The organism is Vibrio sp. E14, from assembly GCF_020515785.1.
Lineage (GTDB): Bacteria > Pseudomonadota > Gammaproteobacteria > Enterobacterales > Vibrionaceae > Vibrio > Vibrio diabolicus.
In genome coordinates this window covers 173,014-230,684 of the sequence record NZ_JAHPJI010000005.1, presented here as the reverse complement: position 1 = coordinate 230,684, position 57,671 = coordinate 173,014, and the positions used below count along the sequence as shown (strand labels likewise).

General features: G+C 43.7%; 50 protein-coding genes and 2 pseudogenes (1 of these 52 running past the window's edge). 27 read left to right on the top strand and 25 right to left on the bottom strand.

The window, feature by feature from the left end:
* Positions 1 to 484: 484 nt before the first annotated feature.
* The 5 genes from rlmKL (at position 485) to rmf (ending at position 6,862) form a co-directional block, all read left to right on the top strand.
* Positions 485 to 2,605 (top strand): bifunctional 23S rRNA (guanine(2069)-N(7))-methyltransferase RlmK/23S rRNA (guanine(2445)-N(2))-methyltransferase RlmL, encoded by a 2,121-nt coding sequence (rlmKL, locus tag LIX84_RS15675; RefSeq protein WP_226421694.1) that lies wholly within the window; start codon positions 485 to 487, stop codon positions 2,603 to 2,605.
* A 21-nt stretch (positions 2,606 to 2,626) separates the two neighbouring features.
* Positions 2,627 to 2,869, top strand: a complete 243-nt coding sequence (locus tag LIX84_RS15670) for a glutaredoxin family protein (RefSeq protein ID WP_074190119.1) — start codon at positions 2,627 to 2,629, stop codon at positions 2,867 to 2,869.
* Complete coding sequence (locus tag LIX84_RS15665) at positions 2,847 to 4,766, top strand: ABC transporter ATP-binding protein (protein ID WP_145474017.1); 1,920 nt, start codon at positions 2,847 to 2,849, stop codon at positions 4,764 to 4,766. Before LIX84_RS15670 ends, LIX84_RS15665 begins: the two co-directional genes overlap by 23 nt.
* Positions 4,767 to 4,773: 7 nt before the next feature.
* Positions 4,774 to 6,507, top strand: coding sequence for a DUF3466 family protein (locus LIX84_RS15660; RefSeq protein WP_226421693.1), 1,734 nt, complete (start codon positions 4,774 to 4,776; stop codon positions 6,505 to 6,507).
* Positions 6,508 to 6,688: 181 nt separating this feature from the next.
* Positions 6,689 to 6,862, top strand: a complete 174-nt coding sequence (gene rmf / locus LIX84_RS15655; protein WP_005377453.1) for a ribosome modulation factor — start codon at positions 6,689 to 6,691, stop codon at positions 6,860 to 6,862.
* Between the two features lie 120 nt (positions 6,863 to 6,982).
* On the opposite strand, the gene fabA is transcribed toward rmf, so the two are convergent.
* On the bottom strand, positions 6,983 to 7,501 hold the full coding sequence (gene fabA / locus LIX84_RS15650; protein WP_005396499.1) for a bifunctional 3-hydroxydecanoyl-ACP dehydratase/trans-2-decenoyl-ACP isomerase: 519 nt from the start codon (positions 7,499 to 7,501) through the stop codon (positions 6,983 to 6,985).
* A gap of 70 nt (positions 7,502 to 7,571) precedes the next feature.
* Positions 7,572 to 9,212: a S16 family serine protease gene (locus LIX84_RS15645; protein WP_053807435.1), complete on the bottom strand. Its 1,641-nt coding sequence runs from the start codon at positions 9,210 to 9,212 to the stop codon at positions 7,572 to 7,574.
* 210 nt (positions 9,213 to 9,422) lie between these two features.
* Here LIX84_RS15645 and matP point away from each other — a divergent pair, with 210 nt between their 5' ends.
* The 4 genes and pseudogenes from matP to LIX84_RS15625 form a co-directional block, all read left to right on the top strand.
* Entirely contained in the window at positions 9,423 to 9,872 is a 450-nt protein-coding gene (matP, locus tag LIX84_RS15640) for a macrodomain Ter protein MatP (RefSeq protein WP_053807434.1), read from the top strand.
* A 15-nt stretch (positions 9,873 to 9,887) separates the two neighbouring features.
* On the top strand, positions 9,888 to 10,199 hold the full coding sequence (locus LIX84_RS15635; protein WP_005396496.1) for a DUF3634 family protein: 312 nt from the start codon (positions 9,888 to 9,890) through the stop codon (positions 10,197 to 10,199).
* A gap of 114 nt (positions 10,200 to 10,313) precedes the next feature.
* Entirely contained in the window at positions 10,314 to 10,637 is a 324-nt protein-coding gene (locus LIX84_RS15630; RefSeq protein WP_048626405.1) for a hypothetical protein, read from the top strand.
* A gap of 130 nt (positions 10,638 to 10,767) precedes the next feature.
* Positions 10,768 to 10,929 (top strand): annotated as a pseudogene (locus LIX84_RS15625) (DUF3693 domain-containing protein); the annotation flags it as partial.
* A gap of 174 nt (positions 10,930 to 11,103) precedes the next feature.
* Here LIX84_RS15625 and LIX84_RS15620 read toward each other — a convergent pair.
* The 3 genes from LIX84_RS15620 to LIX84_RS15610 form a co-directional block, all read right to left on the bottom strand.
* Positions 11,104 to 12,825, bottom strand: coding sequence for an ATP-binding protein (locus LIX84_RS15620; protein WP_048626397.1), 1,722 nt, complete (start codon positions 12,823 to 12,825; stop codon positions 11,104 to 11,106).
* Positions 12,815 to 13,996 (bottom strand): FIST signal transduction protein, encoded by a 1,182-nt coding sequence (locus LIX84_RS15615; RefSeq protein WP_226421692.1) that lies wholly within the window; start codon positions 13,994 to 13,996, stop codon positions 12,815 to 12,817. The genes LIX84_RS15620 and LIX84_RS15615 overlap by 11 nt, the downstream gene beginning before the upstream one ends.
* Before the next feature lie 113 nt (positions 13,997 to 14,109).
* Positions 14,110 to 14,466: a hypothetical protein gene (locus LIX84_RS15610; protein WP_226421691.1), complete on the bottom strand. Its 357-nt coding sequence runs from the start codon at positions 14,464 to 14,466 to the stop codon at positions 14,110 to 14,112.
* Between the two features lie 257 nt (positions 14,467 to 14,723).
* On the opposite strand from LIX84_RS15610, the gene ccoN reads away from it, so the two are divergent.
* From ccoN to uspE, 10 genes are all read left to right on the top strand, one after another.
* Entirely contained in the window at positions 14,724 to 16,151 is a 1,428-nt protein-coding gene (gene ccoN, locus LIX84_RS15605; protein ID WP_005396488.1) for a cytochrome-c oxidase, cbb3-type subunit I, read from the top strand.
* A 12-nt stretch (positions 16,152 to 16,163) separates the two neighbouring features.
* Positions 16,164 to 16,784: a cytochrome-c oxidase, cbb3-type subunit II gene (ccoO, locus tag LIX84_RS15600; RefSeq protein ID WP_005377475.1), complete on the top strand. Its 621-nt coding sequence runs from the start codon at positions 16,164 to 16,166 to the stop codon at positions 16,782 to 16,784.
* Positions 16,785 to 16,793: 9 nt separating this feature from the next.
* The gene (locus tag LIX84_RS15595; protein WP_005396487.1) at positions 16,794 to 16,967 is read left to right on the top strand and encodes a cbb3-type cytochrome oxidase subunit 3; all 174 of its coding nucleotides are present in this window, start codon (positions 16,794 to 16,796) and stop codon (positions 16,965 to 16,967) included.
* Positions 16,967 to 17,941 (top strand): cytochrome-c oxidase, cbb3-type subunit III, encoded by a 975-nt coding sequence (gene ccoP, locus LIX84_RS15590; RefSeq protein WP_005396485.1) that lies wholly within the window; start codon positions 16,967 to 16,969, stop codon positions 17,939 to 17,941. The genes LIX84_RS15595 and ccoP overlap by 1 nt, the downstream gene beginning before the upstream one ends.
* A gap of 105 nt (positions 17,942 to 18,046) precedes the next feature.
* Positions 18,047 to 18,523, top strand: coding sequence for a FixH family protein (locus LIX84_RS15585; RefSeq protein WP_226421690.1), 477 nt, complete (start codon positions 18,047 to 18,049; stop codon positions 18,521 to 18,523).
* Between the two features lie 4 nt (positions 18,524 to 18,527).
* Positions 18,528 to 20,891 carry a heavy metal translocating P-type ATPase gene (locus tag LIX84_RS15580; RefSeq protein WP_005396483.1) on the top strand — a complete coding sequence of 788 codons (2,364 nt, stop codon included), beginning with the start codon at positions 18,528 to 18,530 and terminating at the stop codon, positions 20,889 to 20,891.
* Between the two features lie 15 nt (positions 20,892 to 20,906).
* The gene (gene ccoS, locus LIX84_RS15575) at positions 20,907 to 21,071 is read left to right on the top strand and encodes a cbb3-type cytochrome oxidase assembly protein CcoS (RefSeq protein WP_012841826.1); all 165 of its coding nucleotides are present in this window, start codon (positions 20,907 to 20,909) and stop codon (positions 21,069 to 21,071) included.
* An 8-nt stretch (positions 21,072 to 21,079) separates the two neighbouring features.
* Positions 21,080 to 21,757 carry a sulfite exporter TauE/SafE family protein gene (locus LIX84_RS15570; RefSeq protein ID WP_006742590.1) on the top strand — a complete coding sequence of 226 codons (678 nt, stop codon included), beginning with the start codon at positions 21,080 to 21,082 and terminating at the stop codon, positions 21,755 to 21,757.
* 90 nt (positions 21,758 to 21,847) lie between these two features.
* Positions 21,848 to 22,594 carry an FNR family transcription factor gene (locus LIX84_RS15565; RefSeq protein WP_005377497.1) on the top strand — a complete coding sequence of 249 codons (747 nt, stop codon included), beginning with the start codon at positions 21,848 to 21,850 and terminating at the stop codon, positions 22,592 to 22,594.
* Between the two features lie 180 nt (positions 22,595 to 22,774).
* Positions 22,775 to 23,722: a universal stress protein UspE gene (gene uspE / locus LIX84_RS15560; protein ID WP_046875300.1), complete on the top strand. Its 948-nt coding sequence runs from the start codon at positions 22,775 to 22,777 to the stop codon at positions 23,720 to 23,722.
* Positions 23,723 to 23,859: 137 nt separating this feature from the next.
* Here the strand turns inward: uspE and ttcA are convergent, their stop codons facing one another.
* From ttcA to LIX84_RS15540, 4 genes are all read right to left on the bottom strand, one after another.
* Positions 23,860 to 24,753, bottom strand: a complete 894-nt coding sequence (gene ttcA / locus LIX84_RS15555) for a tRNA 2-thiocytidine(32) synthetase TtcA (RefSeq protein ID WP_005377502.1) — start codon at positions 24,751 to 24,753, stop codon at positions 23,860 to 23,862.
* A 199-nt stretch (positions 24,754 to 24,952) separates the two neighbouring features.
* On the bottom strand, positions 24,953 to 25,615 hold the full coding sequence (locus LIX84_RS15550) for a DUF2987 domain-containing protein (protein WP_226421689.1): 663 nt from the start codon (positions 25,613 to 25,615) through the stop codon (positions 24,953 to 24,955).
* Positions 25,616 to 25,628: 13 nt separating this feature from the next.
* Positions 25,629 to 26,465, bottom strand: coding sequence for a glucosaminidase domain-containing protein (locus LIX84_RS15545; RefSeq protein WP_226421688.1), 837 nt, complete (start codon positions 26,463 to 26,465; stop codon positions 25,629 to 25,631).
* Positions 26,458 to 27,255 (bottom strand): hypothetical protein, encoded by a 798-nt coding sequence (locus LIX84_RS15540; protein WP_226421687.1) that lies wholly within the window; start codon positions 27,253 to 27,255, stop codon positions 26,458 to 26,460. The genes LIX84_RS15545 and LIX84_RS15540 overlap by 8 nt, the downstream gene beginning before the upstream one ends.
* 401 nt (positions 27,256 to 27,656) lie before the next feature.
* Here LIX84_RS15540 and potA point away from each other — a divergent pair, with 401 nt between their 5' ends.
* The 5 genes from potA to LIX84_RS15515 all read left to right on the top strand — a co-directional run bounded on the left by potA (position 27,657) and on the right by LIX84_RS15515 (position 32,806).
* Positions 27,657 to 28,772, top strand: coding sequence for a spermidine/putrescine ABC transporter ATP-binding protein PotA (gene potA / locus LIX84_RS15535; protein ID WP_226421686.1), 1,116 nt, complete (start codon positions 27,657 to 27,659; stop codon positions 28,770 to 28,772).
* Entirely contained in the window at positions 28,753 to 29,613 is an 861-nt protein-coding gene (potB, locus tag LIX84_RS15530) for a spermidine/putrescine ABC transporter permease PotB (protein WP_226421685.1), read from the top strand. The genes potA and potB overlap by 20 nt, the downstream gene beginning before the upstream one ends.
* Positions 29,613 to 30,383 carry a spermidine/putrescine ABC transporter permease PotC gene (potC, locus tag LIX84_RS15525; RefSeq protein WP_005396472.1) on the top strand — a complete coding sequence of 257 codons (771 nt, stop codon included), beginning with the start codon at positions 29,613 to 29,615 and terminating at the stop codon, positions 30,381 to 30,383. The genes potB and potC overlap by 1 nt, the downstream gene beginning before the upstream one ends.
* 106 nt (positions 30,384 to 30,489) lie before the next feature.
* Entirely contained in the window at positions 30,490 to 31,521 is a 1,032-nt protein-coding gene (locus LIX84_RS15520) for an extracellular solute-binding protein (RefSeq protein ID WP_031780553.1), read from the top strand.
* A 247-nt stretch (positions 31,522 to 31,768) separates the two neighbouring features.
* Positions 31,769 to 32,806 (top strand): extracellular solute-binding protein, encoded by a 1,038-nt coding sequence (locus LIX84_RS15515; protein WP_005396470.1) that lies wholly within the window; start codon positions 31,769 to 31,771, stop codon positions 32,804 to 32,806.
* A gap of 90 nt (positions 32,807 to 32,896) precedes the next feature.
* On the opposite strand, the gene cobB is transcribed toward LIX84_RS15515, so the two are convergent.
* On the bottom strand, positions 32,897 to 33,628 hold the full coding sequence (gene cobB, locus LIX84_RS15510) for a Sir2 family NAD+-dependent deacetylase (RefSeq protein WP_005396469.1): 732 nt from the start codon (positions 33,626 to 33,628) through the stop codon (positions 32,897 to 32,899).
* Positions 33,629 to 33,746: 118 nt separating this feature from the next.
* On the opposite strand from cobB, the gene LIX84_RS15505 reads away from it, so the two are divergent.
* A complete protein-coding gene (locus tag LIX84_RS15505; protein ID WP_012841833.1) occupies positions 33,747 to 33,920 on the top strand; it encodes a hypothetical protein in 174 nt (57 codons plus the stop codon).
* Positions 33,921 to 33,952: 32 nt separating this feature from the next.
* Here the strand turns inward: LIX84_RS15505 and LIX84_RS15500 are convergent.
* The 12 genes and pseudogenes from LIX84_RS15500 to LIX84_RS15445 all read right to left on the bottom strand — a co-directional run bounded on the left by LIX84_RS15500 (position 33,953) and on the right by LIX84_RS15445 (position 50,122).
* A pseudogene (locus LIX84_RS15500) lies at positions 33,953 to 35,173 on the bottom strand (ammonium transporter).
* 322 nt (positions 35,174 to 35,495) lie between these two features.
* Positions 35,496 to 36,398, bottom strand: a complete 903-nt coding sequence (locus LIX84_RS15495; RefSeq protein ID WP_109168345.1) for an immunity 49 family protein — start codon at positions 36,396 to 36,398, stop codon at positions 35,496 to 35,498.
* Entirely contained in the window at positions 36,388 to 40,779 is a 4,392-nt protein-coding gene (locus LIX84_RS15490) for an RHS repeat-associated core domain-containing protein (protein WP_226421684.1), read from the bottom strand. The genes LIX84_RS15495 and LIX84_RS15490 overlap by 11 nt, the downstream gene beginning before the upstream one ends.
* 423 nt (positions 40,780 to 41,202) lie before the next feature.
* Positions 41,203 to 41,619: a hypothetical protein gene (locus LIX84_RS15485; RefSeq protein ID WP_053807413.1), complete on the bottom strand. Its 417-nt coding sequence runs from the start codon at positions 41,617 to 41,619 to the stop codon at positions 41,203 to 41,205.
* Complete coding sequence (locus LIX84_RS15480) at positions 41,603 to 42,655, bottom strand: formate dehydrogenase subunit gamma (RefSeq protein ID WP_226421683.1); 1,053 nt, start codon at positions 42,653 to 42,655, stop codon at positions 41,603 to 41,605. Before LIX84_RS15480 ends, LIX84_RS15485 begins: the two co-directional genes overlap by 17 nt.
* A gap of 14 nt (positions 42,656 to 42,669) precedes the next feature.
* Positions 42,670 to 43,278 carry a formate dehydrogenase FDH3 subunit beta gene (gene fdh3B / locus LIX84_RS15475; RefSeq protein WP_005377536.1) on the bottom strand — a complete coding sequence of 203 codons (609 nt, stop codon included), beginning with the start codon at positions 43,276 to 43,278 and terminating at the stop codon, positions 42,670 to 42,672.
* An 11-nt stretch (positions 43,279 to 43,289) separates the two neighbouring features.
* Positions 43,290 to 46,145 (bottom strand): formate dehydrogenase subunit alpha, encoded by a 2,856-nt coding sequence (locus tag LIX84_RS15470; protein WP_005396169.1) that lies wholly within the window; start codon positions 46,143 to 46,145, stop codon positions 43,290 to 43,292.
* A gap of 10 nt (positions 46,146 to 46,155) precedes the next feature.
* Complete coding sequence (locus LIX84_RS15465; RefSeq protein WP_005396171.1) at positions 46,156 to 46,356, bottom strand: twin-arginine translocation signal domain-containing protein; 201 nt, start codon at positions 46,354 to 46,356, stop codon at positions 46,156 to 46,158.
* Positions 46,357 to 46,429: 73 nt separating this feature from the next.
* Positions 46,430 to 47,056 carry a TorD/DmsD family molecular chaperone gene (locus tag LIX84_RS15460; RefSeq protein ID WP_226421682.1) on the bottom strand — a complete coding sequence of 209 codons (627 nt, stop codon included), beginning with the start codon at positions 47,054 to 47,056 and terminating at the stop codon, positions 46,430 to 46,432.
* 9 nt (positions 47,057 to 47,065) lie between these two features.
* Positions 47,066 to 48,727: a 4Fe-4S dicluster domain-containing protein gene (locus LIX84_RS15455; protein WP_031846250.1), complete on the bottom strand. Its 1,662-nt coding sequence runs from the start codon at positions 48,725 to 48,727 to the stop codon at positions 47,066 to 47,068.
* Between the two features lie 308 nt (positions 48,728 to 49,035).
* Entirely contained in the window at positions 49,036 to 49,665 is a 630-nt protein-coding gene (locus tag LIX84_RS15450; RefSeq protein ID WP_226421681.1) for a DUF3306 domain-containing protein, read from the bottom strand.
* A complete protein-coding gene (locus LIX84_RS15445; protein ID WP_025499918.1) occupies positions 49,655 to 50,122 on the bottom strand; it encodes a DUF3305 domain-containing protein in 468 nt (155 codons plus the stop codon). The genes LIX84_RS15450 and LIX84_RS15445 overlap by 11 nt, the downstream gene beginning before the upstream one ends.
* Positions 50,123 to 50,447: 325 nt before the next feature.
* Here LIX84_RS15445 and LIX84_RS15440 point away from each other — a divergent pair, with 325 nt between their 5' ends.
* A complete protein-coding gene (locus LIX84_RS15440) occupies positions 50,448 to 51,281 on the top strand; it encodes a formate dehydrogenase accessory sulfurtransferase FdhD (RefSeq protein WP_005396179.1) in 834 nt (277 codons plus the stop codon).
* Positions 51,282 to 51,642: 361 nt separating this feature from the next.
* On the opposite strand, the gene LIX84_RS15435 is transcribed toward LIX84_RS15440, so the two are convergent.
* The 3 genes from LIX84_RS15435 to LIX84_RS15425 all read right to left on the bottom strand — a co-directional run bounded on the left by LIX84_RS15435 (position 51,643) and on the right by LIX84_RS15425 (position 56,933).
* Positions 51,643 to 53,235, bottom strand: coding sequence for an ABC-F family ATPase (locus tag LIX84_RS15435; RefSeq protein WP_012841837.1), 1,593 nt, complete (start codon positions 53,233 to 53,235; stop codon positions 51,643 to 51,645).
* Between the two features lie 217 nt (positions 53,236 to 53,452).
* On the bottom strand, positions 53,453 to 55,492 hold the full coding sequence (locus tag LIX84_RS15430) for a sensor histidine kinase (protein ID WP_226421680.1): 2,040 nt from the start codon (positions 55,490 to 55,492) through the stop codon (positions 53,453 to 53,455).
* Positions 55,482 to 56,933 (bottom strand): sigma-54-dependent transcriptional regulator, encoded by a 1,452-nt coding sequence (locus LIX84_RS15425; RefSeq protein WP_226421679.1) that lies wholly within the window; start codon positions 56,931 to 56,933, stop codon positions 55,482 to 55,484. The genes LIX84_RS15430 and LIX84_RS15425 overlap by 11 nt, the downstream gene beginning before the upstream one ends.
* A gap of 333 nt (positions 56,934 to 57,266) precedes the next feature.
* On the opposite strand from LIX84_RS15425, the gene LIX84_RS15420 reads away from it, so the two are divergent.
* A protein-coding gene (locus LIX84_RS15420) for a substrate-binding domain-containing protein (RefSeq protein ID WP_054867071.1) crosses the window boundary here: on the top strand, positions 57,267 to 57,671 show its beginning. It continues 414 nt past the right edge of the window; 405 of the gene's 819 nt are visible here — the first part of the coding sequence; the start codon lies at positions 57,267 to 57,269; its stop codon lies beyond the right edge, outside the window.

The window sequence follows — 57,671 nt, the reverse complement described above, 5'->3', positions numbered from 1 at the left end:
GTTTAATTTTTTCTTTATTTCGTTCCTTTGTTTGCATTAGTCGACCTCGTTAGGTCGATTTTTTTTGTCCTTTCCTTTGATACTAGAGCCCCATCAGTCATGAAACTGTATGTTTTCTATGCATGCAAACATGAAGCTGGTCACTTTTATTTTACTTATTTCAATCTGATGACTCCCTTAACTAGGCAACCTAGCGCTTAAAATGAGCCCATTTATTCCCCTATAAGGCAAAAATGTAAGTAACTTACATCAATAATCATTGCCTGGTATATACCAAAATTTATGTAAATAAGTATTCACTTCTTTCCAAGGGAACAAAATTTCGTTCGTGAATAAAAAATACTCAAATTGAAGATGTTGAAAGTTTCAGATCATTTTGTTGGTGATGATTTGAACTAACAGGTGGGGAAATTCCTTTAAAAACGAGGCATTGATCGTAAAGTCAGGTATAATTGAAGCCATTTTTTATCAGCGAAAGAACACTATGAATCAATATCTCGCGGTAACTTCAAATGGCATGGAAAATTTGCTTGTTGAAGAACTGACTAAACTAGGCATTGAAAATGCGAAACCAGTACAGGCAGGCGTAAAATTTAAAGCGACAAACGAACAGGTTTATCGCTGTTGTTTGTGGAGCCGTTTAGCGTCTCGATTTGTACGTGTTTTATCTGAGTTCACGTGTAACAACGACATGGACTTGTATTTATCTACATCTGCTATTAACTGGGTTAACCAATTTCATAGCTCTAAACGTTTTGTTGTGGACTTTAACGGCACAAACCGTGAGATCAGAAATAGCCAATACGGTGCGATGAAAGTCAAAGATGGCATCGTAGATTGCTTTGAAAATAAAGGTTTGCCGCGTCCCAACATCAGTAAAGAACGCCCAGATGTTCGTATTCACGTTCGTTTGCATAAAGATAAAGCGTTGCTTGGGATCGATATGGTAGGCAGTGGTTTGCATCAGCGTGGCTACCGACCAGAATCGGGTCGTGCCCCGTTACGTGAAACGCTTGCTTCTGCGATTATCATGCGTTGTGGCTGGGATGGGCATCAACCATTACTCGATCCAATGTGCGGTTCTGGTACTTTGCTTATTGAAGCTGCGATGATGGCTGCCAACATGGCTCCTGGCGTTAAGCGAAAGCAATGGGGTTTCGAAGTGTTGGAAGACTTTGAACCAGAGACTTGGGCAGAGATTAAATCAGAGGCTAATGTTCAAGCTAGACGAGGTGTCAAGAAAGATGACGCTAAGTTTTTTGGCTTCGATAACGACCCTAAAGTATTAAAAGTTGCTCAAGAAAACGCGCGCAGAGCAGGCGTTGAAGAATTGATTGAGTTCGCACAAGGTGATGCTGCAACCATTACTCGTCCTGCAGGATTCGAACACGGTGTTATCGTTTCAAACCCACCTTACGGTGAACGTCTAGGAACTGAGCCGGGGCTAATTGCGCTCTACACCGCATTTGGTGGACAGCTAAAATCTGAGTTTGGTGGATGTAAAGCCTCTATCTTCTCGAGTTCAGACGAGCTTCTGAGCTGTCTTCGTATGCGTGCTGATAAACAATTTAAATTGAATAATGGTGCGTTACCTTGTCACCAAAAGAACTACAGTATTGCAGAGCGCAGTGCTGATGAAGTGAAGGGTGCTGACACTAATGTTCAAATCGCACCAGACTTTTCAAATCGTTTAAAGAAAAACATTGGCAAGATTGGCAAGTGGGCTCGTAAAGAGAAACTTGATTGCTACCGAATCTATGACGCTGACCTTCCTGAATACAATGTGGCGATAGACGTATACGGCGATCAAATCGTAATTCAAGAGTATGCTGCGCCAAAAAACATTCCAGAAGAAAAAGTAAAACGTCGCCTAACGGATATTATTCGTGCAACGATTCAGGTGACAGGTGTAGAGGCGAACAAAGTTGTACTTAAAGTTCGTGAAAAGCAGAAGGGTCGCAGCCAATACCAAAAATTAGGTCAGGTATCAGAGACGCTTGAAGTAAACGAGTACGGCGTGAAGCTGATCGTAAACCTTCATGACTACTTAGACACTGGCTTGTTCTTGGATCATAAGATCACTCGTCGTCGCTTAGGTGAAATGGCGCAAGGTAAAGATTTCTTAAACTTGTTTGCATATACTGGGAGTGCGACGGTTCACGCAGCGGTTGGTGGCGCTCGTTCCACAACGACTATTGATATGTCAAATACCTACTTGAACTGGGCGAAAGACAATATGCAGCTTAACGGCTGTGTAGGACGTCAGCATCGCTATGAACAAGCAGACTGTTTGCAATGGCTAGAAAACGCGAAAGGTGAGTACGACTTGATCTTTATTGATCCACCTACGTTCTCTAACTCTAAGCGTATGGAAACATCATTCGACGTACAACGTGACCACATTAAACTGATGAAGAATCTTAAACGTTTACTAAGAAGTGAAGGCACTATCGTATTCTCGAATAACAAGCGCCACTTCAAGATGGATGAAGAGTCGCTGGCCGAACTTGGTTTGAAGGCTCAGAATATTTCTTCTCAAACGTTACCATTAGATTTTGCGCGTAATAAACAGATTCATAACTGTTGGCTAGTAACGCACGCGTAGTATAAACAAAAGGATTAATACGTGCTGATATTGTATAGCACGGAGGGATGCCATCTTTGTGAGATGGCATTTGCTCTAGTAGACCAAATTGGTTTGGCCGAGCAAACAGATATCATTGATATTGCGTTCGATGATGCACTGTTTTCTCGTTACGGCGTCACAATACCCGTATTAAAGTATCAAGATTCTGAGTTGAACTGGCCGTTTGACTTAGAACAACTCACACATTGGTTGGATAATAATGGCATTACTTACCATTCATAACGCACAACTTGCATTTGGTGACCACCCATTACTGGACAAAGCGGAGTTCGCTCTTCAAGAAAACGAACGCGTTTGTTTAGTGGGTCGCAACGGAGCAGGTAAGTCCACGTTAATGAAAGTGCTTGCCGGCGACATTTTGTTGGACGACGGCAAGATTCAAATCACTCAAGACGTCGTTGTTTCTCGACTTGAACAAGATCCACCGCGTAATCAAGAGGGTACGGTTTACGAATACGTATCTGGCGGTTTGGCTGAAATCGGCGAACAACTGAAGATCTATCACGATCTTCTCGATCTTGTTGCTCAAGATCCGAGTGAGAAAAACATCAACCGTTTAGCCAAGGTTCAAGAGCAGCTTGACCATTCTAATGCTTGGCGTTTTGATGACCGTGTTAAGAACGTACTTGGTGCTTTAAAACTAAGTCCAGAAACTAAACTGACCGATTTATCCGGTGGTTGGCAACGTAAAGCCGCTTTAGCTCGCGCGCTGGTTTGTGACCCTGATGTATTACTTCTTGATGAGCCAACAAACCATCTTGATGTAACAACTATCGAATGGTTAGAGAACTTCTTAAAAGACTTCAAAGGCTCGATCATCTTTATTTCTCACGACCGTGCGTTCATCAAATCAATGGCAACACGCATTGTTGATTTAGATCGCGGGCAATTAGCTTCTTTCCCTGGTGATTACGACAACTACCTAGAAGAAAAAGAAGAGATGCTCCGCGTTGAAGAAATGCAGAATGCTGAATTCGACAAAAAGCTTGCTCAAGAGGAAGTTTGGATTCGGCAGGGCATTAAAGCACGCCGAACTCGAAATGAAGGTCGTGTACGCGCATTGAAGAAACTTCGTGAAGAGCGTCGCGATCGCCGGGATGTCCAAGGCAAAGTTAACCTTAATATCGATGATGCTTCACGTTCAGGGAAAATTGTATTTGAAGCAGAAAACATATCTTTTGCTTACGAAGGCAAGACAATCGTCGACAACTTTAGCTTTAACATTATGCGCGGTGACCGTATTGCACTTATCGGACCAAATGGCTGCGGTAAGAGTACGGTACTTAAATTGCTATTAGGGCAATTGGAAGCGCAGTCTGGTCGTTTACACTGCGGAACAAAATTAGAAGTCGCGTACTTTGATCAGTACCGAGAGATTTTGGATCCAGAAAAAACAGTGATCGATAACTTAGCGGATGGGAAACAAGAAGTAATGGTTGGGGGACGTCAGCGTCATGCGCTGAGTTATCTTCAAGACTTCTTATTTGCACCTAAGCGCGCAAGAACCCCGGTTAAGGCGCTCTCTGGTGGTGAGAAAAACCGATTACTGCTAGCTCGTATCTTGTTGAAACCAAACAACTTACTTATTCTCGACGAACCAACCAACGATTTGGATATCGAAACGTTGGAACTTTTAGAAGAAATGCTTGCCAACTATCAGGGCACATTGCTTTTAGTTAGCCACGACCGAGAGTTTGTTGATAATACCGTTACCACAAGCTGGATCTTCGAAGGAAACGGAGTGATTGAAGAGTTTGTTGGTGGTTATCACGACGCAAGACAGCAGCGTGAACAGGTATTGGCGGTTCGTCAAGCGGTTGAAAAGCCAGCGAAAAAAGAGAAAGTGGTTGAGGAAACTCCCAAAACAACTCAACCTAAGAACAACTCGAAGAAGTTATCGTATAAGCTGCAAAGAGAATTAGAAGCTCTACCAGCTAAACTAGAACAATTAGAGTCGGATATCGAGAGCCTTCAGGAGCAAGTGAACGATCCAGAGTTCTTTGCTAAACCTGTAGAGCAAACTCAGCCGGTATTGGAACAGCTTGCTGCACTAGAGCAGGAGTTGGAAATCGCATTCGAGAGATGGGAAGAACTCGAAGCAATGCAACAGGATAGTTAAGAATTCAATGAATTGTAGTAATAAATTCAAATTGACCGCCATTGCGATGATGGTTGGTACCGCAATGAACGCACAGGCGGCATTGTATCAAGTGGTTGAGGTTTCACCTCAGGATCATGGTTCAAACGGTGACTACCAAACGGCTTACGGCGTTGCAATTCAGCAAGGTGATGCGGGTACAGATCCTTCAACAGGTTCCCCTTTCGCTTTGGGCTGTTTTGATGCAGCAGCAAACTGTACACCAGACCAATTTAAGCTTGCGATGGAAACTCGCACAACACCGATTTCAGCGACACAAGCCGTGGATGGGAACAGCTATCGTGAGGAAATTCCATTTGGATTGGACGCGGGCTTTTATTACATCCAAGAACTCAAAGATTTTGAACGTTACTGTTATAACCAGCTTCGCTATTCTACTTGTGACTCTTGGGCTTCTGTAAACTGGACCCCATGGAACAAAGAGCGTAGTAAAGACTTTACTTCTAATGCGTTAGCATTTGTAGAAGGCGATTCTGCTGCTTATAAAAATGAATATAACAATGTTATCAATCAGCTTACCGAAGATGGTGCAGCTGTCGGTAACCAAAGTAAAGTCAGCAGTGAAAACCAGTCGACACTGGAAACAAGAAATACAGTCGTAGCACCTATTGAACCAAATTTTGTTACAGGTGATAACGACGCAAGCGTTGTGCAAAGCCACGCTTGGAAAACCGATGGCATTTTTACCGTTGGTAGTGTATCTCGAACGGCAAGCAATACCAATGGCGCTCACCACACATCGAAAGCAGCTATTTGGGATCAAAGTGGAACCGTCAGTGAGTTGGCTTGGCCAAGTGGCACATCTAAAGACGGAGAAAGACTGGCTCAAGGAAGCATGCGTGACCTTGTCACAGATGGAACAACGGTTTACGGCGTGGGTTACAACACATACAGTGATGATAACTATCTGAATGCTACTGTTTTTGTCGGAACCCTAGAGGCAGAAGGTAGCGTTGAAAACACAACTTGGAAAAACAAAGTTGTTGTAGGAGCGAGACAGCGTGAGGGCGATGATACGGTTCATACAAACTCACGATTAACCGATGTTAACTCAAATTTTGTTGCTATTGGTGAAGCAAAACGTTCGGGCGGATACTTAATGCCAACGGGCTCTGCTCCGAATCGTCTCTTTATCGTAAATGATGTTCGTAAGGATTCTATTAACGCTTTTTACCCAAGTACCGGAATTTTCTTCAGCGGTGCGGGCGGTAAGATGGGCGGGATCAACTCTTACAATGAAATTGTCGGACAACTTGATGCGGAAACGACGCGTGAAGACGATGGTAAGCCACGTCGTAAGCGCGGTTTTATCTACCCATATAGTGTAGGTGGTGAGACTAGTGAACGTGCTTCAACACTATTTAATGGAAAAGCTTGGTTCCTAGATAGTTTGACTAATGGCGGTGACTACTCTGAACAAAACAACCAGTTCCGTATTCTTGACGCAACCGATATCAACGATGCAGGTGTGATTTCTGGTACCGCGATGAAATGTGCTGGCGGTTACAGTACAACAGCAAACAATGCGACATGTAGTTCTGATGAGCAAATCGTAGCTGTAAAATTGGTGCCTATTGCAGGTGCGACTGAGAAGGACATTGTGTCTCGAAGCGTTGACTCAACGACAACAGAGCGTCAAGGTGCAGGCCTTGGTTGGTTAGCTTTGACCATGCTTGGATTGTTTGGGTTCCGTAGAAAATAGTCAAAAATCGTCAGTAATTTTTAAATCAAGCAGAGGCTCACACATTTGAGCCTCTGCTTTTTTTATGCCTTGAGAAATCACTCAACTTGATCGATTCTTATAAGTGGAGTCATAAAAACTCCATCAAAGTTTCACAATAACAGCTGTACGTTAGTAAATGGACCTGTATGAGGAATTAACTATGAAGAGACAAAAGCGTGATCGCCTAGAACGAGCTCAATCTCAAGGCTATAAAGCTGGGTTGAATGGAAGGTCTCAAGAGGCTTGCCCATATCAACAAGTTGATGCTCGGTCGTATTGGTTAGGTGGTTGGCGTGATGCCAGAGATGAAAGACAATCTGGTCTCTACAAATAAACTCTCCACATACAAAAAGAAGGATTCGAAAGGGCTCTACGGAGCCTTTTCTACATTTATAGACTAGGCAAACAAAAAGGCCCCTAAATAGGAGCCTTTATAAATCGATTAAAGTCGTGATTAGAAGTTTGAAGTGTCTTGGAACAAACCAACTTTCAAATCTTTCGCAACGTAGATTTCTTTGCCATCTACGCATACACGACCGTCAGCCAAACCCATTACCAGTTTACGGTTTACGACGCGTTTCATGTGGATTTCGTAGGTTACTTTTTTCGCCGTCGGTAGGATTTGGCCTGTAAACTTCACTTCACCAACACCTAGAGCGCGACCTTTACCTTTACCGCCAACCCAGCCAAGGAAGAAGCCAACAAGTTGCCACATCGCGTCAAGGCCAAGGCAGCCAGGCATTACTGGATCACCAGGGAAGTGGCAATCAAAGAACCACAAATCTGGAGTAATATCCAATTCCGCCAAGATCAAACCTTTACCAAAATCGCCCTCTGTCTCAGACATTTTAGTAATACGATCCATCATTAGCATGTTTGGCGCAGGAAGCTGAGGGTAACCAGGCCCAAACAGTTCCCCTTGGCTAGAAGCAAGTAGATCGTCACGGTTATAAGAATCACGTTTGTTTTGCATTATCAATTACTCCAATTTTTGATAGCTGCATCTTAGTGAACACGTGTACGCTAAACAACTCCGATCAGTACTAGACAAACCAGTTTTTGATGCGCTGCACAATTCCTTCTGGATGCTCATGTCTTTCAAAGTTTTCAATACGTTCCGCTATTTTGCCAATAATGCTCTCGTCTTCGCCTCTAAAAGGTTTATTCATAACAATCGGAATAGCTTCATCTACCGTAGAGACGGACCAAATATGGAACTCACCATTTTTAATGCTTTCTATTACATCTTTATGTAATGCAAGGTGTTTAAGGTTTGATTTCGGCATGACAACGCCTTGATTTCCCGTAAAACCCTGATGTTTACAAACCTGATAAAAACCTTCAATTTTCTCGTTCAAGCCACCGACTGCTTGCACTCGACCAAACTGATCGACGGCTCCTGTAACCGCAACTTGTTGATTAATTGGAGATTCAGATAACGCACTCACCAAGCAACAAAGTTCTGCGAGAGATGCGCTGTCACCGTCAACTTCACTATAAGACTGTTCAAATACAATCGAGGCAGAGTAAGGCAGTGGTTCATCCAGTTTTAGAGCAGAGCTTAAGAAAGCTTGCATAATCATCATGCCTTTCGCATGTAGATTGCCTCCAAGCTCAGCTTTGCGCTCAACATCGGAAACATCGCCATCACCAAAGTGAATTACACACGATATTCTGGCAGGCTCACCATAGCTGACAGGGTGTCCAGCCATATCGATGACGGTTAGGCCATTGATTTGACCAACTTGTTCCCCAGTTGTCTCAATAATGACTTGTCCATCTAAAATATCGTACACGGCACGCTGAGGAAGATAGGATTCGCGATAATACTTGTCGTCAATCGCTTTATCTAATGACTCGTAATCTAATGTTTGGCCATCACTGAACTGGCTGGCAAGTGTTAGAAGTTGAGAATGCCACATTACACCTAACGGCAAATAATGTTGATCTTCAGTAAATCTCATACCAGCTAGCAACAGTCTTCTAAAGCCACATTCCGTTAAGTGAGGCAGCTGATATTGAGAACATATCCAGTTCACCAAACCAAAGTAATCTGTCAAATTCTGCTCTGACAAATGAATATCTTCTTCAACTTCGGTATACATGGCAAAGCCTGAACAAAAGTCCTCGTCGATATATTCTAGCTCTGCTAACTGACTTCTTTCCCCAGTTACAATCAGTTTTACATCATAAGCTTTAGATGGCGGTACTGAAGTAGGTAAGCGAGTAGGGCTTAGGTTCAGTGGCTCGATAAGGTTTTGTTGAATTGCAGACTTTATATTCGGCCAAAGTCCCGGGTTAGCCAGAATGAGATTAGCAGGTACAATCAAATAACCGTCGTCAGCTTGTGAAATCAAGCCAGGTTGGAAGGCAATATCACCACTTACATCAACACTGTAACGGTCAAATAAACGTTTGGCATCAAGTGATTCCGACAAAACAATCGCAGCGTTAGAATGACTCTGAAGAGCTTTACTGATGAACTCTCTATAGACAGAGTTATCGACGCAGTTAATGAGTAGCACGCGTGTCAATCCCGACATTTTGGAAAAGCGAGATATCGTTGCCGACATCCTCGGTTGAAGATCAGTAAAAGACTTCTTTGGTAACGAAGGTGCAGACTTTAAAAGTGCTTCGTACTGCTCAAGTGAAGGTGTTACGTCTTGCCAATTAAGTTGGTTCATTAAAATTCATCGTAATTCAATCTTGCCGACATTATAACGAAATGGACTATAACACCCTAGCACCAATTTGGTTCGCTCACGGCATTCAACACTCAATGAACAATACTTAGACAAATGAGTGATCAACATCGATACTTCTAAGAGTTTTATTTGCCCAAGTAAATTATCTGGGTTACGCTGTCACTAGGTTATGTTTATGGGTCGGAATAAATGAAATATCAGCAGCTTGAGAATCTAGAGTGTGGGTGGAAATGGAAGTATCTCATCAAGAAATGGAAAGATGGTGAAGCGATTACCCGACATATTGATACAAGTGAAGCAGATGCCGCGGTTGCAGAGCTAAAACGCCTTGAACACGAACCTACGCTTGTATTAGCTTGGATAGAAAACCACATGTCAGAAGAGTTGGACAACAAACTCAAGCAGGCTATCCGAGCGAAAAGGAAGCGTCATTTCAATGCAGAGCAAGTCCATACAAAGAAAAAGTCCATTGACTTAGATTATCGAGTTTGGGAAAAGCTTTCTAGCAGAGCAACCGAGCTCGGTTGTACATTATCTGACGCAATTGAATATCTACTTTCTGAAGCATCGAGAAGTGAAAAAGCGAGTCAAAAAGTTACCTCGATCAAAGAGGATTTGAGTAAATTGCTATCTAGCTAGGATAGGGAGTGCCAAATGTTATATGTAATCTTAATTGCTGCCATCGTGATCTTTTGGTTGATCGCAGTTGATAGACCAGTGCTAAAAGTAAAGTTTGATAACGGCCATATCAGTAACGTAAAAGGGCATCTACCACCTTCTTTCAAACATAACTTACAAGATATTAGTGAACACAATCCGTTTAGTGGTGAAATGAAGGTATATAGCCAACGAACCGGCATGCGTTTGAGCTTCTCCAAGGACGTTCCCAAAAAAATCCAACAGCGGATTCGCAACGTTTTTCCGCATCAAGGTTTCAAAGCGAGCAAAGGCAAGAAGCGAGCTTAATTACATATCAGTTACTTAATCGTGTTAAATGGGACGCAATATAGCGTCCCATTTTCGTATCTATAGAAAAATAATTTATCATTGATTAATCAATAAGATAAACGGGCTTAAATTATGCGATACGTTGTAACTTTAATGTTCTTACTCTTCGTAAGCACTCCAGCTTTGTCTGACGACTCGGAAACGAACCCATTGGCTAAAAAGATTAAAACTAAGATTCAAAGGAAAGCGGACAATAAATTTGATGACTACCAAGGTTATTGCGATGTCATGATAGAGATGGAACACAAAGGTAAAAAAGCAGTAATAAAAAGAGTAACCAGTAGTGGTGACAAAAAAGTTTGTCGGTATGTGAAATCCAACTTGAGGAAAGGAAAACGCTATCGTTATAAATATCCAGAAAAGTATATTCGGCTTCATATAGCCACAGGTTCGTGATTGCAATGTTGATTAGAAGCATCGGGCAGCAAGAGCGCAAAGCTTTCAGACTCGATGAACTAAATGAAAATGAAGTGGCTCTCGTGTAATTGGTTGGGAATGCAGGCTAGGTGAGATAAACCAATCAACTCGAAATGATAATCTGCAGATAAAATCAGTATGGGAAGGAATTGCAAAAAAGTTTAATGGGCTTGGATTGTCAGGAATCTCAATGGCTTGCACTGGATTGGCCTTAGTGATTTCAAGTCCACAGGAACCACTACTGCAGTGCGCATTATATGTGTTATGTTAAATTAGGGGGGCTCGTACGCCAAATGTTGCCAATGAGCACTCCTATTCCCCTGTGGATTTGAAATTTAAGGTCTCCATCATAACCATTAAACATAATGGCTATTTACCATAAAATACTTAATATAGATCTTAATAATCTATCGATTGTTAAGATCTATATTAATGCTTTTTCTACTTACAGAAATGGCTGTATAGCTTCAAAGATATCTTGTCTTCGAACTGGTTTGGAAATGAATCCATCCATACCTGCGTCAAGGCATTTATCTCTATCACTTTCTAGCGCATGAGCGGTTAATGCGATGATTGGAGTCTTGAAGCCTTTATCTCGGAGAAGCCTTGTTGCAGTAATCCCATCCATCACTGGCATCGAGACATCCATAAGAATCAGGTCGATTAAATCCTCATTTTCCTCTAAGAACGTTAATGCTTCTGCTCCATGACTTGCGATATGAACATTATGACCAAGCTTATTTAAAATAAGCTTTATTACAAACTGATTCGACTCGGTATCTTCGACTACGAGAAGATCCATCGCTTTTATTGGTTGGTTGTTTTCTATTTTAACTGGACGATTTTGATTGCACCGAGTTAAAACGGGAATCTTAATAGTAAATGTTGAGCCGACATGCTCGTCACTTTTAACGATAATCTTGCCGCGCATCATTTCAACTAAATGCTTGGTTATTGCTAGCCCTAGTCCTGTACCACCAAAGCGTCTCGTGATGGAACGATCACCTTGATGAAATGCCGTAAATAGATGTTCTTGCTTGGCTTTAGATATACCAATTCCGGTGTCTGATATTGAAATTACAAGCTCGGAGTCTTGCTCAGATACTGAAACTTTTACTTCTCCTTCATCAGTAAACTTTATTGCATTCCCAATAAGATTAAACAGGATTTGAGATAATCGCGTAGAGTCAATCCAAAACTGTTTGTCGGTAGTTACCATGCAATTGAGTTTAAATTGAAGGCTCTTCTTCTTAGCTATTTGTTTTTGTTGAGAAATAACAAAAGTGACAGTGTCTCTTAAATTAACCCACTGCTCATTGAGTTGAAAGCGACCTGATTCAATTTTTGAGAGGTCAAGGATGTCGCTGATAATCGCGAGAAGCAACTCCGCTGAGCATTCCATTTGGCTCAGGGCATCGATTTGCTCTTCTGATAAGGTGGATTGTTTCAGAATATCGAGCATTCCAAGGACGGAATTTAGAGGGGTTCTAATTTCATGACTCATCATCGCTAAGAATTCTGACTTTGAGCGATTTGCAAGCTCTGCTTCTTCTCTTGCTTTAGCAAGCTGAGTTGTTCGCACTTCAACAATACGTTGTAACTTCTCTTTGGTCTCAATATCGATGACAGCCCTCTCAATTAAAGGCCGAAAGCGTCTTAAGGTTTCCTTATTTTCTATGCTAAAGTGCCCTTTCTTAGCACCAATAAGTAAGATGACCGTTTGTGTTACTTCTGAACGTATGCCCGTTAGGACTACCGAGTTTACATGGCTTTTTATAAAGCTGTTCAGGTTAATAAACTCCGCAAGCCTATCTGGTTCGAACAGCAGAATACATTCGCCATTCAGCGCCCTCTCAGATGCGTTACCGTGTAACCAAGATATGTTATCAAATACACTATTTGTCGATATCAACGTTTTGAAGGGGTACCTCTCATCATCACGAGTTAGAACGATAAAATCATCAAAGTTGATGTACTTCTTAAGGACATTATTTAATCCCGTAAATATCTCGTGCCGGTTTTTTGCTTCACTCATCGCGGATATCGCTGAAAGAATAGCTTTATTCTCATCGGCGAGCAGTCGCTCTCTTTGCCTAGCCTGTTTTAGTTCGACTAACGCTTCTTGCAGCGCTTCCTGTTGGTATATGTCTAAGTATTTATCTTTCATAAGGTTTATGGAATATCGCTGATGAAATCATCAGGTTTCCATGTCCATTCTCACCACCAATAAATCTACCTTGCTCACCAAAAGTAAAAGGGCAAATAAAAGGTAACTGTTCTAGTTCTTGGTTAATTTGTTCACAAACGCTATTCATGTCTTGCATTAAGTGCAACATAGGACCTGCGCAAAAGATGTTTATCACCCCAATTTTTCGAGATTCTTCTAATTTTTGATTAAAGGCTGCATTTACAACTTTAGCGGCGCGTGCAACGAGGTGTTCTCTGCTTCCTTTCATTAAAGTGAGTTCATCACCCTCTTCTATTCGTGTAAATAGCTCAATTCCTCCATCTCGCGTCTCACGAATTGGATGGGACAATTTGTAATATGGACGCTCATAGAGGTGGCCAGCGACACGCCCTAGTGGATAAGCACTCGAGTTTGTAAATAGCAGGTTGTTTTTACCTACTTGGTTATCTTGATGGTTTGTCCACTTTCTATAAACATTGAGGGCCGGTTCGTCATCAATTTCTAGCAAGCACCTATCGTTAGTTTTGGTTGCAACCCCTTTGATATTGGTTGGAGTGTGCCCAGCACTAAAAGCAATATCAACAGGCTGTGAGGAGTAAAATAATGTCAGACTTAAACCTGCAGTTTGAGATCCTTGGGTGGTAATGACAGACCATTTTCCCGCGATATGATTATCAGCGGCTGAACCACCAATAATTGGGATCAGCGTACCAAACCTTTCATCTATAGATGCAATGATTGATTCCTCTTGCCCTGGAGTTGTATGAAGCAGTATTAAGTTTGGCACTTCTCCTACGCGGTTAGCGTTCTCAAGAGCCATATCTAAGGCTCTAGTTACACTGTCACCTGAATCATAGTTAGAAATACCAGTGCCATAAGCATGAGGGCCTGAGTCATAAATTGCGAGCGCCGCAATCACTGGGCCCGTATGAAACCCCTGGTCTGTCATTACTGCTTGGCATGAACTGGCGCCATGAAAAGGCACACCGGGAAAATGCTCAAGAAACGCTTCTCGAATTAACTCGAAGTCGTACTCTTCCGTGTAGTAGCACATCACGTAAGACAAGTTCTGTTGTGTCAGTTCGGACCTAAGCGTTTCTATCGCTGAGTCTTCATCTTTAATATGAGTAAAAACTGATTGGCAATGCATACGATTTTATAATTGGGTATCACTCTGCTGTTATACCATTCCAACCAATTTTCTCTAGGTAAGAAGGTGAAAATTTCATTAAGAAGTTGCGATTATCTCGTGACAGATCGTATTTATAATTGAACTACAACAATGTTTTCGCCTTTTTTAAAGGTGATTTTTTTTGATTCAGGCATTGTGTCCCATTCTATTTTCTTATGTTTCCGATCGAGATTGATAAATTCGCCAGATTGATTTAGATCAATTTTTAGAGTGCTACTTTTCATCGTTTCGAGCGAAATTCCCGCCGAGTCACGATTAATTGTGATTATTTCACCTTCAATTGTTACATCACATCGTTCTTTTTGTGAACAGTCAATGCTGGTAACGCTCTCGTGTGTAAAGGTACGCCAGAAAAATGCGCCTATTAACACACTGAGCATGATTAAGATTTGTGCAAGTCGTGCCTTTGTTAACTTTTGTGCAGGCATAATTACTAATATCCTTGTTACAAACTTCAAACTTTTTAAATAAAAAATGATTTCCAGGGGGCCAGTAAGGTTACTACCCTGTCATTGAATTGTTAATTCAAGTATAGTGTCACGCTGAAAATGCCACTTTTTATTAAAGTCAGCAATGGAAATAAGGTGATGATAACACTTGAATTCTAGAGTTTACTTGGGTGGTGTTACGACGCAAGTCGTGTTGGAAGTAAAAGTGTAGTTAATTAGAAATTGGAAGCATGCAAATGAGCCAAGTAAAGCAGCTTGAACAAAACTACAACTATACAGTCGTTCGCCAATTTACCCTTGTGACCATTTTATGGGGCATAGTTGGTATGGCTGTTGGTGTTTTGATTGCCGCTCAATTAGTTTGGCCACAGCTAAACTTTGATACGCCGTGGTTGACGTACAGTCGCTTACGTCCACTGCATACTAATGCGGTAATTTTTGCGTTTGGTACAAGTGCTCTGTTCGCAACGTCTTATTATGTTGTACAGCGCACATGTCAAACACGTCTTTTTGGTGGCCCACTCGTTGCCTTCACCTTTTGGGGTTGGCAAGCAATCATCCTGGCAGCAGCCATTACTTTGCCTCTCGGTTTAACATCGGGTAAAGAGTATGCTGAGCTAGAATGGCCTATTGATATCGCAATTGCGCTAGTATGGGTATCATATGCGGTGGTGTTCTTCGGCACACTGGTGAAGCGAAACACGTCACATATTTATGTGGCAAACTGGTTCTTCGGTGCCTTTATTATCACAGTAGCAGTACTTCACATCGTGAACAGCATGGCAATTCCTGTGTCACTTGGGAAATCTTACTCGATTTACTCAGGCGCAGTGGATGCGATGGTTCAGTGGTGGTATGGACACAATGCGGTAGGTTTCCTACTCACCGCTGGTTTCCTAGGTATGATGTACTACTTCGTTCCTAAACAAGCTGAACGTCCTGTTTATTCTTACCGTCTATCTATCGTTCACTTCTGGGCGCTTATTTCTCTATATATTTGGGCAGGCCCTCACCACCTTCACTATACAGCGCTACCGGACTGGACTCAGTCTCTAGGTATGGTGATGTCGCTGGTTCTATTTGCTCCTTCTTGGGGTGGTATGATCAACGGTATTATGACGTTATCTGGTGCATGGCATAAGCTTCGTTATGACCCTATCCTACGTTTCCTAATCGTTTCTTTGTCATTCTACGGTATGTCTACCTTTGAAGGTCCAATGATGTCGATTAAGACAGTTAACGCACTTTCTCACTACACAGACTGGACCATTGGTCACGTTCACTCTGGTGCGTTAGGTTGGGTTGCGATGGTTTCTATCGGCTCTGTATATCACTTAGTACCTCGCCTATTTGGCCAAGAGCGTATGTACTCGGTCGGTCTAGTGAATGTGCATTTCTGGCTAGCGACAATCGGTACCGTTCTTTACATCGTTGCGATGTGGATCTCTGGTGTAATGCAAGGTCTGATGTGGCGCGCGGTTAACTCTGACGGTACGCTAACCTACAGCTTTGTTGAGTCTGTAGAAGCGTCTTATCCGTTCTACTTTGTACGTTTCCTAGGTGGATTTATCTTCCTATCTGGTATGTTCCTAATGGCATACAACACGTACAAAACGGTAAGTGCACCAAAAGAAAGCCTAAAAGCTATCCCACATCCGGCATAAGGAGATTTAAGAATGAGTAATAATTCTAATAATCGCCACGAAATCTTAGAACGTAATGTCGGTTTGTTGGCTATTTTTATCGTGTTTGCTATCAGCTGGGGTGCTCTTGTAGAGATCACTCCTCTGATTTTCCAAAAGCAAACGACTGAACCTGTAGAGAATCTACGTGCTTACACTCCCCTGGAGATGGAAGGTCGTGACATCTACATCCGTGAAGGTTGTAACGTTTGTCACAGCCAGATGGTTCGTCCTTTCCGCTCGGAGACTGAACGTTACGGTCACTACTCTGTCGCTGGTGAGAGTGTTTGGGAACACCCATTCCTTTGGGGCTCTAAGCGTACAGGTCCGGATTTAGCTCGTGTTGGTGGTCGTTATTCTGATGAATGGCACCGCGTTCACCTACTAGATCCTCGTGAGCTTGTGCCTGAGTCAAACATGCCAGGTTTCCCGTGGTTAGCTGAAAACGTTTTAGACGGTAAGCTAACTCAGAAGAAACTTGAGCTATTTCGTGATCAGTTCGGTGTTCCATACACTGATGAAGAGATCGCGAATTCGGCTAAAGAAGTAGAAGGTAAAACAGAGATGGATGCAATCATCGCTTACCTTCAGTCTCTTGGTCATGCAATGAAGTAAGGGGATCATATGGATTTCGGTACAATTCATAGTATTTATACCGTTGTACTCTTCGCTAGTTTTATCGGCATCGTATGGTGGGCATTTAGTAAAAAGCGTAAAGCACGCTTTGAAGAAGATGCCAACTTGGTGTTTGCTGACGAAGAACAAACGACCCCAAATAACCAAGGAGTGAAGAAGTAATGACTACATTCTGGAGTCTCTGGATTATCGTGATTACTGTCGGTACGCTGGTAGGCTGTGCGATTCTCCTAACTTGGTGCGCTAAAGATAAAATGGGCGTCGAGGAAGGGGAAGACATGGGCCACGAGTACGATGGTATTCGCGAGCTAAACAACCCTCTACCAAAGTGGTGGACTTATCTGTTTGTAAGTACATTTGTGTTTGCAGCAGTTTATCTAGCCCTATTTCCAGGTCTAGGTAGCTTCAAGGGCTTTTTAAATTGGCAGAGTTCTGCTCAAACAGTGCGTTCACTGGAAGAGTCAAAAGAAGCCATCGCTAAAGCACAAGAGAACAAGCAACTAAACCAATACGCAAAAGAACTGGATGACGCAGATGCATACTTCGGCGAAGCATTCCGTAAACTTGCGCACAATGATAGTGGTTTGCGCCCAATACCTGAAATTGCGCAAGATCCTGAAGCATTGAAAGTTGGCCAACGTTTGTTTTTGCAAAACTGTTCTCAATGTCACGGTTCTGATGCTCGTGGTCAGAAAGGTTTTCCTAACCTAACTGATGATGCATGGCTATACGGCGGTGAACCAGCTGCAATCGTAACAACCATCATGCATGGCCGTATTGGTCAAATGCCAGCATGGAAAGATGCGCTTGGTGAGCAAGGTGTTCAAGAAGTAGTAAGCTACACACTTAGCCTATCTGGTCGTAAAGTGAATGCTCGTGAAGCAGCGGCAGGTAAAGCACGTTTCGTCGTGTGTGCAGCTTGTCACGGTACTGATGGTAAGGGTAACCCTGCAGTCGGTGCACCTGATCTTACAGACCAAGATTGGCTATTTGGCGACTCTCGTGCAGCTGTAACCGAAACCGTAATGAACGGCCGCTCAGGTGTAATGCCCGCGTGGAAAGACATTTTGGGTGAAGATAAAGTTCAGCTCGTTGCCTCTTATGTCTGGAGCTTAAGTAACTCAGAGAGTAAGTAACTGAGATATTAAGTAACATAGCAATAACAGCCCCTTTCATAGGGGCTGTCTTTCCTTTAAATTTAACGCCTTACATTTTTTCATTTAGCTGTTGAGAACTTTTTTATGGTAAAGCCTTGGTATAAACAATTTTGGCCGTGGTTCCTAATCATCCTTCCTCTTACTGTCGTAGTTTGGACTGTGATTACTGTGGTCGTTTTCTCGAACAACTCTGTTTCTTTAGTCGCCGAGGATTACTATAAAAAAGGCAAAGGCATTAACATCGACATTAGTAAAATGAATGTCGCTCGTGACCTAAGTCTTAACGCTGAGATTTCCTCTAAAAATAACAATGTTGTGATTGTTTTCGCTAAAGGGAAGCTATCTCACTACCCTGCTTTAACGGCCACTTTCACTCATCGTACTCTTCCTGACCGTGACTTCACAAAGCTCGTTACGGCGGATGCATCTGGTAATTACCGCCTAACGGCAGAAGAATCTATTCAAGGTCCTTGGTTTGTCGAACTACAACCACATGACCAACAATGGATGATCCAAGGTAAAGTTGAATTTCCTGCCTCGTCAACACCGTTAATGAAGTAAGCATATGTGTGAATCCTGTTATCACTGTGGTGAAGATGTACCAGCCAACACGGATTTTAAAGTTGATATACTCGGTGAATCCCGCAAGATGTGTTGTCCTGGCTGCGAGACGGTTGCTCAAACCATCGTAGACAGCGGCTTAGTATCCTACTATCAATATAGAACTGCGCCTGCGGAAAAAGCAGATTTAGTACCAGAGCAACTCCAAGCTTTAATTCATTATGATAATGAAGATGTACAATCAGAATTTGTGCGAAATCGTGAAAATGTCTCTGAAGTAACTCTTTCTTTAGAAGGCGTTTCATGTGCAGCTTGTGCGTGGTTAATCGAAAAGCAAGTCTCTAATACGGCTGGGTTAGTGTCTATCCGTGTGAATACAACCACTAACCGCGCATTACTAGCCTGGGATAAGACTCAGGTGCGATTAAGTGAGCTCCTATCTGTCATTCATAAATTGGGTTATAAAGCCGCACCATTTGAAGCTGATAAGCAAGAAGCCTCTTATCATCGAATGATGAAGCAATACTTATACAGATTAGGTATTGCTGGTTTAGCTACCATGCAAGTTATGATGCTAGCCGTCGCATTGTACCTAGAAGTTTTTGGTGACCTAGAACCGGAGTTTAAAAATTACTTTCGTTGGGTAAGTCTGATCTTTGCTACGCCAGTCCTACTCTACTCTGCTCTTCCGTTTTACTTAAATGCGTGGCGAAGCATCAAAGGCCGAACCCTCGGTATGGATGTGCCTGTCTCGATTGCACTTATTTTTGCCTATGTAGCCAGCTTAATAGCAACCGTTACAGAACAGGGCGAAGTCTTCTTCGAATCGATTTCAATGTTCACTTTCTTCCTATTGGTTGGACGATTTTTAGAGATGCGAGCGCGTCGCAAAGCCGCAGCGGCGAGTGGTAACCTATTAAAGTTGATCCCAGCGATCGCCACGACGCTGGATGGCGAGCAAATACCAGTGAAAACTCTAAAAGTTGGTGATCGTATTCGCGTCCTTCCTGGTGAACATATCCCAGCTGACGGCAAAGTTGTTTCGGGTCGTATTCATATTGATGAATCCATGCTAACGGGTGAATCCGTACATGTTGTGAAACGAGAAGGCGATGCGGTTTATGCAGGAACACTAAACGGTGATGAGTCATTTGAGCTAGAGGTCATGAGTTCCAAAGCCGACTCAATGATTTCCAATATCGTGCGTTTACAAGATGAAGCTCAACACTCCAAACCTAAAATTGCAGAAATTGCAGACGTTGTTGCTCGTTACTTTGTTGGAGCAATTCTTATTATTTCTGCTGGTACTTGGTTTTACTGGCATCAAACAAAACCAGATGATGCGTTTTGGATCATGCTATCCGTATTGGTAGCAACCTGTCCATGTGCCCTATCTCTTGCTACTCCAACTGCTCTAACTTGTGCTACCTCTCGTATGGGAAACTTTGGCATTTTGCTTCGTAAAGGTCATGTGTTCGAGACGCTATGTAAGATCAACCACTTAGTTGTAGATAAAACAGGTACTCTGACGAAAGGCGATATTGAGATCTGTGATACAAAAGTGTTGAGTGATCTTCCAAAAGAAGATTGTCTCTCTCTAGCCGCAGCATTAGAAGCTCATGCAAACCATCCTATCGCTCGCTCTTTTGCAAGTTACGCCAATGACGACTTTGTTGTGTATGAAGTGCAAAACGTGATTGGTTCAGGGATTGAGGGGATCTGGAATGGCAAAATCGTTAAGATAGGCAGTGCGGTTTTTGTTCAAGGCAAGGAAAGCGATGAAAGCCATGCGGTCTATCTTTCAGTTGATGGCGAGCATGTCGCTAGCTTTTACTACCGCGACCCTATCCGAAAAGAAAGCAAAGCCTTTGTTCAACGTTTTGCTGACGCTGGAATTAAGACAACGCTGCTAACAGGTGACTCTCTCTCAAACGCTCGACCTGTAGCGAATGAAATTGGTATCGATCACGTCGTTGCGTCAGCAAAACCAGAAGACAAACTCGCGTACCTTAAGAGTCTTGATGAAGACAGTATCACAATGATGGTTGGCGATGGCATCAATGACGCACCTACTCTCGCCGGAGCTCATCTTTCTGTTGCAATGGGCGGTGGTACGGATGTCGCTAAAGCATCTGCAGATATGACGTTACTTGGGGATAATCTCGAAAAGCTACTAGAGGCACGTTTGCTTGCACTGCGTACAAGAAAGATTATTCGAGAAAACTTGGCTTGGTCTTTGGGTTACAACCTGTTAATTTTGCCTTTAGCTGTCGCTGGTTTAGTGGCTCCCTACATTGCAGTAGTTGGCATGTCTGCAAGCTCAATTATCGTTGTATCTAACTCTTTGCGCCTGCTCAAAGAGAAATAAGTAGAGAAAGCAAACATGGAAAGTCTTTATATATTGATTCCCATCGCTATCGTTCTCGTTTGTGTTGCTGTTGCCGTTTTTCTTTGGGCAGTAAGAAGTGATCAGTTTGAAGATCTAGAACGACAAGGACATAACATTCTTCTTGATGAAGAAGACAAATCTAATAGTGATAAAAAATAGCAACCTTTATGACTCCTGACTTTATTGGTGCTTTGATGATCGGCCTCGTCGGGGCCGGTCATTGCATGGGAATGTGTGGTGGTATCGCGTCTCTGCTTACCATGGGCTCTTCTACAAGTAAAAGCTCCCCCCTTATTCCACTCTTCTACAACCTAGGGCGATTGAGCAGCTATGCCGTAATCGGTGCATTAGTAGGCGGAGCAATATCAGGTTTATCTGAGCTAAGTGGATTAACGCATTCTCTTGCTTGGTTAAGGCTGATTGCCGCACTGTTCATGATTCTGGTTGCGCTTTATATTGCTAGATGGTGGCAAGGTTTACTGTTAATAGAAAAGTTAGGACAGCACATTTGGCGCTTTATCTCACCTGCTGGTAAGCGTTTGTTGCCATTAAAGCACCCTCTTCATGCTTTACCATTTGGCTTCATTTGGGGCTGGTTACCATGCGGCTTGGTTTATTCTGCGCTAACTTGGTCGGCGGTTTCAGGCAGCGCAATAAACGGTGGTCTTATTATGCTCGCGTTTGGCCTCGGAACACTTCCGGCAATGCTGATTATTGGATATGGTGCCAACCATTTTCAGAAATTACAAAAATCGTTAATATTTAGAAATATTTCAGCATTAATCCTTATTGGGTATGGTTCGTACACTGCTGTAGGAGCCATGGAGTTACTCGGTTTCATATAACGTTAAACTCTATTGAGGTGACATTTTTGCTACCCTTTAGGATTAAGCGATGCTAAAATATTGATGTATATCAAATAGTGAAAGGTTGTTATGATTTCTGAAAAACCTGCAACAAAGCGTATCCAATCAGGCGGTTGCGCCATTCATTGCCAAGATTGTAGCATTAGTCAGCTGTGTATCCCGTTCACTCTGAATGAGGCAGAACTTGATCAGCTTGACCAAATCATCGAACGTAAGAAGCCTATCCAAAAAGGACAAGAGCTTTTTAAGGCTGGTGACGAGCTAAAATCTCTGTACGCTATCCGCTCTGGTACCATCAAGAGCTATACGATCACAGAGCAAGGTGATGAGCAAATCACAGCGTTTCACTTGGCCGGAGACCTAGTTGGTTTCGATGCCATTACAGGTGACTCCCACCCTAGCTTTGCTCAAGCGCTTGAAACGTCGATGGTATGTGAAATCCCATACGAAATTTTAGACGACCTATCAGGTAAAATGCCTAAGCTTCGCCAGCAAATTATGCGTTTGATGAGTAACGAAATTAAAGGTGATCAGGAAATGATTTTGCTTCTTTCTAAAAAGAATGCAGAAGAACGTCTAGCGGCTTTCCTATACAACCTATCAACTCGTTTTTCTCAGCGTGGCTTCAGCCCTAGAGAGTTTCGTTTAACGATGACTCGTGGTGATATTGGTAACTATCTTGGTCTTACAGTGGAAACAATCAGTCGCTTGTTGGGTCGTTTCCAGAAATCCGAGATCCTAAGTGTAAAAGGTAAATATATCACTATCTTAGACCACGATGCATTGATGGAACTTGCTGGTGTAACTAAAGAATAATACACCCCAATTATTGATGTAGCTCGAAAATGAGCTACATCATATTTCTCATAAATTCCTTTCGAAAGTCCTCAAAAAGTTACCCAAACTAAGCTACAGTAAAAATGTACGGTGAGTACTCCAAAATACTGATTTAATTTATATTCAGTATCTGGTTTTGCAATAGAAGTGGGCTTAGTTATGAGTATATACAGTAAGATCCTTGTTGTAGCTGACATCAATAATGATGAGCAGCCCGCACTTGCAAGAGCTGTTCAATTAGCTCAAAAAAGTGTATCTAGAAGCCGAATCACTTTCTTTTTATCCATTTACGATTTCTCTTATGACATGACGTCAATGCTATCAGTGGATGAAAGAGATGCTATGCGTCGAGGTGTTATCCATCAACGTGAGCAGTGGATGCGTAAAATTGCTCAACCTTATCTAAACGATGGCTTCGACTTTGATGTATGTGTCGTCTGGCACAACCGTCCTTACGAAGCAATTATCGCTGAGGTCTATGCAGGCAACCATGACCTAGTCATTAAAGGTACACGTAAGCACGACGTGTTAGAATCTGTGATTTTCACTCCGACCGATTGGCACTTGTTACGTAAATGCCCTATCCCAGTACTTCTGATTAAAAATGCAGATTGGCCAGAACAAGCAAGCATTCTTGCCTCGGTGCACGTAGGCTCTGAAAATCCAACTCATATTGATCTCAACGATGCTATGGTCGAGCGACTAAAAGAAGTCACCACTCGACTGGATGCCAAACCATACCTTGTTAATGCGTATCCCGTTACACCGGCGAACATTACCATTGAACTTCCTGAGTTTGATCCAACGACTTATACCGATGCCGTTCGAGGTCATCACTTAACTGCGATGAAAGCATTACGCCAAAAACACGGCCTTGATGAAGAGCAAACGATTGTTGAACAAGGTTTACCTGAAGATGTCATTCCAGCAGCAGCAGAGCGCTTGAATGCTGCAATGGTTATTTTAGGCACCACAGGGCGAACCGGGCTTTCTGCTGTCTTTATTGGTAATACAGCTGAGCACGTGATCGATAAAATAAATTGCGATGTATTGGCTCTAAAACCAAAAGGCTACATTAGTCCTCTTGATCCAAACACAGCAACCTAATCCCTTTGTAGCATTGCTATATTGAGCGCTTTCAAACAGACGCTAATAAATCCCCCCAATACAGGGGGATTTTTGTTTGGGGCAGTTAGAGCGTTAGGCACAAAAAAAGAGGTCTAATTGACCTCCTTTTTTACGAGTTAGATGTTCGTAACATCGATGAACATTGATTCATCAATATTCGTCGAAGAAACGACAGCCTCATTAAATTCATACTCTTCGCGGTTACCTTCACGATCTAGCGGTAAGTTAACAAAGTCGAACAATTCGCGGTCTGCTAGTTGGCTTGGGCTTACGTTTTGAATTGATTTAAAAATCGCTTCCACACGCCCTGGCGTCTTCTTATCCCATTCAATCAACATTGCTTTTATAGATTGACGCTGAAGGTTCTCTTGAGAGCCACAAAGGTTACACGGAATAATTGGGAAATCCTTGTGTTCAGCGTATTTGATCAGATCTTTTTCACGACAGTAAGTTAATGGACGAATGACCACGTTACGACCATCATCAGAGCGTAGTTTTGGTGGCATCGCTTTAAGGCGAGAGCCGTGGAACATATTCAAGAACATTGTTTCGACGATGTCATCCATGTGATGACCTAGCGCAAGCTTAGTTGCACCAATCTTCTCTGCAAATGAATACAACGTACCACGTCGTAGGCGTGAACACAGACCACAAGTGGTTTTGCCTTCTGGCACCTTCTCTTTTACGACGGAATACGTGTCCTTATCTACGATGTAGTAAGGGATATTCAGTGTTTCGAAATACTCAGGCAGAATATGCTCAGGGAAGCCCGGTTGTTTTTGGTCTAAGTTTACCGCAACCACTTCAAATTTGATTGGCGCAGCTTTCTGAAGATTCAACAGGATATCAAGCATCGCGAATGAATCTTTACCACCGCTAATACATGCCATCACAACATCGCCTTCTTCAATCATGTTGTAATCAGTAATGGCATTTCCAACATGTCTTCTCAGGCGTTTCTGAAGCTTGTTGAATTCTAGGGTTTCTTTTCTTGTATCTATTTGGTTCATTGCGGGCTCTCACATCGCCGATAAATCGACTAGGACTTCCTAACATGGGTTTCTTTGGGGCGTGGATTATACGAGCTTTTTACGCAGGATTAAATGCTTGTCTTATTGAGTCTTTAAGAAAAGAGTGTGAAAGATACTTTAGTTACGGTCACAAATGAAAAAAGAGCCGCAATTGCAGCCCTTTCTAAACTCTCAGTGTTCACTTCTTTGCGTTAGGCAGATAAGGTAGCACTCGCATCGTCGGTTCTGGTAGTGTCATTGTGCCACCTTGCCCTATTTCACTTAGTGCGACTTGTATCTTGCCATTGACAATTGGCTTTTCGGTTCCGTTTGAGAAAATCACTTTATCATTCAGTTGATTTGCAAACTCCATCGTCACACCTTGAACTTCAGGTGTAAACCAACCCGCAAACATACCGCCTAAATCTTCCAGCATCGTCTGCATTTGAGGTAGAAGAGGCTTAAGTTGCTTGTAAGAAACGTTACCCTGTAATGGTTCTTTGGTCATCACGACAAGTGAGTAATCGCAGCGAGTATCTTTTGGAGTATCGACAAAAACCAACGGATTCGCTGACTTTAAGTTTTTATCGACTGGCAGAGGCAACTCTTGTGAAGCAGGGATAACAAACTCTTCATAGTGCTCTTCTTTTTCCATCCAAGCTTTTTCTATTGTACAAATTTGCTTAGTTTTTGCGTCCACAAAGAAGACGCCAACTTTCACGTTGTCATGCCCTTCTTTATTGTTGTTTTTGAGTTGGGTGTATAACTTTGAGTACGTGAACATGTACTCTTGAGCTTGGGTTATTGGCGATACAAGAATTAGCGCCGCACTTCCCAATAGACTTAGGCTTAACTTTTTCATTTTATCCGTTATTTTATTGTGTCCAGTAGGCGTTATTATGACGAATCATAGCGCGAAGATCGTGTACATAAGCAATGCCACGTTCAGAATATGCTAGCAATCCATGAGTTAACTCTGACGCCGTTGCGACCGATAACAGGTCTTTGTTCTTTTCGGCTAGAGAAGCTCTGATTTCACGCAGTTCAGCATACGCTGGGTTTCGATTAACATTCATAAAGTAGCCATGAACCGACTGCTGTACAGAATCGAATTTTTCAACTTCATGAACTTTGCCTGCGCCACGTTGCGCAGGAACAATTCCACAACCCTTTTTATAACACCATTGGCCGAACAAGTTGTTCGCTTGAGTGGCAAAACGAGAAGTGCCCCACGCAGATTCATTTGCTGCTTGAGTTAGAACCAGCGCTTCTGGTAAGACATTCACTCGCACAAGCATTTCACCCAACCACGCGTGATCGACTTTGTTGTCGCTCAAAGGCAAAGAATACAGAGCCGCTAGTCGCTGAGCGTACTCTTCTTGCTCTTGAGTGATTTGTCCCACCTTTAAAGAAGTAAGAAACGCTCGTTCATGACGAATTCGTTGATTCTCAAATGCTATTTTAGGCCTTAAAAAATCAAAAAACGCCGCTTTTTTCTCTTTGGTGTCTTTTATTGCGTTGAAGTCAGGGATATCACCAATGTGTGGCAAATGAGACAAATCGACATGCTTAATTGTCCCGGACAGCACATCAGGATTCTCAACATATTTAAACTGTTGCTCGTAGTGTAAATACGGTCCAATAGAAATAAAAGTGGCGGCTATACAGGTAGCCGCCACTCGTAAACTTATTGATTTTAAAGAATTAGGCATCAAACACCTGTGAGTTACCATCGTGATCATTGTCGTTTTTCTGTGTTGCAACGATCTTGAGTTTAATTCCAAACATTTCGCGGTAGAGTATGCCTTTCAAATGAAAGAAGAATGGCAACACAAAAATCAAGCCAATACCGTAGAACATCGCAGCGATAATAAACATCAACATCACGCCTAAGTAAAGCCCTGCGACGACAAAAATCTTCTTGTTAATAGCGCGAAGTGATAACAATAGCGCCTGCATTGATGGCACTCTTTTTTCACAAATCAACAAGATAGAGTGACTAAACGCTAAAGAAAGATACAGGGACAGTAGAGGGAAGATCATACCAACTACGCCTTGCAGCATTAGGCTCATCAGCGTTGCTAGGATCACGGGAATAGTAAACTGCAGCCCTTTACCTACATGGCGCAATTTAGTCTTTAAGCCCGCGATATGGCTCATGGCCATCAAGCTGATCCCTGCATAAATTGGGGCGCTGATCACCTCATAACTAAAGTTCGCGACATAAATAGAAGACACAATATCGTTAGTGAATGATTCTGGATTCTCAAATGCATCAAGAATAACGGTCAGATCACCCAACTGCAGTTGTAATGCGATATAGAAAATACCTAACTGGACAAAAAGCAATACAATAATAGCAGGAGAAAAGGATAAAAAGTGCTGGATGGTTGCTCGCCAAGCTTCATTGAAAACAGCCCCAGCTTTAAGCTCGTAGTTGCCAGACAAAGCTCGCTCTACACTCCCCCCAAGATTGAAATCTTTCTCAAAATCGTCGTTCATAGTTTATCCAAGATTAACTTGTAAAATTTTCACTGGAATTCCAGTCAATTAATGTGGCCGTTATTATAAAGAAATCTTTCCACATCTAACATCACAACTCACGTACTATCCTTGCAATCTCAACTGTATGGTTGATAATTAACCACTCTCAAAGTTATGAAATTGAAAACAATTATTGAACAGAGCTTAGTGCTATCAAACTGTGTTTAAATGCCAATTAGTCTTATAAAAACAGTATGGTAAGGAATGATGACTTTTGCTTGCAAAATTTTTTCTGTTTCAAGATAAGAAAATGCTTTAATTTCACAATTTTGGTGATTATGATGCGCGCCTCAAAAGTGAATGGCTAGTGTCACATCAGCTGGGATTATCCCAGCTTGAACGTGGGGGAAATACAGACGTTGAACGCAAAACCGCAAGCAGGAAAGCCAGTTATTCGTTTATCTGGTATTAGTAAAAGTTTCGATGGTAAGGAAATCATCGGTAATTTAAATCTGGATGTTAATCATGGTGAGTTTCTGACGATTCTTGGGCCTTCTGGTTGTGGTAAAACGACAGTTTTACGAATGATCGCTGGTTTTGAAGCGGCGGATAACGGTCAAATCATTTTGGATGACCAAGATGTAACACAGGTTCCTGCTGAGCAGAGACACGTCAACACGGTATTTCAAAGTTACGCACTGTTTCCACACATGACCGTTTTTGACAATGTCGCTTTTGGTCTTCGTATGCAGAAAACGCCTGCAGCAGAGATTGAACCAAGAGTAATGGAAGCATTACGCATGGTTCGTCTAGAAAAAATGGCACAGCGTAAACCGCACCAACTTTCTGGTGGCCAGCAACAGCGTATCGCAATTGCTCGTGCAGTTGTTAATAAACCAAAAGTACTTCTGCTCGATGAATCGCTATCGGCGCTGGACTACAAGTTGCGTAAACAAATGCAGATCGAGTTGAAGCAGCTTCAGCGTCAACTTGGTATTACCTTTATCTTTGTAACACACGACCAGGAAGAAGCCCTATCGATGTCAGACCGCATTATCGTGATGCGTGATGGCGTTATCGAACAAGATGGCTCTCCGCGTGAGATTTACGAAGAGCCTAAGAACCTGTTTGTTGCTCGCTTTATTGGTGAGATCAACGTATTCAATGCAACCATGCTAAAGCGCATCGATGACAAACGCATCCGCGCAGAAATTGAAGGTGTTGAATCCGTCGTTTACTACGATAAGGAAGCACAGAAAGGCGACAAACTACAAGTACTACTTCGCCCTGAAGACTTACGTATCGAAGAAATCAAAGAGTCTGAAGAAAAAGGCATTGTTGGTCACGTAACCGAGCGTACTTATAAAGGTATGACGTTAGATTCTGTTATCCAATTGGATTCAGGTATGCGTGTAATGGTAAGCGAATTCTTTAACGAAGATGATCCTGATGTGGACCACTCACTTGGCCAGAAAGTCGCTATCACTTGGGTTGAGAGCTGGGAGGTAGTACTCAATGATAAGCAAGAAGATTAATCTTCAGAACGCGATCATTGCCTTAATCGTAGGCTGGCTAACACTGTTTGTGTTGGTACCAAACGTGATGATTATTGGTACCAGTTTCTTAACGCGTGATGAAGCAAACTTAATCGAAATGACATTCACTTTCGACAACTACTTGCGTCTGCTGGACCCACTGTATGCGAAAGTGCTGATGCACTCGTTCTACATGGCAATTGTGGCGACGTTGTTGTGTTTAATCATCGGCTACCCATTTGCTTACATCGTGGCGAAAATGCCTGAGAAATGGCGCCCGTTTATGCTGTTTTTGGTGATCGTACCATTTTGGACGAACTCTTTGATTCGAACTTACGGACTGAAGATTGTTCTCGGTACACAGGGAATTTTGAACAAGTCACTGATGGCGATGGAAATTATCGATAAGCCGTTGCGTATTATGTATACCGAAACGGCTGTAATGATTGGTCTTGTATACATCCTACTTCCTTTCATGATTCTGCCGCTTTACTCGGCAATCGAGAAGTTGGACAACACTTACATCGAGGCAGCAAAAGACCTCGGTGCGAACAAGCTCCAAACCATTACTAAAGTAATTCTACCTCTGACAATGCCTGGCATTATCGGTGGCTGTTTGTTGGTTCTACTACCTGCGCTGGGTATGTTCTACATCTCAGATCTTCTAGGCGGTGCGAAGAACCTACTGATTGGTAACGTAATTAAGAGCCAAGTATTGAACGCTCGTGATTGGCCATTTGGTGCTGCGACCAGTATCGCCCTCACCTTCGCAATGGCGGTCATGCTTTACGCTTACTACCGAGCAGGAAAATTATTGAATAAGAAAGTGGAGCTAGACTAATGGGACGCACAGTTAGATTTAGCTTTATGGCGTTGGTTTATGCATTTTTGTATCTACCAATCGTTGTACTAATCGTAAATTCATTTAACGCCAATAAATTTGGTATGAAATGGGGTGGTTTCACCACGAAATGGTATGAAACCCTAGTCAACAACGACAGCCTAATGCAGGCTGCATGGCACTCATTGAACGTGGCGGTATTTTCTGCAACAGCGGCTACTATTATTGGTAGCTTAACAGCTGTTGCCCTATTCCGTTACTCGTTCAAAGGCAAAGGTGCTGTAAACGGCATGCTGTTTGTCGTAATGATGTCTCCAGATATTGTCATGGCGATTTCATTACTTGCTCTGTTCCTAGTATTAGGCGCACAGCTGGGCTTCTTTACTCTATTGATTGCCCACATCACCTTCTGTTTGCCATTTGTGGTGGTAACCGTATACAGCCGCTTAAATGGCTTCGATGTGAAGATGTTGGAAGCAGCAAAAGATCTTGGCGCAAGTGAATGGGTTATCTTAAAGCAGATCATCCTTCCTCTTGCAAAACCAGCAGTTGCGGCAGGCTGGCTGCTTAGCTTTACCCTGTCTCTGGACGACGTAATTATTAGTTCGTTCGTAACAGGTCCAACGTATGAAATCCTACCATTGAAAATTTACTCGATGGTTAAGGTGGGTATTTCACCGGAAGTGAATGCTCTTGCAACGGTCATGTTGGTGGTTTCTTTAATTCTTGTCGTAATTTCTCAGTTGCTCGCAAGAGAAAAAGTAAAGTAAAATCCACATCCGTTAACATCACGAAACAGAATGGTTACATGCCATTCTGTTTTTCTATCTACCGTCCAAAATGATTTGGACAACGTTTGGTTTGGAGCTAACGTCAATGAAAAAATGGGCTACTCTATTAGCTGGTAGTGCATGTGCGCTTTCTCTGTTCTCAGGTTCAGCGGCAGCGGACGATAAAGAATTGGTATTTATGAACTGGGGGCCTTATATCAACAGTAATATCCTAGAGCAATTTACCAAAGAAACTGGTATCAAAGTGATCTACTCGACTTACGAGTCGAACGAAACTTTGTACGCAAAGCTAAAAACTCATAATCAAGGTTATGATCTAGTGGTACCTTCAACGTACTTTGTAGCAAAAATGCGCGATGAAGGTATGCTACAAAAGATCGATAAGACTAAGCTGAAAAACTTCGGCAACCTAGATAAGAACTATCTAGACAAGCCTTACGATCCAAATAACGACTACTCTATTCCACACGTTGTTGCGATTACAGGTCTAGCGGTTAACGCAGACATGTACGATCCAAACGACTTCCAAAGCTGGGCAGATCTATGGAAGCCTGATCTTGAAGGTCAAGTAATGCTGATGGACGACACTCGTGAAGTCTTCCACATCGCACTTCGTAAACTCGGCTATTCAGGTAACTCAAAAGACCCTAAACAAATCGATGAAGCGTACGCTGAGCTACAAAAGTTGATGCCAAACGTTCTAGTTTTCAACTCTGACAACCCAGGCGCACCTTACATGTCTGGTGAAGTGGGCGTTGGTATGCTTTGGAACGGCAGCGCTGCAGCTGCTCAAAATGAAGGCCTAAACCTTAAACTCGTATTTCCTAAAGAAGGCGGTATCGGTTGGGTTGATAACTTCGCTATCTCTTCCGGTGCGAAGAACGTAGAAGCAGCTCACAAGATGATCGACTTCCTACTACGTCCAGAAATCGCAGAGCAAATCTCTCGTGATACTGGTTACTTAACAGCGGTAGAGGAATCGAACGCTAAGTTTAAAGATGTTGCACCGCTATTTCCTTCTCAAGAAGATCTTGATCGAGTGGAATGGCAAGATGCGGTTGGTGATCTAACCGTTAAGTACGAAGATTACTTCCTAAAGCTGAAAGCGGGACAGTAATCGAGCTTGTGTAACAAGTCATCGACTAAAAGAAAATAGGCAGCAATACGCTGCCTATTTTTGTAATTGACTGATATAATTATGCGCTGCTAGGTTTATCTGGCTCGATGTCTAGCTTTATCTTCTCACAAAGCGGAGATACAGCCCTCGAGCTAAATAAACAGATTTGTGCTTACTGCGATTTGGCTCAACTTGATAACTCCAGCTAGTATTGACTTGTCCAATCGCGAAACAAAACGGAAAACAAATGAAAAGTAAATTCTACGCAAGCGCTCTATGTGCAGCGACGCTCATCGCTACCCCTGCAATGGCTGCTGATCAAGAACTGTATTTCTACAACTGGTCGGAATACATTCCAAACGAAGTTCTTGAAGACTTTACAAAAGAAACTGGAATCAAAGTTATTTACTCTACATATGAATCTAACGAGAGTATGTACGCAAAACTTAAAACCCAAGGTTCTGGTTACGACTTGGTAGTACCGTCTACCTATTTCGTCTCAAAAATGCGTAAAGAAAGCATGCTGCAACAGATCGACAAAGAGAAATTGTCTCATTTTGCCGATCTTGATACTAACTTCCTTAACAAACCGTTCGATCCGAACAACAACTACTCTATCCCTTACATTTGGGGTGCGACTGGTATTGGTATCAATGCTGACATGCTAGACAAATCATCTGTTACTAAGTGGGATGACTTTTGGGATAGCAAGTGGGAAGGTCAACTAATGTTGATGGATGATTCTCGCGAAGTATTCCACATTGCATTGACTAAGCTTGGTTACTCACCAAACACGACTAACCCAGAAGAAATCAAAGCCGCTTACGAAGAACTGAAAAAGCTAATGCCAAACGTATTAGTATTTAACTCAGACTTTCCTGCAAACCCTTACCTAGCGGGTGAAGTTTCACTTGGTATGCTTTGGAATGGTTCTGCTTACATGGCTCGTCAAGAAGGCGCGAACATCGACATCATCTGGCCAGAAAAAGGAACGATCTTCTGGATGGACAGCCTGGCAATTCCAGCTGGCGCGAAGAACGTTGATGCGGCTCATAAGATGATTGACTTCTTACTGCGCCCAGAAAACGCAGCTAAGATCGCACTAGAGATTGGTTACCCTACTCCAGTGAAAACGGCACACGAACTGCTACCGAAAGAATTTGCTAACGATCCAAGCATCTTCCCACCACAAGAAGTGATGGACAGCGGTACTTGGCAAGATGAAGTTGGCGAAGCGAGCGTAATGTACGATGAGTACTTCCAAAAACTAAAAGTGAACAACTAATTCGCTAGTTTTAAAGATATGAAAAAGCGGCTCATGAGCCGCTTTTTTTGTTCTTAATGACAAGACAAAAGCTCTCCTCTGTAAGAATTATTACGCTCTTTCTTTTCCTTCTAGAGCCAGTATCTCGTCAACTAATTTTGGAACCTCGACGCTTGCTTTTCCGTAGCGTTTTTCCTCAAATTCACTTTCTACCGCACTAGGCTCGAGGTTAATTTCGATGGTGTGCGCGCCATGCATTTTTGCATCATGAACAAAACCTGCTGCGGGATATACGACGCCAGAAGTCCCGATAGAAATAAATAAATCTGCTTCTTCTAATGCTGCGTAGATATCCCCCATTCGTAGTGGCATTTCACCAAACCAAACAATATGTGGTCGCATTTGTGAAGGGATCTGACAGCAATGACAAAGCTCACCAGTCTTAATGTCTTCACTATGTTCTATAACTTGGTTTGATTCACTGCATCTCGCTTTTAAAAGCTCACCGTGCATATGAATGACGTTATGGCTGCCGCCTCTTTCGTGAAGGTTGTCTATATTTTGAGTGATGACCGTCACTTTACCTTCTAACTCGGTTTCTAGGCGGCCCAGTGCCTTATGCGCGGCATTCGGCTGTATCGCATTGTCTTGAAGTTTCTTGCGGCGTTGGTTGTAAAAGTCTTGAACAAGGTCCGGATCGCGAGCAAACCCTTCAGGTGTTGCTACATCTTCAATACGGTGATTCTCCCAAAGGCCATCTTGCGCACGAAATGTTTGAATACCAGATTCGGCCGAGATACCTGCACCAGTAAGTACTACAATATTTCTATAAGGGAAATTCATAACTCATCCTTGCTGTTTTTTCATTAGCTTAACACTGAAAGAATAGCAACAGTAGTAATATGGATTAGACCATGGTCGTAATGGTCACTATTAGAATTACAATTTAAGAGGAACAGCAATGAGACAAGTATCTCTAGCGCTTATATTACTTACGACTTTAGCAGGTTGCCAACTAACCAATGTTGAAGGCGAAGTGGACGACGTAAAAGTAAGAGTCAGCACCAATGACGATAACCATCGTGGTAATGGAGATTTCTGTCCCCCTGGCCAAGCAAAAAAAGGCAATTGCTAAAAGAGCGGCTTTACGCCGCTCCCACATTGGCCTCAATCCTCGTTGGTAGAAGATATTTTATGAATGGCTAGGTCAGCGCCATTGAATTCGTCTTCTTCCGAAAGCCTTAGTCCCATACTGGCATTGATCGCGCCGTAGACTGCAAGCGCCCCAATCACTGCGATAGAAATGCCCAAAAGCGTTCCTAGAAGCTGAACGATAATGCTCACGCCACCTAGCCCACCCAACGCGCTTTGACCAAAGATCCCCGCAGCAATACCACCCCAAGCGCCACATAAACCGTGTAAAGGCCAGACACCCAACACATCATCAATCTTGGTTTTGTTTTGTAGGTAGGTAAAAAGATAAACAAATAGCACGCCAGCAATCGCACCTGTCACTAAAGCACCGATAGGATGCATTAAGTCTGAGCCCGCACATACAGCAACCAAGCCAGCTAGTGGGCCGTTATGAATAAAGCCGGGGTCATTCTTACCAGCCAACAATGACGCGACAATGCCTCCGACCATTGCCATCAATGAGTTCATAGCCACCAAGCCACTTATGCCTGACACGGTTTGAGCTGACATGACGTTGAAGCCAAACCACCCCACACATAAGATCCAAGCTCCCAAAGCCAAAAACGGAATATTCGAAGGTGCAAAGTTGGTATGCTTTCCTGCTCGAACTCTGCCTTTTCTCATGCCCAAAAACACAACGGCAACCAACGCTATTCAGCCGCCAACACCATGTACAACGACTGAACCTGCAAAGTCGTGAAAGCCATAACCAAAGGTATTTTCAAACCAAGCTTGAACACCAAAGTTTCCGTTCCAGATCATTCCCTCAAATAACGGGTATACGATGCCGACAGTGAAAAATGTTGCGATTAGAATCGGATAAAAACGAGCTCGCTCTGCGATACCACCAGAAACAATAGCAGGAATCGCTGCAGCGAAGGTCAGCAAGAAAAAGAACTTCACCAACTCGTAACCATTGCCTTGAGATAACGTCTCTGCATCAGCAAAGAAGGTGCCGCCATAAGCGACCCAGTATCCAATGAAAAAATACGCAATGGCGGAAATACCGAAATCGGCCAAGATTTTAACTAAAGCATTAACTTGGTTCTTTTGGCGCACGGTTCCTACTTCAAGAAAAGCAAAACCAGCATGCATCAAAAAAACCATGATTGCGCCAAGTAGTAAGAAAAGTGTGTCGGAACTTTGCGTGAGAGTTTGTACAGCGCCGTGTACCTGATTGGCAGTTACACACATTATGATTGTCTCCGTTGATCTGTAGCGCACTTATCCTGTGCATCAAAGTTAGGCTCATCACCAATTTGGTGAACTTAATTTATAGAGCGTCTAACAGAGCAATTCTCATTCCATAATTTACATTTCTAACACTTACACTTTAATTTATTGTTTTGTATGAACTTTAATAAAATTAGGCATTCTTGAAATGGTGCTTAACACGCTAATAAATGCACCAATATGGTTTTAGTGCACCAACATAATGCGCACCATATAGCTCAACAAAACGTAAAAGCCACCTCATGAGAGGTGGCTTATATACTGAATTGCTAACTAAAGGAGTTTATCGAGTGATCTTCCCTGCTTTTACATCTTCTAGCCAACGCCCTTCAACAAGATAGGGTGGAAGCCAACCGGTTTCAACAGATAGACGGTTGCCTTTGTCGTACCACATACAAGCCATACCAAGCAAAGGGAAAGAGATGAAAGTTTCTATAGAAATCAAGTCCTCTGGCTTATCGAGCCTCATTTGGTATTTCTCTTGGAACTGAAGGTTCTTAATGAGTACTTCTTCAAAGTCATAACCGATGTCAGTTGTCAGGGCAGCAAAAGTTTCCAAAATACCCATGGCGATTTCTAACGCCCAATCATCACCCTGAGCAACTGCCGCGTCCATCGCGGCCACCAGTTTATCAGGGTAGTCTGCTGTACGGTGATGGAACGACTGAATGACGTCTACTAACATATAAGACAGCTCACCCGCTTTGGTAGAGCTCTGCCTCATCAAAGAAATTGGAAAGTTCGCCAATACGTCCATACTTGGCCTGTCACGCACAATTGTCGATATGAAATACATATCAATCCATCTATTAGGATTTATGCACCCCGTTTTTAAAATGCCTTCCCCGTCCCACTTTACTTCAGGATAGTCGAGAATCTTGATAGTTAATTCATCACTGGGATTCATAACAAGTTGATGATAACAGGTTCCCATTAAAGAAGTTTCGTAAAGACGTAATGTACAAATTTGTTCGTCTTCATGCGAGGTTTGAAACCAGGTATACCAGCGAACCTGGTCAATGGCGAAATCGCCAAGACTGACGAGGTTTTCCCGCCTGACTTTAAGGCCTTCTTTTCTGTTATCTAAAACCCGGTTTATAAATTTTTTCCGATTCACAATGGCTTGTGTGTCAAGTTCAGGATTTGCTTTTCGCTCTAAAAATTTGACCGATTTTTTACTTTGCATTTTGACTTAATCCTTTTGAATCAATTTTAAACTCTGCTACTTCTAGTTTTACGTCAGAGGCCTTCTCACTTTCAGGGATATTCGCTTGAGTATGTATATATCGAATAGTTCTGCCGGATAAAGCGGCGTATTGAATTTCGTCAGCAGCTAATTGTTCAGTCGTTCCTTCTTTATTTTTCGACATTAGCTTGGTGATTTCTGCAGTGTATTCCGTTGTCCCTTGCTGATATGCCATATTTCCGATCTTGCGGCTACCCAGCGAACTGCTGCCACCTTTGGCCTCAACAATGATAATTTCACCTGGTGGTGGCTCTTCCACCTCATAAACCATATCAAAATCGCCCGGCTTCGAAATTGAGGTTCCAATATCTTTGGGATGAAGCAGCTTAGCATTAGGACGTTTACTCCGGACAAAATCATCCGCGGCCAACTCACCTATTTTTGCAGACTGTTGGTTAATATTACCAATTTGAGCGTTATATCCCTCTTCGCCAGTTCGGGCGTCCATTGCCTCTTGACGCTCTTTCAAGCATTCATCAATTTTTGCTTTGTTTTTTTCTGTTAGCTCATAATCACTCATATTGAGTTCTGAGTTTTCTTTATACTCTGCTTTATTCAGCACAAGATCTTCAGTGAAGATCGTACAACCTTCATCTCCACCGACTTTCTCTGAGTCAAAAACATGCGCATTGACAAATTCCTCAATCCCAACAACATACTGAACTTCGTGCCTGCTGCCATCTGAATGATTGATATGACGATAAAAAGTAATTTCATTTTTCTCGCAATCAATATGGTCTAAATCGTATTCATATCGAATATTGTTTTTACCATTGGGTTTTCGGATTTTGACTTGCGAGCGAACGCCATCTTCTCCGACAGATGACTCTTTTGCTGCCTCTAAAATCTGATCGCAAACCTCTTGAGGGACGTTGTTTTGCGCCTGATACTCAGCCAGCATTTGCTGCAAGCGTTTTAGCCCTTCTTCACATAGGAAACCTGTTGGGTCAATCCACTGGATAGGGTTGATTGCATATTGGTAATGGTTAATGCCACCAGCAATAGATATCGGATCTTGTTGGATAAAGCGTCCTAGCTTAGGATCGTAATACCGAGCGAGGTTGTAATGTAAGTTGGTTTCTTGATCGAAATACTGCCCTTGAAAACGCAATGGATTTACTACTTTTTCAATATGTACATGAGCAAAGCCGTGAGCATCGTAACTTGCACTCCATACAACATTCCCCTCGCAATCGATCAGTCGCTCTGGTTTACCAACTTGATCGCACTGGTACCAATAAATAACGTCATTTTCTAGCAGTGCCACTGGCGTGTAGGTTTCTGGTTGATATAGGTACCAACGGAAAGCACCTGAAGAGCGTTCACCAATTAAACGTTCACCTTCCCACAGGAACTCCGTAACGCCTTGTTGTGTAATTTTCTTCGTTCTGCGCCCTAATGCATCATATTCATATTGACTGATACCATCGTCGGTGTGAACTTCAATGAGCTGATTTAACGCATCAAATACGCGAGTCTGAACGTGTCCTTGCCCCTCACGTTTTGTCTGATTTCCTTGCGCGTCATATTTGAACCGGACATCATCGTGCACTTCAATACGATCAGCGAATACCTCCGAAGATGGCAAAGTAGGATTGCCAAAACTATCGTATTCAAACTTAGTCACTTCTCCAGAAGCATTGACTCGTTTCAGTTGCCCTAAGGCATCGTACTGATAGTGTGTTGCTCCTGCCGTATTATCAATGATTGATGAAATACGGTTTTGCGCATTGTAAACGTACTTTTTCTCTCTATCAGACCAATGTTGTTCGACCAAACGACCAACACCATCATAAATGATGCGCTCATTAAAATGTGCCGTTTCAATTTGGGAAACTCGTCCCATTTCATCGTAATGAAATTTGATTTGAGGTAAATCTAGGTTTCCAAACCGAATCGCTGAAAAACGCCCATATCGATCATAAGAGAAGTTCAGCTCCGTATTATCTGGCAGTACCTGAGATACGCGTTGGCCAACTCTGTTAAACTCCTGCGCTATCTCAAACTGGCCTTGAATGCGCTTTGTTAAATGCCCGAATGAAGAGTATTGGTATTGCAATGTTTGATGGCGATTGGATGCGAAAGTAAGTCGCCCACCAAGCGTATAATTGAAGTGGCTCTCTACAATACTGCGACCATTTCCTGCTTTGACGTGCTTGAGATAACCTGCAGCGTCATAGCGGTATAGCACAGTCCTATCGGCGACTTGCTTACGATGGATCCGCCCCATATCGTCATAATCAAATTGGCTTTGTAGATTATCAAACCCAACTGTTCCTGATAGCTGGCCTTCATCGTCATACAGAAATTCGAGTTCTAAGCCGTCACTCCGAACTAATTTAGTCAGGTTACGTTGTTGATCGTATTCATAAGATATATGACTGCCATCGGGGAAGATGACTGCTTCTTGTTGCGCGAGTGCTCCCCACTGATACGAGGTAATGCCTGCTGGCGTTCGAATCTGAGCAACACGGCTGTGCTCATCGTAAGAATATTCTTCGCTATAACCGACTTTGTCTTCGTCGTTAAAATAACGAACTGATGTACGCCTGCCAAATTGATCATAAGCGAGTTGAGCAATACACCCATCGGGATAAGCGACGCCATTCACTAGATCTTCTTCGTTATAGCTGTAACGAAGTAATGTACCGTCTATTTCATTCGCGATAAGTCTTTGTTGTTCATCCCACCACCACTGACTTTTCTTACCATCTTCAGACTCTTTTTTGACGACTTGACCGTGTTTATCGTAATCATATTCCGTGACACAGCCGAACTGATCGGTATCCCAAACTCTTTGACCGAGGCTATTGTAGTAAGCCTTCTCGATATCCCCGTCAGGTGAAACCGTTTTAACTAACTTACCTAAGCCGTCATAACCATATTGAATTTCTTTGCCAGAGGAATGAAACTTAGAAACTAATTGAGCATGCTGATTATATTGATAATTGACCGTTGACTGATCAGGATAGATAGCTTGTGCTTTTCGTCCTAATTCATCATATTCCCATCGCCAAGTTTTACCTGTGGGGCTTATTTTCTCGAGTAAGTTACCCTGCTCGTCATGCAAGAAAGACCATTGATGATCTAACGAGTCAGAATAAGAAGAGTGATTTCCTTGATAATGGAAGCGATAGTCATAAATTCCTGCGTCCCCAACGTTCCTGATGCATTTCGCGTTAGCACCTTCGCCACCCCATTCAAAATAATGAGTAAAGCCAGTTGGTCGTACACGCTTAACAATTAAATGGCCGCGATACTGATACTGTTCCTTTAAGCCCAAATGATTAGTTGCACTGACCAAATCATCGTGCTCATCATAGGTATAAGTTGTCAGAACTTTTTGGGACTTTGCATTAAGCAGCTCTACAAGGCGTCCTTGCTTATCATATTGACATTCAAGAACCGGACGCTTGTTATATGCAATCTCGATCAATCGATGGTTTCGAGAATACTGCAGTTGAAACGTTGAAAACGTGCCATTTCTGACTTGTTTAACAAGCCAACGATCATCTTTCTGTTCAAATCGATATTGATGCCCATTAGCGAGCGTCACGATCCGAGTTGCTGAATTTAGGAAATAACAGCTCGCACCAGCGTATATCTGGTAACTTGTCGCTCCAATATCTACTGGCTCAAATTCTGTGATATCTGCCTTATCGTCAACAAACTTCCAAGCGATAACATTGTCTTTCTCGTCGGTCTTCTCGTGCAATTCAAACTGAAATGCATGTCGCCAACCAAAGCCCATTCCATGATTTACATCCGACTGCGATGAGCGGTAAGTACGCTGCCAAGTAGTGCCTTGTTGTAGCTCGATATCATAGAGTTCGAGAATTTCTTCACCCGTCACAAGTGATACAGGATCACCGGCTTTCTCATGTTTTTCGCTACTTTGTTGCTGAGGCTTAGCAGATGCGGCACTTCTTCCACTCTTTTTATTCGACTTCCCCTTCGATGGTTTTGCATTGACGGTATTTTGAGCCGGTGGAGGCGTAACCGCTGACGAGAGTGCGTAGTTTTCTCCAGTCGGTAAAATTCGAGCGACATGCAAGTCACCGTTCACCAAAGCATTGGCAAACGTTGAATTATAGTGTTGGGAAGTAAGCTCACCGTCAGGTATGTTTGGCTTGAATTGACCAATCAAATAGAACAAGTCTTCGACAGAGCGAAGGTCAAGCTCACCAAAGCTCTCAAGAAACTCTATTGCCTCTTGTTTGGTCACGAATGTTTTAGGTTCGCCGCTAGTAAGTAACTGACCTGAGAAGTGATAGCTTTCGCCAAAGCGATTCGTGATAGGAATGACGAATTGAGGGATCATAGCCGTAACGTGTTTGTCCTTTTCTTACCTTGCCGCATCATTTAGTGCTCGTTTCGCTCTTCTTATTTGTGAGAGCAAGATGCCTTAATCAAACATCCTCCGATAGAGATTCATCTGTATGCGTAGACTGAATGTATTGATGGCAATTTTCACGTATGCAACTCTTTGAATTTCTGAGCGCAGCGTACTTTAACGGGACGATGAATCCTGAGTAAATGAACAATAGCGTGAGTGAGACTAATGTCTCATCGCGACGCGATTTTTTTACATGTTTATTACTTAACTATGATTTTCTGCCCAGTTACGTAAATTCACTCAATAAGTTGCATCAAGTATCACCTGTGGGACTCAGTGCTTCATATTTGAGACATGATAGCAACAAAAAAACCGCCTATTACGGCGGTTTTGCTTAAAGAATACTGATTAAAGGTTTGGACCTGTCGATGGTCTGTGTGGTTGGTTATTGCTCAGTTGCTGCATCCCTTGAAACATTCGCATAAACCACACCAAGATGGCTAATGCAGCAAACACCATCCCTACCCAAGGAATAAAGTAAGCGATGGTTTCAAGCAAAGTACTATGCAACCAATAATCACTCACGCCAACGAGTACACCGTTAGAAGTCGCGACGGTGACGATCAACACAACAAAAAACGTCAGGTAGAGGAAGAAGGTGCGAATTAAACCGTAGTAATGAGAAATCACTACGTCGCTGTCTTCTCCCTTATCTAATCGGTAACCCGCATAGATAATTGCGATAACGCCTGAGATCAGAAACGTAAACGGGGTCAGACAGCTCAGGATGTACGCAACCCAAATCCCGTTATGAGGTTTGTTCATTCGCTTTCGCTCCTTTTGCTTCCGTTTGTGCCGTATTTGATTCGCCCATTGCTTCTTTGGACTTCACTTCCTCATACCAAAGATCGTGGTGTTCTTTCGCCCATGTCTCGTCAACTTCACCAGTCACCATGCCTTCTAACGCACCTTCCATACCGAATAGACCAATATAGATGTGGAAGATAAAGCCACAGATTAGAATCAGTGCCGAAATCGCGTGAACTAAGTTAGAAAGCTCCATGTCACGGCGAGTTTGGCCAAAGATAGGAAAATCTAGAACTAAGCCACTCACTGCCGCGATAGCACCAAAGAAGATCAATAACCAATAGATTGCCTTCTCGCCACCGTTTGAGAAACCAGCTGACGGATGTGTGCCTTTGTGTTTACCAACCATACCGCCCATTTTCATGAACCAACGAACATCAGTCATGTTTGGAATCGACTTGCGCCACCATTTAAAGAGCACGAGCATCAGCAAAATGAAGAACAAGGGTCCCATGTAATTGTGGTACTGCTTCGCCAACATGACGATAAAGCCCCAGAACTCAGTAGGAACGTACGGTTTTAAGAAGTGCTTACCGTAAACCAGCATCAAACCACTGAATGCCAACGTTAAAAATGTAAACGCCATACTCCAGTGAAGCGCGCGGTCTAAACGAGACCAACGTTTCATCTTTCTGCCAGTACGCGGCTTGCTTAGCATCAAAGGGCCAACGAATACGTAAGCCATGATTACCATTGCAATACTGCCGAAAATCGCGACAGCACCCGCAGGAGACATCCATTTCTCTTTTAGAATGTACCAAGTCTCACCAGGTTTACTGATTAATATGCCATGTTCTGGCGATTGAGACGTGGTGTAGCCTTCTTGCCCCTCTCTGACTTCGCGCCAATAGTCTGCCCCGGCGAGTTGCGTGATCTCCTGTTGAATAACTTTAGAAGATTGTTCTTCTGCTGAAGCAGGCATTGCGAAAGTCAGCAGCAATGCCGTCATCATTGACAGCATTGCTAGAGATGCACGTTTAAGCGTGTTTAACATGTGCCTCTCCTTACTTAGCTTTTCGTCGCATCGTAAGAAAGATCGTTTCCGTCTGTCCAACCTGCGTTTTTCGCGCCGCGTTCTACCACACGTTGACGGAAAATGTCAGAGACTTTCTCTGCGTCACCCGCAAGCAGCGCTTTTGTTGAACAAAGCGATGCACACATTGGTAACTTGCCTTCTGCGATACGGTTCGCACCGTATTTTTGGCGCTCTTCCTCAGAGCCAGGCTCTGTTTCTGGGCCGCCCGCACAGAACGTACATTTATCCATTTTGCCACGTTCACCAAACGCTTCTTGTTTAGGGAACTGAGGTGCGCCAAACGGACAAGCAAACAAACAGTAACCACAACCGATACACAGATCTTTATTGTGAAGAACGATGCCGTCTTCGGTATGTTCGAAACAATCAGCTGGACAAACTGCCATACAAGGCGCATCGGTACAGTGCATACAAGCAACAGAGATGGAGTTTTCACCAGCTTCACCGTCGTTTAGTGTTACCACGCGGCGACGTTGAATGCCCCATTCAAGCGCATCGTCGTTTTCGTTCTTACATGCAGTAACACAGCCGTTACACTCGATACAGCGCTTGGTGTCACATAGAAATTTCATTCGTGCCATTGTCAGACTCCTTACGCTTTACGAATGTTACATAGGGTTACTTTGGTTTCCTGCATCAAGGTAACCGGGTCGTAACCGTAAGTGGTTGCCGTGTTAGCCGATTCGCCAACAACGTAAGGCTGTGTACCTTCTGGGTATTTAGGACGTAGGTCTTCACCTTCGAACTTACCGCCAAAGTGGAACGGAATGAACGCCAAGCCTGGTTTCACGCGACGTGTTACCATCGCTTTCACCTTGATTCGTCCCTTCTCTGCACCTTCAACCCAAACATCATCACCATCTCTGAAACCAAGGTCGTTCGCGTCTTTCGGATTCACTTCAACAAACATTTCTTGTTGAAGCTCGGCAAGCCATGGATTTGAACGCGTCTCTTCACCACCACCTTCGTATTCAACCAGACGACCAGAAGTCAGAACGATTGGGTACTCGCCAGATTTGTCTTGCTCTTGAATGGATTTATACAACGTAGGAACACGGAAGATCGCATCTTTGTCGTCCCAAGTTGGGTAGTCCGTTACAAGGTCACGGCGCGGTGTGTATAGTGGTTCACGATGCAGTGGTACGCGGTCTGGGAACGTCCAAACAATCGCACGCGCTTTCGCGTTACCAAATGGAATACAACCGTGCTTGATCGCGACACGCTGAATACCGCCAGAAAGGTCAGTCTTCCAGTTTTTACCCTCTGCTGCCGCTTTCTCTTCAGCAGTTAGATCGTCCCACCAACCAAGTTGTTTCAATAACTTGTCAGTGAACTCTGGGTAACCATCTTTGATTTCACAGCCTTTCGAGTAACTGTCTTCTGCAAGAAGGCTCTTGCCTTCGAATTCCACACCAAAGCGCGTACGGAAGTTACCGCCACCTTCTGCAACCGTCTTAGACGTATCGTACAGAATGTGTGTGCCTGGGTGTTTCATTTCCGGTGTACCCCAACATGGCCAAGGTAGACCGTAGGTTTCACCGTTGACAGGGCCACCTTCCGCTTCCAATGTGGTTTTGTGGAACGTATGCCAGTTTTGTTGGTGCGCTTTCAAACGCTCTGGGCTTTGGCCTGTGTAACCAATCGTCCACATGCCTTTGTTGAATTCACGCGTTAGGTCTTCAATCACCGGCTGGTTGTTTTCAACACGGATGTTTTTGAACAGAAGATCTGAATAGCCCAGTTTCTTCGAAAGCAGGTACATGATTTCGTGGTCTGGTTTTGATTCGAACAAAGGTTCAATCACCTGATCACGCCATTGTAGAGAGCGGTTAGAAGCGGTAACACTGCCGTATGTTTCAAACTGCGTTGTTGCAGGCAGCAGGTAAACGCCGTCGGTACGGTCGTTCATTACCGCAGCAACAGTTGGGTATGGGTCCACGATCACCATCATGTCCAGCTTCTGCATCGCTTTTTTCATCTCAACACCACGTGTTTGAGAGTTCACTGCGTGTCCCCAGTAGAACATTGCACGGATGTTTTCGCGTTGACGAATGTTGTCTTTGTTTTCCAGTACACCATCAACCCAACGGGATACAGGAATACCTGCACTGTGCATTGGTTTCTGACCGCTATAAGCGTTGTCATCGAAACGACCTTTAATCCATTCGTAATCGATTTCCCACACTTTTGACCAATGACGCCAAGCCCCTTCAGAAAGGCCGTAGTAGCCCGGTAGCGTGTCAGAAAGTACGCCAAGGTCGGTTGCGCCTTGTACGTTATCGTGACCACGGAAGATGTTTGCGCCGCCGCCTGATTTACCAATGTTACCAAGTGCTAGCTCAAGCACACAGTAAGCACGTGTGTTGTTGTTACCGGTAGTATGCTGAGTACCACCCATACACCAAACGATACAGCCTGGGCGATTTTCAGAAAGCAGTTTTGCTGTTTGGTAAACGTCTTCTTCGCTTACGCCTGTTACACGCTCAACTTCTGCTGGCGTCCACTTCGCTACTTCAGCACGGATTTCATCCATACCGAATACACGTTGACGGATGAACTCTTTATCTTCCCATTGGTTTTCGAAGATGTGCCACAACACACCCCAAATGAATGCTACGTCAGAACCAGGACGAAGTGATACATAGTGATCCGATTTTGCTGCCGTACGTGTACGACGAGGATCCGCTACGACGATCTTACAGTTGTTCTTCTCTTTTGCGATCAGAATGTGCTGCATCGCTACTGGGTGTGCTTCAGCTGGGTTTGAACCAATGAACAGCATCGACTTACAGTTGTGCATGTCATTGAAAGAGTTGGTCATCGCACCGTAACCCCAAGTGTTCGCTACACCCGCCACTGTTGTTGAGTGACAAATACGCGCTTGGTGGTCAACGTTGTTAGTGCCCCAAAGTGATGCCATTTTGCGGAACAAGTACGCTTGTTCGTTGCTGTGTTTTGCGCTTCCCAAGAAGTAAACCGAATCAGGGCCAGACTCTTTGCGGATGTCCATCACCTTGTTACCGATTTCTTCGATCGCTTGATCCCAAGAAAGCTTTTTCCACTTACCGTTTTCAAGCTTCATTGGGTATTTAAGACGGCGCTCACCGTGACCATGTTCACGCAGTGCTGCGCCTTTTGCACAGTGACCACCGGCGTTAAATGGGTGGTCGAATGCAGGCTCTTGACCCGTCCAAACACCATTTTGAACTTCTGCGTAAATACCACAACCCACTGAACAGTGAGAACAGATAGTACGTTTTACTTCTGTTTTCGCTTCTGGATCGACGGATTTTGCTTGCGCTTTTTTCATCATTCCCGGTGCGAATAGACTAGCACCAACCACTGCGCCACCAGCGGCAAGCGAAGTGTTTTTCATGAATGCACGACGAGATACGCCAAGCTGGTTCGTTTCTTTGCTCACACTGTCGGAGCGTTTGACAAGTTTCATCCGTTATCTCCTAAAGTGTGTCGTAGTAATCGCGAATGTGTTGAGTTTCACGATACCCTTTCTTCTTCACGTCTTTTTCAGAAGGCTCAACCGTTTCTGAAGCAACGGCCACTTTCGTGGTTCCCGCAACAACAGCACCAGCAACGGCAGCGGTTGTGAAGCCTTTTAGGAGATCCCTACGGCTTGTGTTTATTTCTTTATTATCTTTCATCATTGCTTCCTTACCTTACGGTAGATCTTTGGAGACTCATGCCTCTCTATCGATATGACCAAGTACTGCTCGATTACTCGTAATCAGTGACGTTTTTCACATCAATTTTTAATTTGCTCTTACTGCTTTTGGTGTTCACGCTAAAGCGCACTTGCTCTAACGTTAAAAACGCATCGCAAAGCTGCGCAGCTGGCTTGTAGAAGTTCACGCTTTCGGCGTTCTCTAGTTGGCGCGTAAAAGATTGGAACCAAGGGGCGATGTGTTTGTTAAACACCGCTTGTTGAAGTTCTCCCTCTTCACCCGTCAGCATTGCCATCACTTCGCATAGTGCAGAAATATGATCTTCAGGCTCTTTCACGTTCTCTTCTCGTTCGATGCCTAAAAGTTCCAAATCGCGACGAATTTCCGCTAACGGTTTTTCCATCATCGAGCCAGTACGATGCCAAGACCCGAATGGCACAACTTCACCACGTCCAATGCCAATAAACAGATCTTGATATTCTTCTTCTAACGCTTCTCGCTGCGCTTCGTTCGCGGCTTGTTGCAGTGCGAGCCAAGCTTTTTGCATCGCGCTCTCAGACGGTTCAATTTCTAGCGATTTCAAGAACGCCAGCATTTCCTCACTTGGCGCACTACGAAAAAGTGCGGATAGAACGAGATAAATGTCCGTTCTCAGTGTTTGTTCTTGTTGTGTATCCACTGCGAGCTCCTAGTATTTCAATTGATTCATTGGATCAGCAGCCATCGATTCAAACATGTCGATCACACGACAGTCTTCACACATGGCGATGCGATTAATGGCAGCTTCATCAGAGAAATGAGAATGACCACGAAGCTTGTTTTGCAGCATGTCGATCATCGATTGCGGAGCAAAAGGCTTGTGACAGCGAATGCACTCGGCTGCCTTTTCTTCATGAATCACAACCGCTTTCTGGCGTTCTTCTTTCACCCAGTTCATACGAGGAGTAAGCGTCAGCACTTTCTCTGGACACGCTTTCTCGCACAGCCCACATTGAATGCAGTCTTGCTCGACGAATTTAAGCGACGGAGATTGGCCGTCCGTATGCAATGCACGTGTTGGACACACCGCCACACAGCTCATGCACAACGTACAATCTTTGCTTTCACAAGAAACAGTGCCGTAAGGAGCATTCGCTGGCAGTTCAACAATGTTCTCAACTGGAATACGTGATGCTGACAACGCATCCAACGCCGTAAATAGACGCTGACGTTTGTTACCTTGCAAGTCTCCTAATGCCAAATCAAAAGACTCGGTACAGAGTATCGGAGCACCTTCACGTAATGACTCTAGATACAAAATGTCGATGGTTTCTTTGGCGATACCAAGTTGGTCGAGCAGCTCTTGAGCAATACCTACTTCGCTATTAAGCACACGAATAATGGTTTGAGGCATAAAACGCGAAGCCGCAAATAGCACCTGAGTAGCACCGTTCACAAGCGCGGCGAACCAAGTATCTATACCAACCGAAGGCAGTTCTTCCACCACAATTGGAATCACATTATCTGGCAGTGCTTTTAGTGCCATCACGTTGTAACTCTCGTGGCGAGAACTACAAATCAATACGATAGGATCTAAACCACCCGCTTGCTCATAGTTGGCTAGCGTACGTTCAATAAACTTTTGTGTATCTTCGGGGTTTGGCAATGCGTAATGAATAGCTTCTGTCGGACACGCCGTAGCACAAGTGCCTACGCCTTGACATAGGTATGGGTTGATCTCGATGCGATGGCCCGTTTTGTCGCTGCCTTCACTCGATAGCGCCCCTGCCGGGCAAGCATCCACACAACGTTCGCAACCTTTTACGCCACGAGAGCTATGTGCACATAGATCGGTATCTAAACGGAAGAATTTCGGTTTATCGAATGTCCCCATCAAGGTTGGAATTTCTTCCAACGCCTCAGCCAGTTTCGGATAGCCACGACCAACTGGGTAGTAGCCCGGTACTGGTACTTCTTCCGACATGCAGCTGTTTAGGCAAAGATCGAGTACGATATCGAAACAATCGCTATTGATCGCGACCTTGGCAAGATTGTTGGTCGAACCATGATTTTCAATCAGAACTTCAAACGTACCTAAGAACCCTGAAACCTGAACCGAATTGGCGTAATAAAGCTCGGGATTTGTGCCCTTTTCGCCATCGGTAGAAAGCAGCGTTAGGCTGTTCATTTGCGACAATTGCGCTGCCGCACTTTCGATGATTGCCGTTGGGCCCACAATCAAAGTATTACCGCCGCTTTCATAGCTTACGGTTGGTGGAATAAGATTGGTCAACTCTACGGTATTTTCGAAAGCGTACAGCCTCGCTTTACCGTTATTGGAAGTTGCTTGTTCTAATAATTGTTTCAGCATTGCTCAATTCCATTTATGAACATGGATAGTCTTTTCCATCTCTTAGTGTAGTTAGCGCCGGAGATTCTGCTGATTAACTTATCAATGAGCATTCTTATTCCGCCATCTATAGGCGATGAATACTACGCAGTGCGTCCGTGCTAACTTCAACCAGATTGGTATTGAGCAACAAATAGCAAATGTCATGCCAATAAAATATCAATTAAAATTCAATCAGTTAGACATTTTACCGACAAATAGTAGGGATAAAAAAACCGGTTGAGACATTTTGTCCCAGCCGGTTCATTGAGTGTTTAGTCAAAATGTACCTATTCTTTGTGTGGTATATTTTGTCTCACCTCGTTAGGCGGTGATTCCTCAGCAAAAGTATCACTTTCACCAGATGCTGTATTTATATACAGTTCATTTTCATCTTGGGTAATTCCGGCACTTTTTTCGGCGTTTAGTTCTGAGTCTTCAACCACCTCAGATGCGATATCGTCAGCGTTAAGTTCAGATCCTTGCGCCGTTTCAGCGTCTGGTTCTTCTTCCACTTTTTCTTTAACCCAATCACGCAGCGTCTCTGCGACGTCTTTAGAAAGTGACTTTAAGTTACTGTAATCATCATCGTAATCGTCTAGGCCATCACGCACGTTAAATTCTTCGGACAAGAACATTTTGCGCAGCGCGGCTTTCTTGACGCTTTCTGAAGCTTCAGAAACCAGCAGTTGCGCTACAGACATTTCTTCGGGCTTTTCAGACTCTACACTCGCGGTAATGTCTGGAGCCTGACTAATCTCATTGACGTTCAAAGCGTCTGAGCTTTCGTCAGCGTTTGAAAGCGCTGTGACACTATCTTCGGATTGCTCCGTCTCTGCTATCGGCGTGATCTCTTCATCATGTTGGGAAGATTCTTCTAATTTACGTTTCGACCAACGGCTTAAAAAACTAGTTGCCATTTGCTCTGCCCGCTCCTTTGCGTTTCTTACGTCTTACTTCTAACAACTCACCGTGTCGACCGATAAAGGCTTCCATCCAAGCCTGAACGGCTAACGGCATATCGTTGGATAGTACAAGGTTGTCGCCATCCATATATTGCGCCGCGACAGATTGTGAAGCCGTTAGTAGCTGTATCGCTGGTTTTTCACCAGACTCGACGTTATCCATCACTAAAAAAAGTTTAGGTTGCTGAGAGCTTAAGTTAAAGCGGTAGTCTGTACGCTCGTCTTTGTGTAATTGCAACAGACAAACATCGGGAGTCTCTTCCGTCGGATTTAGCGCAAATCCCGTCAACTGCCATTGGGTTGTTACCCAAATCCCTGTACTGATCTCATGCTCAACAAGCTCTACGCCAATTGGCCATGCGTCTTCGGTCTTCTCGTAGTAATTGTTCTCGAAATCTTTCTTATCCGACATAACTCACCCAGTTTTTCTATTTTGGTCTGAAAGCAATCAGGACACTTTGACCTTACTTTCGACCATTTTATTGACTTACAAGCAATAAACGAGCCACACTGATAAAGCTTAGCCTATTCATGTCCTCTGGCTATAAGTACCAAACTAGCCGAAACTCAAATGTACTGATGTGTCATTACTGCGAACTCGCAGTTTTAATGCATTGTTGACATAAAACCTCGCAATTTTTGTGGGAACCGCTATTTTGGAACGAGATTTGCTTTGCTAACCACTTAGCAAGCTAAATGCGTAGCAACCTAACGCTCTTAATCACTAGGACACGACTGTGCTGAAACCAAATATTATTAAAACCAGTGAAAATCCCCTGCAAACCATCGAAGTCGATGTGTACGACGAGTACGGCGAAAAGCTCACGAAGCAAATCGCGTGCGAGCGCCCTCTTACGGTCATGCTGAACTGGAAAGAAGTAGTCACGCTCATGACGCTAGGTTCGCGTCCAGAAGCGTTAGTACTAGGTTATTTGAAAAACCAAAGCTTCCTGTCCGATCCAGCAGCGATTGAGTCCGTCATTATTGACTGGGAAACGCATTCCGCAGCAGTGATTACTAAAGAAAATACCGAACATTTAGAAGGCGCTCTGAAAAAGAAAACCGTCACATCTGGCTGTGGTCAAGGCACCATGTATGGCAATGTGATGAAACAACTTGAGAACTACCAAGTGCCTCAAGTTCCGCTTAAGCAATCAGAAATCTACTCCGCACTAGAAGCGTTGACTCATTACAACGACACCTACAAAAAAGCGGGCGCGGTGCATGGCTGTGCGGTTTGCAAAGGCAATGAGGTATTGTCATTTGTGGAAGATGTCGGCCGTCACAACGCAGTGGATACGCTTGCAGGTGAGATGTGGCTCAAAGAAGAAACAGGTGAAGATAAAATTTTCTACACAACTGGTCGCCTTACTTCAGAGATGGTGATTAAAGTGGCCCAAATGGGCATTCCTGTTCTGCTTTCTCGCTCTGGCGTTACTCAAATGGGGTTAGATCTTGCGAAACAATTTGGCATTACGACGATTGCGCGAGCAAAAGGTTTACGCTTCCAAGTATTTACCGGAGCCGACAAGATTGAGTTTGATGTGAAAGGCGAAAGTGCATCTCGTTAACGAGAAAATAATACAAAACCGTCGATTCGTGTAAACTTATAACAATTGGGATAAGTAAATCATCACGTTATGAAGGCTTAATTAAACGATATAAGTCAGAAATAGCAACATGTGTTGTAGCAATACAACGCTTGCTTTAATTGATGCTAACTACAGCTCATTCACAAAGGATGTGAACTATGGACAATGACCAACTGTGGAATTTTTTGCTCACGCCCAGTGGCATCATGCTCTCAATGATCATTACATTTGGTGTCGTCGGCATATATGCGTATATAACCGGTCAATTTAAGGATTAAGACCAATATAAAAAGCCTCGCTAAATAGCGAGGCTTTTGCTTTTTAAACGCTTCGCGAGTAATTACGCGTCAACGCCACGAGATTTTAGGAACTCAGAGTACGTGCCTTTGAAGTCCGTGATCTTGCCATCGCGGATTTCGATAATACGCGTTGCTAGCGAGTCTACGAATACACGGTCGTGAGATACGAAGAACAACGTGCCTTTGTATTGCTCAAGCGCGGTGTTCAAAGATTCAATCGATTCCATATCCATGTGGTTGGTAGGTTCGTCCATTAGCAGCATGTTTGGCTTGTGCATCATCAGCTTACCAAGCAGCATACGACCTTGCTCACCACCAGACAGTACTTTTACTGACTTTTTAATGTCGTCTTGACCAAACAGCATACGACCAAGGAAACCACGAACGACTTGCTCGTCATCACCTTCTTGACGCCATTGACCCATCCAATCCGTTAGGTTCATGTCTTCTGCAAAGTCATGCGCGTGGTCTTGCGCGTAGTAACCGATGTTTGAGTTTTCAGACCATTTGTACTCACCCGCACGCGGTTCAAGCACACCAGCAAGCGTGTTTAGAAGTGTTGTTTTACCCACACCGTTCTCACCGATGATCGCAACGCGCTCACCCACTTCAAAAATTGCATTGAAGTCTGAGAACAAGTCCTCTTCGAATCCTTGGCTTAGGTTTTCAACAATCAGAGCGTTACGGAACAGCTCTTTCGACTGCTCGAAACGAATGAATGGGTTTTGACGGCTAGACGCTTTAACTTCATCCAGTTTGATCTTGTCGATTTGCTTAGCACGAGATGTCGCTTGTTTTGCTTTCGATGCGTTTGCTGAGAAACGTGCAACGAACGTTTGTAGCTCAGCAATTTGTGCTTTCTTCTTCGCGTTGTCGTTTAATAGACGTTCACGAGCTTGAGAAGCTGCTGTCATGTACTCATCATAGTTACCTGGGTAAATGCGCAGTTCACCGTAATCCAAGTCCGCCATGTGCGTACATACTGAGTTTAGGAAGTGGCGGTCGTGCGAGATGATGATCATGGTGCAGTTACGCGCATTTAGCGTGTCTTCCAACCAACGGATCGTATCCATGTCCAAGTTGTTGGTAGGTTCGTCAAGCAGCATAACGTCTGGGTCTGCGAATAGAACTTGCGCTAGAAGCACACGAAGTTTCCAGCCCGGCGCCACTTCACTCATTAGGCCGAAGTGCTGCTCCATTGGAATACCCACCGCAAGAAGAAGCTCGCCCGCTTTGGCTTCTGCCATGTAGCCGTCCATTTCCGCAAACTGAACTTCTAGGTCAGCCACTTTCATGCCGTCTTCTTCACTCATTTCAGCAAGTGAGTAGATGCGGTCACGCTCTTTCTTCACTTCCCATAGCTCTTTATGACCCATGATAACGGTATCGATTACCGTAAATTCTTCGTAAGCGAACTGGTCCTGGTTTAGTTTTGCAACGCGCTCGTTTGGATCGTAACTCACGTTACCGCTGGTTTGCTCAAGCTCGCCGCTGAGGATCTTCATAAAGGTTGATTTACCACAACCGTTAGCTCCAATTAAGCCGTAGCGATTACCTTCGCCGAACTTAACTGAAATGTTTTCGAATAGCGGCTTAGCGCCGAATTGTTGAGTAATATTCGCTGTGGAGATCAAAACCTTTACCTTAGCAATTGGGGTGTATTTAGAAAAACCGGGCAACGGTACTTGTTCATGCTACATACTGCAAGTGTTGTTTTTATTAATTCATCGCTAGTGAAACCATCGCAGTGCTTCTTCAAAGCAAAAAGCTCAAACACAAATGCGTCATTGAATACAAAAAAGAGCCAGTATTATAACTGGCTCTTTCTTCCGTAATGCTTACAACAAGTGACTAAGCGATATTCGTCACCTCTAGGATCAGCTCGGCTTTTTTAGGTAAATAAATACTGAATTTACTGCCCTTTCCCCATTCCGACTCGGCTTTTAGCTCACCACCCGTTTGGCTGAGGATACTTTGAGAGACCGACAGTCCCAATCCAGTACCCTCTCGCTTCGTCGTGTAAAATGGTGAGAAGATTCGATTCAAGTTTTCTGGCTTAATACCGCAACCCTCGTCAATAACATGAATCGCGGCTCCTTTCACTTCGCCCTCGTCAATCCAGTCTTCACTGACTACGGTTAACGTGCCTTTGCCGTTCATTGCGTGAATGGCATTCATTTGCAAATTAACTAAGATTTGTAGCAAGTGGTGACGGTTTATCTCAACGGACGTATGCGCTTGTAGATCAGTCACAAACTCGACGTCGCGTTTCTTGGTGCCCGTTTTAACCAAGGTGATGCTTTCATCAATGATAGGATTGACATGTTGCCAAGTGATTTCATCTTGAACACCACCTTGGCGACTGTATTGCAATAAACTGCGCGTGATATTGCGAATACGGTCGATTTGCGCGTGAATCGCATCAATCTCTTCTTGTACTCGACTTGCATCGTCACCCAACTCAAAGTGGATCAACTCCACGTTGCCAAGGATCACGGCGGTTGGGTTATTAATTTCGTGAGCAATCCCCGCGGTGAGTTCTCCCAGTGCTGCCAGTTTTTCATGAACAACGAGTTTGTCGCGGGTTTGGTTAAGCAATTGAATATGCAGCTCTAGATCTTGGGTTTTTTCTCTAAGGCTCGCTGTACGCTCTTGAACTTTGCATTCAAGTTGCGCTGCGGAGTTCTTCAGTTCAATTTTGCGCTCTTCTAGCGCGTCTAACATATCATCAAACTGTCTGGCTAATTGTGCGAGTTCATGATCGGCATCCAATCCCAACGGACCAATCCGTTTTTCTTTTCCTTGTTGGACCTGCTTCACCACTTTATGGATACGTTCGATCGGTCGAAACAGATCATAAGAACCGCGATATACCATCACGCCGGAAACCAGCAATAACATAACCGTAATCAAGCTAATTTCTGCAATGTTGGTCATGTAGGCTTTAACGAATGGCCACATTAGGTAACCGGTATAAAGCATACCAATGACGTTGTCGTATTGGTCTTTGATCGGTTGATACGCCGTAATATACCAAGCGTCATACACATAGGCTCGGTCAACCCACTGCTCACCTTTTGAAAGTACTTGGTTATACACTTCTGCGCTCACGCGAGTGCCTATGGCGCGCCCTAGCCTATGCTCGCTGTCTAGAGGAACGTTGGTACTTACACGCAAATCATCAAGAAATACGGTCAACGTGCCAACCGGACGAAGGCGATCATTATCGCTGAGATAGATTAAGTCGCGAATTTGATCTACCAATACAGTACTGTTATTGAGAAGCAAACCACCATCAAGAAAGCCGATCAAATCATTCGTTTGGCTATACACAGGAATCACGGTTCGACTGACTAACCCACGCGCTTCCATGCCACCATCAGCAAGAATAGGCACTTCCGCTCGTTTAGCGAGTTCAGGATCGAGGCGTTCGAGTTCATCTTTATTGAGTACATCAAAAAACGATTCTCGCTTAGTGAGATCCATAAAGCGGAATTTGTTTTCCATCGAGTTGACGCGTTGGAAAGAGAGAAAATCTAAAGCATATCTTTTCTTCTGCTCAGTGACCCACTTTTGCAGCTCATCTTGCGGTATCCCTTGATTGATGCGAATACGAAAATCGTATGAGTCAGCAAACGCACGTACGTAATTCGATTGCTTTTGCTGTAACAACGTTACGCTGTTATTCGCAACACCAAGACGCTCAGAAACATCAAGCAGTGCATTTTGCCACGTATAATGGATGGACCAATAAATGGTAATCCCGATCAGGGCTATCAAAGTGAGGAAGATAGGTGCGGAGGTTAAAAATAATAAGCGATAACGCACCATAGTTTTAAAACGGTGCGTCCATTTCGACAATCCTTTGTGCTGCGGGCCGTTAGTCGGCATATTCCTCATCCTCAGAATCCCATTCTTTATACTTACGTTCTAAGGTCTTACGCGCCACGCCTAAGTCACGAGCAGCGGCTGATTTGTTGCCTTCGTGCAAGTTAACGACCTGTTTTATATGTGCTTTTTCGACTTCTTTAAGTGTCCAGTTGTTTGGATACCCCTCGCCAGTGAACTCTCTACCTTCTTTAAACGTCGGTAGTTCAGCAGAATGAGAAACGGTAATCGACACATTAGGCAATGAGTGTCCACCATTTAGCTCCCGCCAATAATGCGCAGGCGGTTTGCCAAGCAAAATGCATCGCTCAATCAAGTTTTTCAGTTCACGAATATTGCCTGGCCAATCGTACTCACTCATGGCTTCCATGTCCTCGTGCGCCCATTTTGGCGCAGGCATACCAAGCTCCCGCGTCAGCATATTGCTGAAAAATGGCACTAACTCAAACAAATCGGTTTTGCGCTCACGCAGAGGACACACTTCGATTTTGAGCACATTCAAACGGTAATACAGGTCACTGCGGAAGTTGCCTTGGTTGACCTCTTCTTGCAGGTTTCGGTTGGTTGCAGCAACGATACGGACATCAATGCTGATTTCTTTTTCTGAACCAACAGGACGGATAGTACGCTGCTCTAACACACGCAATAATGATGCCTGCATTGCAAGTGGCATTTCCCCAATTTCGTCAAGAAATAAGGTGCCACTGTTCGCAACACGGAACAAACCTTCACGAGATTTTTTCGCACCGGTAAACGCCCCCGATGTATGACCAAATAACTCACTTTCAAGTAGCTCTGGCGCAATGGCGCCACAGTTGATTGGCACAAATGGGCCCGTTCGCCCACTCGCTTGGTGAATACCTCGCGCAACCAGCTCTTTACCCGTACCCGACTCACCTTCGACCAAAACAGAAGCACGCGACGGTGCAAACTGGTTAATAAGCTGCTTAAGCTGACGCGTTTTTTCTGAACCACCGATGATCTCGGAGGTATTGTGACGTTGGTAATCGCGCTTCATGGCGTACTGCATGCGCTCGTTCAAACGGCGATCCATACAGCGGCTGACCGCTTTTAGCATCTGCTCAAGGTTGAAGGGCTTGAGGATAAAGTCAGAAGCACCAAGTTGAAGTGCGCGAATAGCAATCTCTAAATCCGCATAGCCCGTCATGAAGATCACATCGGCACGTTTGTCGTCTTCTTCAAACGCTTCTTCCCACTCAATCCCAGAGCGCCCCGGCAGATTAATATCCAGTAAAATCAGATCATAATGTCGAGAATTACGCAGTTGCTCTGCTTCTTCGATGCTGCCAGCAGTGTCGACATGTGAGAAAAGCTTCCCCAATGCCTTTTTCAAAATGGCTTGCATGCCCAATTCATCATCAACGACCAGTACGGAAAAGGCGTTATATTGTTGGTTTGTACTAATATGGGATTGAGTAGACATATTTACCCCAGATGGCTTCGGATGGGACAGAGTGTACCAAGTTTAAACAGAGACACCCTACAAAAAGTGCGACATTTTGTACCAACGCAAACTTTTGTGCAAATAACCCCATGATTTAGTGCATAAATCGAGCACTTTTCGCTTGTAAAAGGTTGGCATCTTGTTTGCTATAAGGTGGCTACAGGGCGTATTCAAGTGATCTCAGGATGTTGGTGTTTGTTATTCCAACACCCTAAGACAACTTGCACTTTGAACTAATCGCTCTCGCCCAAGAGGCCTCTCCCAATGCATCGGGAGAAAAGCCAAAGAATCATTGGAAAGGAACACATAAAAATGAAAAAAATTGCGCTAACTCTGGCTGCGACGTCAATCACGCTTGTAAGTTACTCTGCGTTTTCCGCTCAAGATGGCGAGCACGTTCGCCTAGCAACCACTACCAGTACTTACCATTCAGGGTTACTTGATTACCTGCTTCCACAATTTGAGAAAGACACGGGCTACAAAGTCGATGTTATCGCTGCGGGTACTGGCAAGGCCTTAAAAATGGGCGAAAACGGTGACGTAGATTTGGTGATGACACACGCACCAAAAGCCGAAGGCGCATTCGTTGAGAAAGGCTACGGCGTTCTACCTCGTAAACTGATGTATAACGACTTTGTAATTGTTGGCCCGAAAGCTGACCCAGCAAAAATCAAAAATGACGAAGGCGTGTTAGATGTATTCAAAGAGATCGCAAAC

What these genes read in the sequence shown, in the direction of transcription:
- rlmKL (WP_226421694.1), top strand. Translation starts at nt 485, where the DNA reads ATGAATCAATATCTCGCGGTAACTTCAAATGGCATGGAAAATTTGCTT.
- LIX84_RS15665 (WP_145474017.1), top strand. Translation starts at nt 2,847, where the DNA reads ATGGCATTACTTACCATTCATAACGCACAACTTGCATTTGGTGACCAC.
- LIX84_RS15660 (WP_226421693.1), top strand. Translation starts at nt 4,774, where the DNA reads ATGAATTGTAGTAATAAATTCAAATTGACCGCCATTGCGATGATGGTT.
- rmf (WP_005377453.1), top strand. Translation starts at nt 6,689, where the DNA reads ATGAAGAGACAAAAGCGTGATCGCCTAGAACGAGCTCAATCTCAAGGC.
- fabA (WP_005396499.1), bottom strand. Translation starts at nt 7,501, where the DNA reads ATGCAAAACAAACGTGATTCTTATAACCGTGACGATCTACTTGCTTCT.
- LIX84_RS15645 (WP_053807435.1), bottom strand. Translation starts at nt 9,212, where the DNA reads ATGAACCAACTTAATTGGCAAGACGTAACACCTTCACTTGAGCAGTAC.
- matP (WP_053807434.1), top strand. Translation starts at nt 9,423, where the DNA reads ATGAAATATCAGCAGCTTGAGAATCTAGAGTGTGGGTGGAAATGGAAG.
- LIX84_RS15635 (WP_005396496.1), top strand. Translation starts at nt 9,888, where the DNA reads ATGTTATATGTAATCTTAATTGCTGCCATCGTGATCTTTTGGTTGATC.
- LIX84_RS15630 (WP_048626405.1), top strand. Translation starts at nt 10,314, where the DNA reads ATGCGATACGTTGTAACTTTAATGTTCTTACTCTTCGTAAGCACTCCA.
- LIX84_RS15620 (WP_048626397.1), bottom strand. Translation starts at nt 12,825, where the DNA reads ATGAAAGATAAATACTTAGACATATACCAACAGGAAGCGCTGCAAGAA.
- LIX84_RS15615 (WP_226421692.1), bottom strand. Translation starts at nt 13,996, where the DNA reads ATGCATTGCCAATCAGTTTTTACTCATATTAAAGATGAAGACTCAGCG.
- LIX84_RS15610 (WP_226421691.1), bottom strand. Translation starts at nt 14,466, where the DNA reads ATGCCTGCACAAAAGTTAACAAAGGCACGACTTGCACAAATCTTAATC.
- ccoN (WP_005396488.1), top strand. Translation starts at nt 14,724, where the DNA reads ATGAGCCAAGTAAAGCAGCTTGAACAAAACTACAACTATACAGTCGTT.
- ccoO (WP_005377475.1), top strand. Translation starts at nt 16,164, where the DNA reads ATGAGTAATAATTCTAATAATCGCCACGAAATCTTAGAACGTAATGTC.
- LIX84_RS15595 (WP_005396487.1), top strand. Translation starts at nt 16,794, where the DNA reads ATGGATTTCGGTACAATTCATAGTATTTATACCGTTGTACTCTTCGCT.
- ccoP (WP_005396485.1), top strand. Translation starts at nt 16,967, where the DNA reads ATGACTACATTCTGGAGTCTCTGGATTATCGTGATTACTGTCGGTACG.
- LIX84_RS15585 (WP_226421690.1), top strand. Translation starts at nt 18,047, where the DNA reads ATGGTAAAGCCTTGGTATAAACAATTTTGGCCGTGGTTCCTAATCATC.
- LIX84_RS15580 (WP_005396483.1), top strand. Translation starts at nt 18,528, where the DNA reads ATGTGTGAATCCTGTTATCACTGTGGTGAAGATGTACCAGCCAACACG.
- ccoS (WP_012841826.1), top strand. Translation starts at nt 20,907, where the DNA reads ATGGAAAGTCTTTATATATTGATTCCCATCGCTATCGTTCTCGTTTGT.
- LIX84_RS15570 (WP_006742590.1), top strand. Translation starts at nt 21,080, where the DNA reads ATGACTCCTGACTTTATTGGTGCTTTGATGATCGGCCTCGTCGGGGCC.
- LIX84_RS15565 (WP_005377497.1), top strand. Translation starts at nt 21,848, where the DNA reads ATGATTTCTGAAAAACCTGCAACAAAGCGTATCCAATCAGGCGGTTGC.
- uspE (WP_046875300.1), top strand. Translation starts at nt 22,775, where the DNA reads ATGAGTATATACAGTAAGATCCTTGTTGTAGCTGACATCAATAATGAT.
- ttcA (WP_005377502.1), bottom strand. Translation starts at nt 24,753, where the DNA reads ATGAACCAAATAGATACAAGAAAAGAAACCCTAGAATTCAACAAGCTT.
- LIX84_RS15550 (WP_226421689.1), bottom strand. Translation starts at nt 25,615, where the DNA reads ATGAAAAAGTTAAGCCTAAGTCTATTGGGAAGTGCGGCGCTAATTCTT.
- LIX84_RS15545 (WP_226421688.1), bottom strand. Translation starts at nt 26,465, where the DNA reads ATGCCTAATTCTTTAAAATCAATAAGTTTACGAGTGGCGGCTACCTGT.
- LIX84_RS15540 (WP_226421687.1), bottom strand. Translation starts at nt 27,255, where the DNA reads ATGAACGACGATTTTGAGAAAGATTTCAATCTTGGGGGGAGTGTAGAG.
- potB (WP_226421685.1), top strand. Translation starts at nt 28,753, where the DNA reads ATGATAAGCAAGAAGATTAATCTTCAGAACGCGATCATTGCCTTAATC.
- potC (WP_005396472.1), top strand. Translation starts at nt 29,613, where the DNA reads ATGGGACGCACAGTTAGATTTAGCTTTATGGCGTTGGTTTATGCATTT.
- LIX84_RS15520 (WP_031780553.1), top strand. Translation starts at nt 30,490, where the DNA reads ATGAAAAAATGGGCTACTCTATTAGCTGGTAGTGCATGTGCGCTTTCT.
- LIX84_RS15515 (WP_005396470.1), top strand. Translation starts at nt 31,769, where the DNA reads ATGAAAAGTAAATTCTACGCAAGCGCTCTATGTGCAGCGACGCTCATC.
- cobB (WP_005396469.1), bottom strand. Translation starts at nt 33,628, where the DNA reads ATGAATTTCCCTTATAGAAATATTGTAGTACTTACTGGTGCAGGTATC.
- LIX84_RS15505 (WP_012841833.1), top strand. Translation starts at nt 33,747, where the DNA reads ATGAGACAAGTATCTCTAGCGCTTATATTACTTACGACTTTAGCAGGT.
- LIX84_RS15495 (WP_109168345.1), bottom strand. Translation starts at nt 36,398, where the DNA reads ATGCAAAGTAAAAAATCGGTCAAATTTTTAGAGCGAAAAGCAAATCCT.
- LIX84_RS15490 (WP_226421684.1), bottom strand. Translation starts at nt 40,779, where the DNA reads ATGATCCCTCAATTCGTCATTCCTATCACGAATCGCTTTGGCGAAAGC.
- LIX84_RS15485 (WP_053807413.1), bottom strand. Translation starts at nt 41,619, where the DNA reads ATGAACAAACCTCATAACGGGATTTGGGTTGCGTACATCCTGAGCTGT.
- LIX84_RS15480 (WP_226421683.1), bottom strand. Translation starts at nt 42,655, where the DNA reads ATGTTAAACACGCTTAAACGTGCATCTCTAGCAATGCTGTCAATGATG.
- fdh3B (WP_005377536.1), bottom strand. Translation starts at nt 43,278, where the DNA reads ATGGCACGAATGAAATTTCTATGTGACACCAAGCGCTGTATCGAGTGT.
- LIX84_RS15470 (WP_005396169.1), bottom strand. Translation starts at nt 46,145, where the DNA reads ATGAAACTTGTCAAACGCTCCGACAGTGTGAGCAAAGAAACGAACCAG.
- LIX84_RS15465 (WP_005396171.1), bottom strand. Translation starts at nt 46,356, where the DNA reads ATGAAAGATAATAAAGAAATAAACACAAGCCGTAGGGATCTCCTAAAA.
- LIX84_RS15455 (WP_031846250.1), bottom strand. Translation starts at nt 48,727, where the DNA reads ATGCTGAAACAATTATTAGAACAAGCAACTTCCAATAACGGTAAAGCG.
- LIX84_RS15450 (WP_226421681.1), bottom strand. Translation starts at nt 49,665, where the DNA reads ATGGCAACTAGTTTTTTAAGCCGTTGGTCGAAACGTAAATTAGAAGAA.
- LIX84_RS15445 (WP_025499918.1), bottom strand. Translation starts at nt 50,122, where the DNA reads ATGTCGGATAAGAAAGATTTCGAGAACAATTACTACGAGAAGACCGAA.
- LIX84_RS15430 (WP_226421680.1), bottom strand. Translation starts at nt 55,492, where the DNA reads ATGCCGACTAACGGCCCGCAGCACAAAGGATTGTCGAAATGGACGCAC.
- LIX84_RS15425 (WP_226421679.1), bottom strand. Translation starts at nt 56,933, where the DNA reads ATGTCTACTCAATCCCATATTAGTACAAACCAACAATATAACGCCTTT.